44 protein-coding genes and 1 pseudogene (1 of these 45 cut by a window edge) are annotated in these 46,517 nt (G+C 58.4%); 27 read left to right on the top strand and 18 right to left on the bottom strand.

Going from position 1 to position 46,517, the window contains the following annotated elements:
* Together JL015_RS16570 and JL015_RS16565 are read right to left on the bottom strand one after the other, a co-directional pair.
* A partial coding sequence (locus tag JL015_RS16570) for a two-partner secretion domain-containing protein (protein WP_201019224.1) occupies positions 1-3,684 on the bottom strand: 3,684 nt, incomplete at its 3' end.
* 542 nt (positions 3,685-4,226) lie between these two features.
* Entirely contained in the window at positions 4,227-4,547 is a 321-nt protein-coding gene (locus tag JL015_RS16565; protein WP_201019223.1) for a hypothetical protein, read from the bottom strand.
* A 194-nt stretch (positions 4,548-4,741) separates the two neighbouring features.
* Here JL015_RS16565 and JL015_RS16560 point away from each other — a divergent pair, with 194 nt between their 5' ends.
* Positions 4,742-5,011 (top strand): hypothetical protein, encoded by a 270-nt coding sequence (locus JL015_RS16560; RefSeq protein WP_201019222.1) that lies wholly within the window; start codon positions 4,742-4,744, stop codon positions 5,009-5,011.
* 64 nt (positions 5,012-5,075) lie between these two features.
* Here JL015_RS16560 and ycaC read toward each other — a convergent pair whose 3' ends face one another.
* From ycaC to JL015_RS16540, 4 genes are all read right to left on the bottom strand, one after another.
* Positions 5,076-5,699 (bottom strand): isochorismate family cysteine hydrolase YcaC, encoded by a 624-nt coding sequence (gene ycaC, locus JL015_RS16555; protein WP_025259968.1) that lies wholly within the window; start codon positions 5,697-5,699, stop codon positions 5,076-5,078.
* A 56-nt stretch (positions 5,700-5,755) separates the two neighbouring features.
* Positions 5,756-7,594 (bottom strand): amidohydrolase, encoded by a 1,839-nt coding sequence (locus JL015_RS16550; protein WP_201019233.1) that lies wholly within the window; start codon positions 7,592-7,594, stop codon positions 5,756-5,758.
* A gap of 145 nt (positions 7,595-7,739) precedes the next feature.
* Positions 7,740-8,366 (bottom strand): antibiotic biosynthesis monooxygenase, encoded by a 627-nt coding sequence (locus JL015_RS16545; RefSeq protein WP_201019221.1) that lies wholly within the window; start codon positions 8,364-8,366, stop codon positions 7,740-7,742.
* 200 nt (positions 8,367-8,566) lie between these two features.
* A complete protein-coding gene (locus tag JL015_RS16540) occupies positions 8,567-9,478 on the bottom strand; it encodes a LysR substrate-binding domain-containing protein (protein ID WP_201005214.1) in 912 nt (303 codons plus the stop codon).
* A gap of 224 nt (positions 9,479-9,702) precedes the next feature.
* Here JL015_RS16540 and JL015_RS16535 point away from each other — a divergent pair, with 224 nt between their 5' ends.
* The gene (locus JL015_RS16535; RefSeq protein WP_201019220.1) at positions 9,703-10,983 is read left to right on the top strand and encodes an MFS transporter; all 1,281 of its coding nucleotides are present in this window, start codon (positions 9,703-9,705) and stop codon (positions 10,981-10,983) included.
* Between the two features lie 6 nt (positions 10,984-10,989).
* Here JL015_RS16535 and mrdA read toward each other — a convergent pair whose 3' ends face one another.
* A complete protein-coding gene (gene mrdA, locus JL015_RS16530) occupies positions 10,990-12,879 on the bottom strand; it encodes a penicillin-binding protein 2 (protein ID WP_201019219.1) in 1,890 nt (629 codons plus the stop codon).
* A gap of 135 nt (positions 12,880-13,014) precedes the next feature.
* Positions 13,015-13,434, bottom strand: a complete 420-nt coding sequence (locus JL015_RS16525; RefSeq protein ID WP_201019218.1) for a winged helix-turn-helix transcriptional regulator — start codon at positions 13,432-13,434, stop codon at positions 13,015-13,017.
* 92 nt (positions 13,435-13,526) lie between these two features.
* Between JL015_RS16525 and JL015_RS16520 the strand changes: the two genes are divergently transcribed.
* The 3 genes from JL015_RS16520 to JL015_RS16510 all read left to right on the top strand — a co-directional run bounded on the left by JL015_RS16520 (position 13,527) and on the right by JL015_RS16510 (position 15,148).
* Positions 13,527-14,384, top strand: coding sequence for an SDR family oxidoreductase (locus tag JL015_RS16520; RefSeq protein ID WP_201019217.1), 858 nt, complete (start codon positions 13,527-13,529; stop codon positions 14,382-14,384).
* Positions 14,385-14,483: 99 nt separating this feature from the next.
* The gene (locus tag JL015_RS16515; RefSeq protein ID WP_201019216.1) at positions 14,484-14,780 is read left to right on the top strand and encodes an RcnB family protein; all 297 of its coding nucleotides are present in this window, start codon (positions 14,484-14,486) and stop codon (positions 14,778-14,780) included.
* A gap of 71 nt (positions 14,781-14,851) precedes the next feature.
* Positions 14,852-15,148, top strand: a complete 297-nt coding sequence (locus JL015_RS16510; RefSeq protein WP_201019215.1) for an RcnB family protein — start codon at positions 14,852-14,854, stop codon at positions 15,146-15,148.
* An 18-nt stretch (positions 15,149-15,166) separates the two neighbouring features.
* Here JL015_RS16510 and JL015_RS16505 read toward each other — a convergent pair whose 3' ends face one another.
* The gene (locus JL015_RS16505; RefSeq protein ID WP_201019214.1) at positions 15,167-15,649 is read right to left on the bottom strand and encodes an Lrp/AsnC family transcriptional regulator; all 483 of its coding nucleotides are present in this window, start codon (positions 15,647-15,649) and stop codon (positions 15,167-15,169) included.
* A 165-nt stretch (positions 15,650-15,814) separates the two neighbouring features.
* On the opposite strand from JL015_RS16505, the gene JL015_RS16500 reads away from it, so the two are divergent.
* Positions 15,815-16,435: a LysE family translocator gene (locus JL015_RS16500; protein WP_201019213.1), complete on the top strand. Its 621-nt coding sequence runs from the start codon at positions 15,815-15,817 to the stop codon at positions 16,433-16,435.
* Positions 16,436-16,471: 36 nt separating this feature from the next.
* On the opposite strand, the gene JL015_RS16495 is transcribed toward JL015_RS16500, so the two are convergent.
* Entirely contained in the window at positions 16,472-17,299 is an 828-nt protein-coding gene (locus JL015_RS16495; RefSeq protein WP_201019212.1) for a helix-turn-helix transcriptional regulator, read from the bottom strand.
* Between the two features lie 136 nt (positions 17,300-17,435).
* Between JL015_RS16495 and JL015_RS16490 the strand changes: the two genes are divergently transcribed.
* From JL015_RS16490 to JL015_RS16450, 9 genes are all read left to right on the top strand, one after another.
* Positions 17,436-18,155 (top strand): serine O-acetyltransferase, encoded by a 720-nt coding sequence (locus JL015_RS16490; RefSeq protein ID WP_201019211.1) that lies wholly within the window; start codon positions 17,436-17,438, stop codon positions 18,153-18,155.
* 93 nt (positions 18,156-18,248) lie between these two features.
* Positions 18,249-19,094: a class I SAM-dependent methyltransferase gene (locus tag JL015_RS16485; RefSeq protein WP_201019210.1), complete on the top strand. Its 846-nt coding sequence runs from the start codon at positions 18,249-18,251 to the stop codon at positions 19,092-19,094.
* Between the two features lie 10 nt (positions 19,095-19,104).
* Positions 19,105-19,839, top strand: coding sequence for an AzlC family ABC transporter permease (locus tag JL015_RS16480; RefSeq protein ID WP_201019209.1), 735 nt, complete (start codon positions 19,105-19,107; stop codon positions 19,837-19,839).
* Complete coding sequence (locus JL015_RS16475) at positions 19,839-20,153, top strand: AzlD domain-containing protein (protein WP_201019208.1); 315 nt, start codon at positions 19,839-19,841, stop codon at positions 20,151-20,153. The genes JL015_RS16480 and JL015_RS16475 overlap by 1 nt, the downstream gene beginning before the upstream one ends.
* A 38-nt stretch (positions 20,154-20,191) precedes the next feature.
* Positions 20,192-20,977: an alanyl-tRNA editing protein gene (locus JL015_RS16470; RefSeq protein WP_201019207.1), complete on the top strand. Its 786-nt coding sequence runs from the start codon at positions 20,192-20,194 to the stop codon at positions 20,975-20,977.
* Positions 20,978-21,176: 199 nt separating this feature from the next.
* Entirely contained in the window at positions 21,177-22,079 is a 903-nt protein-coding gene (locus tag JL015_RS16465; protein ID WP_201019206.1) for a pyridoxal-phosphate dependent enzyme, read from the top strand.
* A 198-nt stretch (positions 22,080-22,277) separates the two neighbouring features.
* Positions 22,278-22,748, top strand: a complete 471-nt coding sequence (locus JL015_RS16460; RefSeq protein WP_201019205.1) for a DUF3828 domain-containing protein — start codon at positions 22,278-22,280, stop codon at positions 22,746-22,748.
* 71 nt (positions 22,749-22,819) lie between these two features.
* Positions 22,820-23,014 carry a hypothetical protein gene (locus JL015_RS16455; RefSeq protein WP_201005243.1) on the top strand — a complete coding sequence of 65 codons (195 nt, stop codon included), beginning with the start codon at positions 22,820-22,822 and terminating at the stop codon, positions 23,012-23,014.
* A gap of 116 nt (positions 23,015-23,130) precedes the next feature.
* Positions 23,131-23,355, top strand: a complete 225-nt coding sequence (locus JL015_RS16450; RefSeq protein WP_201019204.1) for a hypothetical protein — start codon at positions 23,131-23,133, stop codon at positions 23,353-23,355.
* On the opposite strand, the gene JL015_RS16445 is transcribed toward JL015_RS16450, so the two are convergent.
* The 3 genes from JL015_RS16445 to norR form a co-directional block, all read right to left on the bottom strand.
* The gene (locus tag JL015_RS16445) at positions 23,321-24,799 is read right to left on the bottom strand and encodes an MFS transporter (RefSeq protein WP_201019203.1); all 1,479 of its coding nucleotides are present in this window, start codon (positions 24,797-24,799) and stop codon (positions 23,321-23,323) included. The two genes, JL015_RS16450 and JL015_RS16445, sit on opposite strands and share 35 nt — an antisense overlap.
* 97 nt (positions 24,800-24,896) lie before the next feature.
* The gene (locus JL015_RS16440; RefSeq protein ID WP_038399834.1) at positions 24,897-25,121 is read right to left on the bottom strand and encodes a DUF6555 family protein; all 225 of its coding nucleotides are present in this window, start codon (positions 25,119-25,121) and stop codon (positions 24,897-24,899) included.
* A gap of 125 nt (positions 25,122-25,246) precedes the next feature.
* The gene (norR, locus tag JL015_RS16435) at positions 25,247-26,797 is read right to left on the bottom strand and encodes a nitric oxide reductase transcriptional regulator NorR (protein ID WP_201019202.1); all 1,551 of its coding nucleotides are present in this window, start codon (positions 26,795-26,797) and stop codon (positions 25,247-25,249) included.
* Between the two features lie 452 nt (positions 26,798-27,249).
* Here norR and JL015_RS16430 point away from each other — a divergent pair, with 452 nt between their 5' ends.
* Positions 27,250-28,692: a glycosyltransferase family 39 protein gene (locus tag JL015_RS16430; protein ID WP_201019201.1), complete on the top strand. Its 1,443-nt coding sequence runs from the start codon at positions 27,250-27,252 to the stop codon at positions 28,690-28,692.
* A gap of 183 nt (positions 28,693-28,875) precedes the next feature.
* Positions 28,876-29,913 (top strand): LLM class flavin-dependent oxidoreductase, encoded by a 1,038-nt coding sequence (locus tag JL015_RS16425; protein WP_201019200.1) that lies wholly within the window; start codon positions 28,876-28,878, stop codon positions 29,911-29,913.
* A gap of 65 nt (positions 29,914-29,978) precedes the next feature.
* On the opposite strand, the gene JL015_RS16420 is transcribed toward JL015_RS16425, so the two are convergent.
* The 5 genes from JL015_RS16420 to glnT all read right to left on the bottom strand — a co-directional run bounded on the left by JL015_RS16420 (position 29,979) and on the right by glnT (position 35,854).
* Positions 29,979-31,304: an ammonium transporter gene (locus JL015_RS16420; RefSeq protein ID WP_201019199.1), complete on the bottom strand. Its 1,326-nt coding sequence runs from the start codon at positions 31,302-31,304 to the stop codon at positions 29,979-29,981.
* Between the two features lie 147 nt (positions 31,305-31,451).
* Positions 31,452-32,774, bottom strand: coding sequence for an FMN-binding glutamate synthase family protein (locus JL015_RS16415; RefSeq protein ID WP_201019198.1), 1,323 nt, complete (start codon positions 32,772-32,774; stop codon positions 31,452-31,454).
* A gap of 15 nt (positions 32,775-32,789) precedes the next feature.
* Positions 32,790-33,473 carry a protein glxC gene (locus tag JL015_RS16410; RefSeq protein ID WP_201019197.1) on the bottom strand — a complete coding sequence of 228 codons (684 nt, stop codon included), beginning with the start codon at positions 33,471-33,473 and terminating at the stop codon, positions 32,790-32,792.
* Positions 33,474-33,484: 11 nt separating this feature from the next.
* Entirely contained in the window at positions 33,485-34,390 is a 906-nt protein-coding gene (locus JL015_RS16405) for a class II glutamine amidotransferase (RefSeq protein ID WP_198723726.1), read from the bottom strand.
* A gap of 129 nt (positions 34,391-34,519) precedes the next feature.
* Positions 34,520-35,854: a type III glutamate--ammonia ligase gene (gene glnT, locus JL015_RS16400; RefSeq protein WP_201019196.1), complete on the bottom strand. Its 1,335-nt coding sequence runs from the start codon at positions 35,852-35,854 to the stop codon at positions 34,520-34,522.
* Between the two features lie 287 nt (positions 35,855-36,141).
* On the opposite strand from glnT, the gene JL015_RS16395 reads away from it, so the two are divergent.
* From JL015_RS16395 to JL015_RS28115, 10 genes and pseudogenes are all read left to right on the top strand, one after another.
* A complete protein-coding gene (locus JL015_RS16395) occupies positions 36,142-36,747 on the top strand; it encodes a helix-turn-helix domain-containing protein (RefSeq protein ID WP_201019195.1) in 606 nt (201 codons plus the stop codon).
* Positions 36,748-37,014: 267 nt separating this feature from the next.
* Positions 37,015-37,881, top strand: a complete 867-nt coding sequence (gene purU / locus JL015_RS16390) for a formyltetrahydrofolate deformylase (protein ID WP_201019194.1) — start codon at positions 37,015-37,017, stop codon at positions 37,879-37,881.
* Positions 37,878-38,783 carry a bifunctional methylenetetrahydrofolate dehydrogenase/methenyltetrahydrofolate cyclohydrolase FolD gene (gene folD, locus JL015_RS16385; protein ID WP_201019193.1) on the top strand — a complete coding sequence of 302 codons (906 nt, stop codon included), beginning with the start codon at positions 37,878-37,880 and terminating at the stop codon, positions 38,781-38,783. The genes purU and folD overlap by 4 nt, the downstream gene beginning before the upstream one ends.
* The gene (locus JL015_RS16380) at positions 38,765-40,006 is read left to right on the top strand and encodes an FAD-dependent oxidoreductase (RefSeq protein WP_201019192.1); all 1,242 of its coding nucleotides are present in this window, start codon (positions 38,765-38,767) and stop codon (positions 40,004-40,006) included. The genes folD and JL015_RS16380 overlap by 19 nt, the downstream gene beginning before the upstream one ends.
* A 13-nt stretch (positions 40,007-40,019) precedes the next feature.
* Positions 40,020-40,325: a sarcosine oxidase subunit delta gene (locus tag JL015_RS16375; protein ID WP_201019191.1), complete on the top strand. Its 306-nt coding sequence runs from the start codon at positions 40,020-40,022 to the stop codon at positions 40,323-40,325.
* Positions 40,322-43,228, top strand: a complete 2,907-nt coding sequence (locus JL015_RS16370) for a 2Fe-2S iron-sulfur cluster-binding protein (RefSeq protein ID WP_201019190.1) — start codon at positions 40,322-40,324, stop codon at positions 43,226-43,228. Before JL015_RS16375 ends, JL015_RS16370 begins: the two co-directional genes overlap by 4 nt.
* Positions 43,229-43,230: 2 nt before the next feature.
* Complete coding sequence (locus JL015_RS16365; protein ID WP_201019189.1) at positions 43,231-43,803, top strand: sarcosine oxidase subunit gamma; 573 nt, start codon at positions 43,231-43,233, stop codon at positions 43,801-43,803.
* 73 nt (positions 43,804-43,876) lie between these two features.
* Positions 43,877-44,671, top strand: coding sequence for an IclR family transcriptional regulator (locus tag JL015_RS16360; protein ID WP_201019188.1), 795 nt, complete (start codon positions 43,877-43,879; stop codon positions 44,669-44,671).
* 156 nt (positions 44,672-44,827) lie between these two features.
* Positions 44,828-45,910: pseudogene (locus tag JL015_RS28120) on the top strand (HAMP domain-containing protein); the annotation flags it as partial.
* Between the two features lie 90 nt (positions 45,911-46,000).
* Positions 46,001-46,517, top strand: the 5' portion of a protein-coding gene (locus JL015_RS28115; RefSeq protein ID WP_374063433.1) for a methyl-accepting chemotaxis protein. 251 nt of this gene lie beyond the right edge of the window; only the first 517 of its 768 coding nucleotides appear in the window; its start codon is at positions 46,001-46,003; the stop codon falls past the right edge of the window.

Here is a 46,517-nt window from a genome sequence, read left to right as displayed (position 1 = left end):
GAGTTGTTCACCGATCAGTTCCACGCCCACCTGGCTGGAAATTTCACCGGCCCGGTTGTCGATTTCGTCGACCTCGAGTTTCAGCGCTTTTGTGGCGCCTACCAGACCACCGGCCCCGTTATCCAGGGTCTTGCCGGTCAAGGTCAGGGTGCCCTGGGCCACCAGTTCGCCGCCTTGCTGGGTCAGGCTGTCGACGGTGGCGGTCAGGTTGTTCTGACTGGCGATGCGGCCCTGGCCGTTGAGCACCGTGTCGGCCTGCAACGTCATCACGCCCACGGCGTTGAGCAGGCCGTTCTGGTTATTCAGTTGGGTGCCGGTGAATTCAAGCCCGGCCTGGCTGGTGATACCGCCCTTCTGCGCGGCGCTCAAACCGGTCTGGCTATTGTCGAGGTCACCGATCAACAGCGTCATCAGCTTGTCGGAGCGGATCACCCCGCCGCGGTTGATCGCGCTGTCGCTGTTCACGGTCAGCAGGTCCTGCCCCACTACCCGGCCGCCCTGATTGTTCAAGACCTGGCTGGTCAGGTTGAGGATGCCCTTGGCCTGCACCTGGCCGCCGGTACGGTTATCCAGGGTGCCGGTCAGGGTGATATCCAGTTGGCCATCGGTGAGCACGGCACCGGCCAGGCGGTTATCCAGGCTCGCGGCCTGCAGGTTCAGACCCAGGCCGGCCCCCAGGGTCCCGGCCTGGTTGTCGAGGGCTTGAGCCAGAATGACGGTCAGCACCTCGTCGGCCATGACCTGGCCTTCGGCGTTGTGCAGGCTCTTGGCCTCTAACGTGATGGCCCCTGCACTGCTCAGCAGGCCCTGGCGGTTGCTGACTTCGCCGGTCACGTCCAGCGTGAGGCCCGCCTCGCTGCTCACCTCACCGCTGTCGTTGGTCAGGGTATCGGCAGAGAGGTCCACGCTGGTGCCGGACACCAGCCCGCGCAGGTTGGTCAGCGCCTTGTCGATGCGTACGACCAAGGATTCGTCGCTGAGCACCGTGCCATCGGTGTTGTCCAGCGAGGTGGCCGCCAGGGTAAAGCCCTTGGCACTGGAGATCTCGCCGCTCTGGTTGTTGACTGTGCCGAGGTTGGTCAGCAGCAACTGGCCGGGGGCCGTAATCAAACCGTCCTGGTTATTCAGGTGGCCGTTGCCGAGGTCCAGGCTGACGTCGCCATTGCTGTACAGGCGCCCGTCGGCGTGTTGATCCAGGCCCGTGACCACAGCGGTCAAAGCCATGGCACTGGCGATGCGTCCTGCTTCGCTGTTATTGACCTGCGCGGCAGTCAGGCGCAGGGCCTCGGTGCTGGTCAGGCGACCGTCCTGGCTGTTGTTGAAGGCGCCGGTGGTGACGGTCACGCCTTTGCCGGCAATACGCCCGCTGCGGCTGTTGTCCAGGCGGCCGCTGGTGAGGGTCAGGGCTGCATCGCTGAGGATTTCGCCGCCCTGGTTGACCACGGCGTCCGTGACGGTGAGGTTGGCAGTGCCGGTGCTGGTGAGGCTGCCGCCGGTGTTGGCCAGTGAAGTGGCGGTCAGCAGCAAAGCACCGCTAGCTCTCATACGCCCCTTGGAACTGTTGTCGAACTGCCCAAGCGTGGCGGTCAAGGCAGCCTTGCTGGTGAGTTCGCCGTTGCGGTTGTTCAGGGTCGCGGCAGACAGCTCAAGGCCCGTCGCAGACACCAACCCCCGCAGGTTGGTCAGCACCTGATCGATGCGCACGATCAGGGATTCGTCGCTGAGCACCGAGCCGTCGGTGTTATCCAGCGAAGTGGCGGCCAGGGTAAAGCCCTTGGCACTGGAGATCTCGCCGCTTTGGTTGTTGACCGTGCCGAGGTTGGTCAGCAGCAACTGGCCGGGGGCCGTAATCAGGCCGTCCTGGTTATTGAGGTGGCCGTTGTTCAGGTCCAGGCTGACATCGCCATTGCTGTACAGCTGACCATCGGCGTGTTGATCCAGGCCCGTGACCACAGCGGTCAAAGCCATGGCACTGGCGATGCGTCCTGCTTCGCTGTTATTGACCTGCGCCGCAGTCAGGCGCAGGGCCTCGGTGCTGGTCAGGCGACCGTCCTGGCTGTTGTTGAACGCGCCGGTGGTGACGGTTACGCCTTTACCGGCGATCCGCCCGCTGCGGCTATTGTCCAGGCGGCCGCTGGTGAGGGTCAGGGCTGCATCGCTGAGGATTTCGCCGCCCTGGTTGACCACGGCGTCAGTGACAGTCAGGGTCGAGGTGCCCGTGCTGGTGATACTGCCCGCGGTGTTATCCAGTGAGTCGGCATTGATCGTCAGCGTTCCCGCGCTGGACATCAGGCCCTTCTGGCCGTTCGATACGTTGCTGGCCGTGACACTCACGTTGCCACCCTGGCTCAGAATCCGGCCTGACTGGCGGTTATCCAGGGTCGTGGCGGTAATGCGGGTACTGGCCTGCCCGCTCAGGGTCGCGCCCTGGTTGTTGAGGGTCTGGGTGACGGTCGCCTGCACGGCACGGCTGGCGACAATGTTGCCGGTGTTGGTCAGGTTGCCTGCCGACAGCACCACATCGCCGGCGGCATTGCGGCTGTTATCCGCATTGACGCCCGCCTCGATGATCGCGCTGTTGCTCAGGAGCCCGGTGCTGGACAGTGTGACGCTGTCCCGTGCGGCGATATTCTGCTGGATGGCCAGATCGCCCGGCGTCGTGATCGACAACGCGCTGCCCGCATACAGCGGCCCGTTGACCTCGACCGCGTTGGCATTCACCGTCACCGCCCCGCTGGCCGCCGTCTGCACCATGCTCAACTGGCCATTGGCATCGATCTGGATATCACCGGCACTGGCCGCCATATTCCCCGCCAGCCTCACCCCGACACCGGCTTCGGTGCCCACCAGTTTCACGGCACCGGCGTACATGCCGCCCAAGGCCGAGCTGTCGATGGCCAGTTGCGGTTTGGTGCTGCCGTCGTCCGCCAGCGCTGTGGCGTTGAGGGTCTGGGCATCAACGTCGTTGCGACCGGCAATGATGTTGAGCTTCTTGGCGTGCAGCTCGGCGTTGACCTTTGCGCTGCGGGTGATGATGTCGAACTGGTCGAGGTTGTCGGCATTGAGCCCCAGCCCCTCGATGGCCACGCTGCCGCCCTGGACGTTGAACCGCACCAGATTGCCGTTGTTGTCCAGCACCGGTTTGCCGGTGGTCAGGGTGGCTTGCGGCGTATTGAGAAAACCGCAGCCATCACAGGTGATGCCGTACGGGTTGGCAACAATCACCCGCGCCGCCTGCCCCGCCACCTCGGTGTAGCCCTTGAGTTCGGTGCGGTTATTGCTGACCACCTCGTTGAGAATCGTGGTCGCGGCCGCGCCTTGCAGGTTGCTGTTGGAGATGATGATCCCGCCCAGCTGGGTGTTCTGGGTCTGGGTGGGCGCCGTGGCGTTGTTGAGGATCACCCCCTGGCTGCCGACGTTGTACTGCTGGAACTGGTTGTGCGACAGGCCACTGGCATTCGGGGCCGCAATATTGACGATCGGCACCCCGTTGCCCGCCGCCCCGACGCTGGTGGAGCCGCTGCTCACCACGATCCCGTCCGCCTGCGCCCACAGCGGCTGCCAGAACATGGCATTGGCCAGGATCAGCGCAATACCGCGCTTGGGCATCCCCCAGAAACGTTCGCGCAGTTGCACACGGGCCGACGGTTGACGGGCCAGAAAGGCGAGATGCTTGGCGTCCATGCGGAGGTATTCCTGCGGGGGTCAGAACGGTTTGGAAAGACTTGGAAAAACAGTGCGAGGCGAAGCTGATCGGCAGATCAGACCCTGCTCACCGGAGGCGGGAGTGGGAACGGCCGGGGAAACCAGAGGAGTGGCAGCGAGAAGGACAAGCAGAGCCGTCCTGGGGCGGGTGAATACACGATTCGTCCTTGCAATATCATATTGATATCAAATTCGGCGCGATTCTAGATTGCCATCATCCTGACGTCAATTTTTTGTAACGACCGTGTATCGGGTTTGGTACGGGTGCCGGAGGCCCCAGCTGCAAGCTGCAAGCTGCAAGCTGCAAGCTGCAAGCTGCAAGCTGCAAGCTGCAAGCTGCAAGCTGCAAGCTGCAAGCTGCAAGCTGCAAGCTGCAAGCTGCAAGCTGCAAGAAGTATGGGGCTGTGATTAGGTAGAGAAAGGAAGAGTTAATTTATTTTTGAATTATTAATAGTATGAAAGCATGCCCTCAATAAGAGGGCATGCTTTCATTCATTTGCACTTTTTTATAGCGTGCTTAATCAGGCGACCCGAACAAAGCGCTGCTGTTTTTTCGCGGCTTGCCATTCATCTTTAAGGTTCTGTAACAGGCTCGCCATGAACTCCGTATCGGCGGCTGCCTTCTTGCCGACGTAGCCCTGGCCTCTGCGGAACATTTTCAGGCTGCTCAGCATTTCCGGGTGGTTTGCCTGGAATTCGCTCTCTGCCGTGCAGGGCGACATGGGGTCGATATGCACTTCGCCTGAGTTCGCAATCCAGAGAATATGGCTGTCCAGAGTATCTTTGCGTACTGCAAACAGACGAGCCAGCTCATCAATAGTTGGATGATTGTTGATATTCATGTTGATGCTCCTTCGCTCGTTAACCTGTTTAATACCAGTGATATATAAACTTGCCTGTCAGGTGACTCATGAACGAGACAATGCATCCTGTTCACGCCATACATCCCGACCCAGAGGAAATGCAGGTAGCCTTGACATAAAGCCACTACAACAGGGAGGCGTCACGGAAGGAGAGCGTAGCGAAAGCCAAAGACATGGCTGGCGACCGTTACAAGGTCTGCCACAAGTATCATGAGGACGTTTCGCCAGCCGCTCGTCCTGTCGGACGTGCCATGCCGGTTCAGCTTCATCAATCTGCCTTGTGGGCAGCCTGCATCCGGGGAACATCTCGACGGCTTGCCGAGCCTGTTCAGTACATCTTTTCCAGCGCTCCCGATCAGGGAGACAGCTGCATAATGCAAAAGGAAAAGGCAGGCGTCAACAAATATGTAGTGATTATTTTTTATCACTACATAATCTTTTGAAACCAGCGGAAGAAGCGTCAGCAGTGACTATCCGGTCACTGCTGACGTAGAGGGGCTGCCGGTTTTAGCGGGCAGTGAATGCGGTGTAGCTGTTGATCAGGTTGCGATAGTTGGGGATGCGCTGGGAAAGCAGGTTGGCCAGGCCTTCCATGTCGTTGCGCCAGTCGATCTGCAGTTCGCAAGCCACCGAGAACCAGTTGACCAGTTGCGCACCGGCAGCGGTCATGCGCGCCCATGCCGCTTGCTGGACCGTTTCATTGAAGGTACCGGAAGCATCGGTTACCACGAACACCTCGAAGCCTTCGGCCAGAGCGCACAGGGTCGGGAATGCCACGCAAACGTCAGTCACCACACCTGCGATGATCAGTTGCTTGCGACCGGTGGCCTTGACGGCCTTGACGAAATCTTCGTTGTCCCAGGCATTGATCTGCCCTGGACGCGGAATGTACGGGGCATCCGGGAACATTTCCTTGAGCTCCGGTACCAACGGGCCGTTGGGGCCTTGCTCGAAGCTGGTGGTCAGGATGGTCGGCAGGTTGAAGAACTTGGCCACATCGCCCAGAGCCAGCACATTGTTCTTGAATTCGTTGGGCGAAAAGTCCTGGACCAGTGAAATCAGGCCCGTCTGGTGATCGACCAACAGAACCGCTGCATCATCTTTGTTCAAGCGTTTGTACGGGGTGCTCATGGTTGACTCCTTGGTTTTTTATCGATATCCGGCGTTTGCATGCAAGGGTGAAACAATCAGAACGCAAAACACGAACAGCCAAACGCGCCCCAGAACCCCTGGAAGTCGCTGACCGGCACGCTGGAAAGCCTGGCGCGTTCATGGCTGTGGGAGTGCACGGCGCAAGGGCCGCTGCATTGGTGAACCTGGGCGAGTACCGGTGAAGAGGGTCGCCAGTGACCGGCGACCTTGGCCACAGGCGACCAGTCCGGCAGGACGGGCAGGCCCGGCGGTGCCAGCTTCTCGAAATCACCGGAACCGAACACGACCTTGCCGTCGACCACGGTCAGCACCGACTCGATCCACTTGATGGACTCTTCCTCGACGCTGAAATAATCCGCCGACAAGGCAACAAGATCCGCCAACTGGCCGACCTTGATCTGGCCCTTCTTGCCCTGCTCGGACGAGAACCAGGCGCTGCCGTGGGTGAACAGCTCAAGGGCGGTTTCACGAGGCAGGCCTTCGGGATACAGTTCAAGCCCGCCGACGGTGCGACCGCTGACCATCCAGTACAACGAAGTCCAGGGGTTGTAGCTGGACACCCGCGTGGCGTCAGTACCGGCACCCACCGGCACGCCTTCGGAGAGCATGCGTTTGATCGGCGGGGTCATTTCGGCGGCCTTGGCACCGTAACGGTCGACGAAGTATTCGCCCTGGAACGCCATGCGGTCCTGAATTGCAATACCGCCGCCCAGCGCCCGGACCCGCTCGATGTTCTTGGGAGTAATGGTTTCGCAGTGATCGAAGAACCACGGCAGGCCATTGAACGGAATATCGCGGTTGACCTTCTCGAAGACATCCAGCATCCGGGAAATGGATTCGTCATAGGTCGCATGCAGACGGAACGGCCAGCGATGCTCGACCAGGTGCCGAACCACGGGTTCAAGATCCTGCTCCATGCCAGGCGGCAGGTCAGGACGCGGTTCAAGAAAGTCCTCGAAGTCGGCAGCCGAGAAGGTCAGCATCTCCCCTGCCCCGTTATGCCGCAGGAAGTCGTCGCCCTGATGCAGAGTGACCGTATTGGTCCAGTTCTTGAAATCGGCCAGCTCTTCCTTCGGTTTCTGGGTAAACAGGTTGTAGGAAATACGCACCGTCAGTTGTTTTTCACGAGCCAGTTGTTCGATCACCGCATAGTCGTCGGGATAGTTCTGGAAACCGCCGCCAGCATCGATGGCGCTGGTGACGCCCAGCCGGTTGAGCTCACGCATGAACTGTCGGGTCGAGTTGACCTGATACTCCAGCGGCAGTTTCGGCCCTTTGGCCAGGGTCGAATACAGAATCATGGCATTGGGTTTGGCCACCAGCATGCCGGTGGGATTGCCCTGTGAATCGCGAACGATCTCGCCACCGGGCGGGTTCGGGGTATCGCGGGTGTAGCCCGCCACACGCAACGCAGCGCGGTTGAGCAAGGCGCGGTCGTAGAGGTGCAGGACGAAAACCGGGGTATCGGGTGCTGCCTGATTGAGTTCTTCAAGGGTTGGCATGCGCTTTTCGGCAAACTGGAATTCATTCCAGCCACCCACTACACGCACCCATTGTGGCGTCGGCGTGCGGTCAGCCTGCTCCTTGAGCATGCGCAAGGCATCGGCCAGAGACGGCACACCCTCCCAGCGCAGTTCCAGGTTGTAATTGAGACCACCGCGAATCAGGTGCAGGTGCGAGTCGTTGAGGCCGGGAATCACGGTGCGCTTTTGCAAGTCGATGACCTGAGTGGCGCTGCCGCGCAATACCATGACTTCAGCCTCGGTGCCCACAGCGACGAAACGTCCGCCACTGATCGCCACGGCACTGGCCTTGGGCTTTTCACGATCGACTGTATGAAATTGACCGTTGAAGAGAATCAGTTCGACATTCATTGCAGCACCTTTGGCAAAAGTTTGAGAAGCACCGGCATAACCGGAGAATGGCAAGGCAGGCAGGATCGCCGCAGCGGCGCTCAGCAATGAGCCTTTGGCAATGAAACGCCTGCGCTGCAAATCGGTTTTGTCATCACTCATGGGGTCACTTTCCTTGTGAAGCCTTGGTGGAAGCTTTCAGCCAGGGAGCAAACAAGCGTGTGGCCGCAGGCATCAACAGATAAACCACTAGCAGAACGATGGTTACCGTCACCAGCGCGTTGCTGACGAGATAACCCGATAGCCATGGATTGAGTGCAAAGACCGGCTTCCATAGCAGAGGAATCAATAGACTCAGCGGCAAGATGACCAGAAAGGTCACGCATGCCTGTTTCCAGCGTGGTGGAGGCCCGACGTCATCACCCACCGGGGTGAACCAGAACTCGTTATGCGGGTTGACCTGCGTCTGGTCACCATCGGCAAGCATAGGCGCGGCCTCTTGCACCAGTTGCCGCCGCTCATCGGAGTCCAGCCAGCTCTGCATGGCTTCGGTGGAATGAAAACGCAGGACACAGGTAAACAACTGCAAGCCACCGGACTTGCTGCGAATCACATCCACGCCCAAGTGGCCAGGATAGCCACCGGCAATCGTGACGATGCGCCGCAGCCAGGCTTCATAAGCCGCCTCTTGTCCGGCCTTGATCCGGTGTTTGATGACCAGCGTGACAACTTCATTGAAGACCGAACTGCTCAAGACACGGGCTTGTGCGTCGAGACGAATGGGATCAGACATGGCCTGCAACTCCGTAAACACCGAATGAAAATCTTCAGGTCAGACGACATGCTTGACCGAATAGAGATAGTGCCGTTGATTACAGGCCAAAAATTGAACGTATGTGCTGTCTTGTATCTGGATTGATACCTTCGCTCTTCGCGAATGAATTCGCTCCTACGCGGGCGGCGTAGGAGCGAATTCATTCGCGAAGGCAGGCCTTAAATGATCGGCATTGCCATGTACTGGGCAATGCGCGAACGCAGCCAGCGCTCGGCGGGATCATTGTCGTGAACGCCGCTCCAGACCATGGACAACTCGGCAGGCACGATGGGAAATGGCGGATCTTCGGCGCGCAATGTGCTGCCTTCCACCAGCGCACAGGCCGCGTAATCCGGCACTGTGGCAATCAACTCGGTGCCCGCCAGCAAGGCCCGCAAGCCATTGAACTGCGGCACCGCCAACACCACCTTGCGGGCACGGCCGACTCTGGCCAGATCCAGATCGATATTGCCGCTCAGGTCACCGGAAAACGACACCATTGCATGCTGACGCTCGCAGTACTCATCCAGGCTCAGAGCACCGGGACGGGCGTCGCCACGGATCACCTTGCAGCCGATCTCGCGCAGCTTCTTGCGTTTGGCATTGGCGGGAAGGTCAACGGTGTAGCTGACGCCCACCGAGATTTCCCCGGAAGCCAGCAAGGCTGGAAGGAGCAGGTAATTGGCCCGGCGAATGACCACGATAATACCGGGCGCTTCCTCGCGCAGTTGCGTCAGCAGCGGCGGTAACAGGCCGAATTCGGCGTCGTCGGAAAGCCCGATACGGAAGATATCGCAACTGGTGGACGGGTCGAACTCCTTGGCACGGCTGACCGCGCCGGAAATGGTATCCAGCGCAGGCCGTATTTCCTTGAGGATATCCAGGGCCCTGGCAGTAGGTTCCATTCCCCGGCCATTGCGCAGCAGCAATTGATCGTCGAACAGATCACGCAGGCGGCCCAGCGCGGCACTCACCGCTGGCTGGCCGATAAACAGCTTTTCGGCGACGCGGGTGAGGTTTCGTTCAAACATCAATGCCTCGAAAATCACCAACAGGTTCAGGTCGACGCGGCGCAAGTCGTTGCGGTTCATGCAAGGGCTCCAGAGGCTGGATACAGTCTGGTTCAAGTAGGCATGACAGGCCTGCTCAAACCTTGTACGCCTGTGCCTTTAAATATTGAACCCCGAGTGCCCGTGCTATTTCGACAGCTCTGCAACAGGTGTTCCAACGTTTTTTATTGACCTGCCGCAGGCCTGTGGTCGCCAAAGCGGACTATGGTATGGAATCTCCATTTGTTGCAAGCGAGCCAGATACCATGCCACCAGCCTCCTCCGGAACCCTGTCCATGCGCGCCGAGCGGCTGCATCCGGGCTTCGTCATTGCCTGGCTGTTCTGCGCCCTGTTCTACTTCATCCAGTATTCATTACGCTCCGCGCCTGGCGTGATGATGCCGGAGCTGACCCATGCGTTCGATCGGGACGTCGTGGCCATCGGCGCCCTGATCGGGCTTTATTACTACACCTACTCGATATTCTCGATTATCGCAGGGGCCGCACTGGATCGTCTGGGCGCCAAGTATGTGATTCCTCTCGGCATCCTGATGGTTGCTCTCGGGGCCGCGCTGTTCGGCCTGGGTGAATTGCAGGCCGCGCAGATCGGACGCCTGCTGCAAGGTGCCGGCTCGGCCTGTTCCTTTATCGGAGCGGTCTATCTGGCCACTCACGGTTTTCCATCGCGCTATCTGGCAACGGCTGTGGGCTTTACCCAATGCTTCGGCATGCTGGGCGGCTTTGCCGGGCAATTCGGAGTCGGGCCGTTGATCCATGGCACGATTCTCTGGGAGCAGTTCTGGTTCATCTCCGCAGCCTGCCTGTTTGTCGTTGCGATCATGGTGCTGATCGCAACGCCCAAAGGTCATGACCCAAGGCCGGTCAACAGCAGTGGCTCGGCAGGTTCGATACTCACGCCATACAGACAAGTGCTGAGCAATCCACAGTCCTACCTGTGCGGCTTCAGCGCGGGCCTGTTGTTTCTGCCAACCACCATCGGCGATATGATCTGGGGCGTCCCTTTCCTGCGAGAAGGCTTGTCCATCGACTATGCCGAGGCCGTGAATCGCAGCAGCATGGTGCCACTGGGCTGGGTGATTGGCTGCCCGTTGCTGGGCTATATCTCTGACCGTATCGGACGACGCAAACCTGTAATGATCGGCGGCGCCTTGCTGATCCTGGCGTCCTGCACTGCCATTCTGTATCTGCCCGCCGGCATCGCCCCGCCTTATCTGTTCGGCCTGCTGATGGGCATTGGCTCCGGAGCCGCGATGATTCCCTACACCGTCATCAAGGAGGTCAACCCGGACAACGTGAAAGGCAGCGCAACCGGTGCCATCAACTTTCTGGTGTTTACCTTCAGTGCCTTGCTGACACCGGTGTTCGGCCATCTGCTGAACCGGCTCGCTGCCGGTGGAAGCCTGAACCTTTCGGTCTTCCAGCAGGCAGGCGACTACCTGCTGGCGGGTATCGTGATTGCTATTGTGCTGGCCTTTTTCCTGAAGGAAACCGGCCCGCGAGGCAAGGGCAATAATCCACTGCAATAAACGCCATCACGCATGCGGAGCGCCATCAGCCTTGCTGGGCGCTGCGTATTGCGGCTTGAGCTTGCCTGCGTCGTCCAGCAGCCAGGCATCGAGAACTTCCCGGACCACTGGCCCGGCCACCCGGCCTCCCGCCTCACCGTTCTCGATCATCACCGCGACAACGATTTTCGGATGTTCAGCCGGGGCAAAGCCGACGAACAAGGCGTTATCCCGGTTGCGCTCCAGAGTCTTGAGACGGTCGTAACGCTCGCCCTGCTTGATCGCAACCACCTGTGCGGTGCCGCTCTTGCCAGCGATGTGATACTGCACTCCCTTGGCAGCATCCCGAGCGATGCCACGCGGATCATGCATAACCATTTGCATGCCTTGATTGACCTGAATCCATTCATTTGGATCTTTAAGCACAATATTGGGCATCGGATGCTCATCTACAGGTGCCGTGTCGCCGACTTCAACCGCCAGATGCGGACGATGCCACACGCCTTTGCTGGCAATCAGTGAAGTCGCCTGGGCCAGTTGCAGCGGCGTGACCTGCATGTAACCCTGGCCGATGCCGAGAATCACCGTCTCACCGGGGAACCACGCCTGACGGCGCGTGGCGCGCTTCCATTCGCGCGAAGGCATCAGGCCAGCGGACTCCTCGAACATGTCCAGCGAGACTTTCTGACCCAGGCCAAACATGGCCATGTAGTCATGCAGGCGGTCGATACCCAGCTTATGTGCCAAGGTATAGAAATAGGTGTCGTTGGAACGCATGATCGCAGTGTCCATGTCTACCCAGCCATCGCCGCTGTGGTTCCAGTTGCGGTACTTGTGATCAAAATCCGGCAACTGGAAATAACCGGGGTCGAACACCTTTGTAGAAGCACTGACCACACCCGTATCAAGCCCCGCAATGGCCACCTCCGGCTTGACCGTCGAGCCGGGCGCATACAGCCCGCGCAGCACCCGATTGAACAGCGGCCGGTCGATGGAATCCCGCAATGCGGCGTACTGCTTGAAGCTGATGCCGGTCACGAACAGATTGGGATCGAAACTGGGTTTGCTGACCATCGCCAGCACTTCACCGGTAGCCGGGTCCAGCGCCACAACCGAGCCACGACGATCACCCAGAGCATTCTCGGCCGCTTCCTGCAAATGCACATCCAGGCTCAGGGTGATGTTCTTGCCGGGAGTCGGGTCGGTATGTTTAAGCACACGCAACACACGACCCTGAGCGTTGGTCTCGACTTCCTCATAACCCACATGCCCATGCAACTCTGACTCGTAGAAACGCTCGATGCCGGTCTTGCCTATCGACTGAGTGCCACGGTAATCGGTGTCCAGCTGTTTGGACTCTTTCTCGTTGATACGCCCGACATAACCGATGGAATGAGCAAAATGCGCGCCCAGCGGATAATGACGAATGAACTGTGGCGCAACATCCACGCCCGGCAGACGGAACTGATTGACTGCCAGCAAGGCGATCTGCTCTTCGGTCAACTCGTAGAGCAAGGTCGCAGGTTCAAACGGATGGCGTACCTGCTTGAGTTCCTTCTCGAAAAGGATGCGGTCCTCGTCGGGCAACGACAGGATGCTCATCAACTCGTCGATTACCTTATGCCAGTCGTTGGCACGCTCACGGGTCAGGGTCAGGTTGAAACTGGGACGGTTATCGGCGAGCACCACGCCATTGCGGTCATAGATCAAACCGCGCTCAGGCGGGATCGGCAGCACATGTACGCGGTTGTTTTCGGAAATGGTCGAGTGATAGTCGAACTCGATGACTTGCAGGAAATACATGCGAGCGACAAGACAAACGCTCAGTACCGTGACCAGCAGCGCGCAGGCGACGACACGCAGATTGACCAGGCGACTCTCTTTTTCATGATCCTTCAGAGGAATGGGATTGGGCATTTCTACAGCTTCTCGGTAATGACGAACGACGCGGACGATATATGTAAGTAAATATTTCGGCGCGCACGATACCAAGAAGTGAAGGGTTGCAGGGGATTGTCTGCCGAGAGGAAGCGAGACAACCCGCGAAAGACGCTACTCCAGCAGCGGCTCTGCCACGGCTTCACGAGCGTGCATGATGCGTGGCATGTTGCCTTCTATCCAGCGGGCCAGCGTCTCGACCTGCAAGGCTATCTCTTCGCCCATGGGAGTGAGGCTGTACTCGACATGAGGTGGCACCACCGGCAGCGATTTGCGATCGACAAACCCGTCGTATTCCAGATTTTGCAGAGTCTGTGCCAGCATTTTTTCGCTTACACCGCCGATCTTGCGGCGAATCTCGCTGAAGCGATGCGTGCCGTCACGCAATACCACCAGCACCAGAACCCCCCAACGGCTGCATACATGGCTGAGCACACTGCGCGAAGGGCATTCGGCAGCCATCAGTTCACCCTGACGCCCGCAAGCGTTCAATGACCCGGAGTTTGAACCAGAATTGCCAAGGAGGTGGCTCATATACTTACCTTTTTGTTAGTACTTACGAAAGGTTAGCTTAATGTCTATGCTGATCTTTCACTTCTAATTCAATGAGCTTAAAGGACCCACTCATGATCGTCGTCACAGGTGCTACCGGCCAGCTTGGCCGTCTCGTCATTGAACAACTGCTCAAGCGCGTCCCTTCCTCACAGATCATCGCAGCCGTACGCAGCCCTGAAAAAGCTGCCGACCTCGCCGCACTGGGCATTCAGATCCGCCAAGCGGACTACTCGCAACCCTCTACGCTCGACGGCGCCCTGACAGGTGCGCAAAAGGTGTTGCTGATTTCCTCCAGTGAAATAGGTCAGCGCCTGCCACAGCATAAAGCCGTGATCGACGCTGCCAAACGCGCTGGTATCAAACTGCTAGCCTACACCAGCGTTCTCCACGCCGATACATCGGTATTGGGTCTGGCTCAGGAGCACGTCGAAACCGAAGCTGCCTTGCGCGACAGCGGTGTGCCAACCGTCATTCTGCGCAATGGCTGGTACCACGAAAACTACACCGCGGGCATTCCAGCCGCTCTGGGCCTTGGCTCGGTCTACGGCTGTGCCGGCGATGGCCGCATCAGTTCGGCAGCCCGAAACGATTACGCAGAAGCCGCCGCTGTGGTACTGACCTCAAACGAGAATCAGGCAGGTCGAGTCCACGAACTGGCTGGCGATGAGTCCTACACCTTGGCCGACTTTGCCGCCCAGGTGTCGCAGCAGAGCGGAAAAACCCTGCCTTACGTGAACCTTCCACAAGCCGATTATCAAGGCGCACTGGAGCAAGCCGGCTTGCCACAAGCGATCGCGCATCTGCTGGCCGACTCGGACACCGGCGCATCCAAAGGCGCACTCCACGATGACAGCCACCAGCTAAGCGCACTCATCGGCCGAGCCACCACGCCGGTATCGGTGAGCATTGCTGCTGCCCTGGCTGGATAATCAAGGGCGTCATATCCAATCGAATGTTTTACGGTGACCAGGGTCCCAGTCTATGTAACCGGCATAAAGCCATGAATCAATAGACTGGGAGTCTCTGACATGAACAGCAAATCGTTGATCGCCTGCCTGACCCTGCTGGGCTGCTTCTCTGTTGTCACCCTGCCTGCTCAGGCGGAACAGAAGGTCGAAGAGTCTGCAGACAACATGCACGAACTGGAACTGGGCTCACGGGCACCGCAGCAATTCCAGCGTACCGAGGCCGCTATTACGGACTGGAAAAGTAAAGGTCTCCCCGCTCCCGCCAAAGAAAGCCAGTGGGTACGCATCAATGACAAGTATGTTCGCGTGCAAGTGACCAATGGGCAGATCGTCGATATCGTTCCAGCGTCAAAATAACCCACCGAATGATTTGCAATGCAGGAACTCCCGGTGCATAAAACCACCATTCAATGGACCGGGAACCTGACATGAAAAGCAAATCCTTGATCGCCTGCCTGGCGCTGCTGGGCTGTGCATCAATCGCAACCCTGCCCGCTCAGGCGGCACAAACCGTCGAAGCGGCTGGCAGTACCTACCGGGAAATCGACGTCGGCTCATTCTTGCCAGAGAGATTCCTGAGCACCAAGGCAGCCATGACCGACTGGAAAACCAAAGGCCTCACTGCGCCGGGTGTCAGCAGCCAGTGGGTACGCATCCAGGACAAATACGCCCGCGTACAGGTCAGCAACGGAAAAGTCGTCGAGGTTGTTCAAGCGCCAAACTGAGAGCGTTGAAACAGGCCTTCAGATTTGAGGGCCTTTGACCGGGAAAGACACGAAAGGCTTGATTTCCTTGAGCACGAACATGCTCTGCATTTCCTTGATGCCGGGCAAGCGCCGAATGGTAGTCATGGCAAAATCAGCGAACGAATCCAGATCCCGAGCTACAACCTGCAACAGAAAATCCGCATCGCCACCAATGCTATAGCACGCCACCACATCTTCCAGCTGCATGACCTCCTGCTCGAACTTCTTCGCTTCGGCCTCGCTATGGCTGTCGATGCTGACACGTATGAACACCATGACTCCCAGCCCGATCTTGCGTCGGTCCAACACCGCCTTGTAACTCAATATATAGCGATGCTCCTCCAGTTGCCTTACCCGACGCCAACAAGGCGAAGCGGACATGCCGATATGGTCTGCAAGAGTCTGGTTGGTGATCCTGCCATCCTGCTGCAGAGCGGTAAGAATTCTGGCGTCTGCCAGACTCAGCACCTGTTCGGTCATAAATTCCACACCACAAGATAAAAAAGGTAGTTTTTACCCTTTTAAGTGCCACAAGCAATAAAAACAGACAATTTCACCCTGAGTAAGAGGTGTAGCATTTTTCAACCTCAGAACGACACGACTTCCGAGGTCTGGATACCAGGCACTATTCCTCAGGAGAGCAACATGCTGGACATGACCCAGATAGTTACCTATTCAGCCGCATTGGGCATTGCCGCTGCCGTTCCCGGCCCCGGTATGACAGCGCTGGTAGCGCGTAGCGTCAGTGGCGGCACGGTTTCGGGCTTTTGCGTGCTGTCTGGCTTGATCCTGGGGGATTTGACCTACCTGTCTTTTGCGGTCTTTGGGCTGGCAATCATTGCCGAACACTTCAACGCGCTGTTTCAAGTCGTACGCTGGGGCGCAGCGTTGTATCTCTGCTATCTGGCGTGGCAGTTCTGGTTCGCCGATCACCAGCCCATAGAACCGGGAAAGACAGCCCAGAAGAAGGAGTTGTTTTCAGCAGCCGCTTGCGGACTGACCATTACCCTGAGCAACCCGAAAACCATCGCGTTCTACCTGGCACTTCTGCCGCTGGCGATCAATCTGGAAGCCGTCTCTCTACAGACCTGGGCGCTGGTGCTGGTACCGCTAACTGTCCTGGTGTTACTGGCTGTAGGGGCACTGTTCATTCTCGCCGCTGTACGTATTCGTCACCTGCTGTCGGGCCAGAAGGCTCAACAAAAACTGTTCCGGGGGGCAGCAACAATCATGGTAATAGCAGCAGCGTCGATGCTGATTCGCTGAAGCACCTGGCACTTTCATACTCATGCCATACAGCTATCAACGACAAGCCTCGGCATATCGCTTGGGTGTCACACCAAAATTGTCCCTGAAACGATTGGTGAAGTGACTCTGATCGAAAAAGCCGACATTGATTGCGGTCTGTGCCGGCGTCACGCCCTGTGCCAGAAGGTCTTTCGCTGCACGCAGGCGTGTCTGGGTGATGTAGGCATGCACTGTCATGCCGGTCTTTTTCCGGAAGGAGCGCATGAAGTGGTATTCACTGAGCCCGACCGCTTGAGCTACCTGGGAAATCGTCAGGCGCTCGCCGAAACAGGACTGGATCAGATCCTGTGCGCGACGCACATCGGCGGGAGATTGCTCGCGCACGACCGTGCCGTTCACCGACTGGCCATAGCGCCTGATCAGTAGTGCCAGCATGTCGAGGAATGCAGCCTGACGCTCCAGCGGGTCGGGCGATGTCTCGATGATATTGTGCGCCTTCGTCAACTGCCTCGCCAGACCCAGGTTTTCCCTGAGAGCATCGCGGCCGAAATCGAGTTCGATCACAGGAGAGCCAAACACATCTTCTGCGACCTGCCCCATGATGTCAGCACGTGGGTAGAACGCACGGTAGGCCCACAACCCTGCTTCCTCTGCCGCTTCCCCTGTATGCACCTCACCCGGATGGATGATCATCACTGTTCCGGGCACAGCAACGCCCTTGTGCCGGGCGATGCAGTGGCGCTGTGCGCCGCGCTCGAATGCAGCAATCACGAACTCGTCATGGGAGTGCGCCGAGTAGCGGTGAGAACAGCAGACTGCCCGAAGCAATTCCATGCCGCCCCCCACGTCGCTGTCGCGCCACAGCACGATTTCCTCGGACACAGGGAGAGGTTTTCCAGAATCGTGCGATGGAGTCAGTGGTGTACACATGCGCAGGATTATCCAATACGAGAGTTATTCGCCTGAGTAGCTTACCTAAAACTCATCGGGTAAGCGGAGGACAAGGCGATTGAATATCATGGAACCAGATAAGCGCCTTACATTATTCCACAACGAAAACTCCAGCTACAGGCAGCAACTCTCCAGACTGGCGTCCATTGCCCTGCAGTTGTCCGAACTTGAACTGTCCGATACGGACAGCCACGCGATTACTTCGTCCGTTATCGAAAGGGCAAACCAGGACCTGATCGCGCAATGTACACGAGACCCGGCTTCACGGTTCAAACCGCTGGAGTGCCATCTGTCCATGCACTCGGCATTTTTCGCGGTCCTGTGTTATCGCGTCGCTCACTCTCTCATCTCAGCAGTGAATGCCCCCATGGCCCATGTGGTCGCGGCCATGAAACTCGGCTTTGTGGCGCGCAGCATGACCGGCATAGACATCCACCCCGAGGCCCGGCTGGGCGAGAGATTCGTGATTGACCATGGCTATGGCACGGTCATCGGTCAGACCGTGGAAATCGGCGACGATGCCTATCTGCTCAACGGCATCATCCTCGGCGGAAGAAGCATTGGCGATGCACCGGACGGCAAGCGCCATCCGACCATAGGCCATCGGGTCCAGATCGCGGCCAACGCCAAGATACTTGGCCCGGTCCACATCGGTGACGATGTGATCATTGGCTCGGACGTAACCATTACCGAAGACGTACCAGCCCAACAACATGTCTATATCCGGCGTGAGCGCCTGAATATAAAGAGCCGGACCGAAGCCGTGCTCGGTGTCGGCAGAGCCTGACGCATGCTCCACGGACAGAAAGACAGGAGCACAGCGCACCCTGTTGCCCTTCGCAAGACAGCCCTGAAGAAATCCGGACACCGGGAATACTGAATGAACTCCAAAATGAAAGGTAATGAAACAAGAACGGCCTTCGAGCAGTTCGAATATGATGGCTGGGAGAAAGTGGCCGACGCCTATCATCAGGCATGGGGCCATACAACAAGCCCGTTCGCCGCACCTCTTCTGGATATGGCCTGCCTGTTTCCGGGAGCCAGGGCGCTGGATGTAGCAACCGGGCCGGGTTATGCAGCCTCCATTGCGGCAAGCATCGGCGCATCCGTTGTGGGTGTGGACTTTTCAGAAACCATGCTTGAACACGCTCGCCAGTTGCACCCCGCCATTCATTTCGAGTTTGGCGATGTGCATGCCCTGCCCTTTGAACAAGGCTACTTCGACAGTGTCTTTTCAAACTTCGGCGTCCAGCATTTTTCCAACCCGGCACGGGCTTTCTCGGAAGTCGCGCGCGTCCTGCGCAAGAACGGCACCTGGGCTTTCACGCTTTGGGCACCCGATCATTTCAACAAGGCGGGAGAAGTGCTGAACCGGGCTCTGGACCTGCATGCCAGCGGCGTATCTCCAGTTCCCGCCGGGCCGGCCTATCACGAACTCGACGATTTCGACTCACTGGTAAAGCTGCTTGAAAATGCCGGTTTCGAAGCGGCATCCGTTTCTCGCGAACTGACGCAATACACCTGGCTGATGAAAAGTCCTGCCGAGCTGTTCCAGTCGGAACTCATTGGTTCGGTACGATCCGGTGCACGTCTGCGGGAGCAACCGGAAGCGGTATTGCGTGAAATCAACCAGACCATGACTGACACCATCCGCGAAAACTGGTCGACATCTGAGGGCTTCGCACTGCCCATGGCTGCCTATGTCATATCAGCCCTGAAAAGCTAGAGGCCCGCCCATGTCCATGTCAGAGACTCTCGCATTCAAACGCTCGGCTTTTCTTGAAGGCGCCATTGCTTGTGGCCCGACGATTCTGGGCTACTGGAGCATAGGTTTCGCGGCCGGTGCCATAGGCGCCATTTCAGGGTTTTCACTGGTTGATGTAGCCCTGCTCTCGATGCTGCTTTACGCAGGGTCCGCGCAGTTTCTTTTCTATTCACTGTGGATCAGTGGTGCCGGGCAGATTGCAATCGTACTGGCGGTTCTGTTGGTGAATATCCGCTATCTACTGATGAGTTCGTACCTGGCCCGTTACTTTGCAACGCTGACCGGTTCGCAGAAGTTCATCAGTGGCATGTTGTTGACGGATGAGACATTCGGCATAGCGGCTCAACAGGCTTCCAGACACGGCAGGATTGCTTACTGGTGGATGCTCGGGCTGAACAGTGTCGCCTACGTGAACTGGATCATTGCAAATCTTGTGGGTGCCATTTTTGCCAAATCGATTCCAGCCGACATCTCGCACAGGCTGGTTTTCAGCCTGACCGCAATGTTTATCGGCCTGGTCGTGCTCAATTACTTCGGCAGCAAACAGAAGCGCCTCGAAATCGTCGCCATCGTGGCCTCGACAGCCGTGGTACTTGCATCACTGGGAACCTTCGATGTCAACGTTTCACTGCTCGTGGCAACGGCCGTCGCGGCGACATTGTGTACGGTCCTGATGCGTCTTTACCCGATGCAAGGAGGTCAGTGATGGGCTCATCGATTCTTCTGACGGTCATTGCCTGCGCGATCATCACCGTCGCCGTCCGGGCGCTCCCGATCGTTTTTCTCGCCGGCGTGAACCTCCCGCGATTCGTACTGGACTGGCTCGGTTTTGTGCCCTCCGCAATCATGGTTGCAATCATCACCCTGGAGCTTGCCAACCACTCCACCCAGGAGGGCGGGCTCATGGCCCCGCTTGCCTCAGCGCTGGCGGCAACGGTTATTGCCGTTGTAACCAGAAGCCTCTTTGCCACAGTGCTCGGGGGTGTGGGTTTCTACCTCATGTGGTTCGCCATCAACTAGCCATGGATCGACAGGCTCAACCTCAGGAAGTGAATAGCATGACCACGGTCGACGAAGTGCTGCGCAACACCGAAAAGCTGTATTACAAAGACCAGTACCTGATGTCCGCGAACGCAAAAGTGATTCGCGTTCATCCAGAAGCAATCGAGCTGGACAGTACGGTGGCGTATCCGGAAGGCGGCGGTCAGGAGGCTGACCAGGGCACGATAGACCTGCCCATCGGTACCGTGCGGTTCGCATGGACCAAAAAGCTCTATGGCACGCCCATCCAGCTGGAAGGTTTCAAGGGTGGCAAGTTGGGCGGCATCATCCTGCACATGATCCACCCTGACGATTTCTTCATGCTGGAACATATCCGGGCGGGAATGGAAGCCAGGGTCACGATAGATATCCAGCGTCGTGAACGACTGACCCTGTCGCACAGCGCCAGCCACTTTCTGTATGCCGCCGCGACAGGTCTGCGTGAGGAGCTGAAACAGTGGACCATCGGCTGCCACATCAAAGAAGAATCCGCCCGTTTCGACTTTCTGGTCGAAGAGGCATTCAGTACCGATGAGGTCATCGAAATAGAACGTCGGGCAAATGAGCTGATTGTTCTGGATGAAGTCATCGAGCATCACGCGGTCCAGGGGCTGGAGGACGCCCGCATGTGGCGCTATCAAGGCATAGAAATCCCCTGTGGCGGCACGCACCTGCACACGCCGGATCGCATAGGACGCCTGAATGTGCGCCGAAAGCGCCTCGGCAAAGGCAAGGAAAGACTGGTGTGTGAGTTCCCCCAGGCACAGATCGACCTCTCCCGTTATCACCAACGCACCTCATGACAACCTCATGAGCCTGGAAAACGAATGCGCAACTTACCCGGCTGACCACAGCAGTAATGTTTCGCAACGCTCAGGACCTTTTGTCCTGCCTGTTCGAGTGAAATCAAGAGCAACTGCTGTGGCTTTCAATAGTTAGAGATAACTGCCGGTTTACTGAGCGGACAACCGATTCAGAAGTACCCCATGGAGGAAGCCAGACGTGAGCAAACTCATTAAAAGCGGTGAACGTTTCTTCACCAAAATGGAAATGAACAACCCTGGTGGCAGCCATAAATACCGGGCTGCCAGCGTCATCATCGATGCCGCCTTGCGCAGCGGTGAAATCATTCCTGGCGTGACCACTGTCATTGAGAAGACTGGCGGCAACTTCGGTTTCGGTCTGGTCGCGGCCTGCCACAAGCACAGTATTCCGATAGAGCTGGCAATCGGCCTGGGCTTCAGCCAGACCAAAAGGAACCTGCTGGAATGCTTCGGCGCCAAACTGATCGGCAAGGAGATGCTCAGAGACGGCCTGTCCCCCAAGGAAGTAGTCAACTTTCATCTGCAGAATCAGCAAGCCATGGGCAAGTCTTACTACTACACAGACCAGTTCAATAATCTGGTGGGCGTCGAAGCACACCGCTACCAGACTGCGCCCGAACTGGCCCGCCAGCTGGAAGAAGCCAAGTCAGGCAAGAAGCTGCTGTTCATTGGCTGCGCAGGTACCGGCGCCAGCTTTACCGGCATCACTCTCGGCCTGAAAGACCATGGGTTTGACGTCTCGACAATCATGGTCGACCCACAGGGTTGCGACTCCAGGGAAGGCGTATTCTCGGACCACCGGCTCGAAGGCATGGCCGTAGGGGTTTGCCCGCCGTTTCTGGACTGGTCGCTGGTCAACAGACGCTTCAATGTGGACCATGCCGAGATGCTGGCCGCCCAGCGCTGGTTCTTCATGCAGAATGGCGCATTCGTCGGTAATACCGCTGCCGCCTGCATTGCCGTGGCACGGCAAATGATGAACCAGAAGGATTATGCCGACTCGACGATTGTCACGATCGCTTACGACGCCGGCCTCTGGTATCAGGACCTGGAGAACTCGCTGGTGAGTAAAGTCGCTTAGGCGCTTGCGAAGGCAAACCTCCAGACCCGGCCCGATCAGCCACAGGAATTATCGGGCCGGGTCGATTTCACGGCTCGACAGCCACCGCGCCACCGCTTTTCAGCAGCCAGACCCATTGCTTTTTCCCGCGCTTGGCCTCCAAATGCGTGTCATCAACGTTACATCTTCACCGACCACCCATTTGCCGAGTTTCGTTCCATGTCCAGACCCCTTGCGATCATTCTTGCCTGCCTGTTCTCAACTGCCGCACAAGCCGCCTGCCCTGCCGGTACACCGGTTGACACGGCACGCTGGATCTACACCAACCACCATGATTTCTATGTCAGTGGCAAAGGTGGGCCCGAGTATCTGTCCAAGAACTTGCTGGGTTTGCTGAAGAAGGACTGGAGTTGCCAGCAGCCTGGCGACCAGTGCGCCATCAGTGCGGATCCATGGACCGGTACTCAGGATAATGAGGTGATCAAGGCTGTTGAATGGAAGCAGGTATCCAGCTCCGACAAACAGGCAGTGGTCGAGATGGTTTCTCCGCTGGGCGCAAGCACCCAGAGCACTATCCTGCTGCTGATCAAGAATCCGGGCAGCCAATGCTGGGTGCTGGACAATATCCAGAGTCCGGACGATGTGTCTCTGGTTCAAACCCTGCAAGACTTCCCCTACGAGGGTGACTGAGCAACGCCTGAGACTTGAAATAACGACCCGCTATCGGTATCACAGACATCTGCCCCCAAAGAGCGACAACCATGAATACCTTTGAGCAATCGATTATTGAAGCAGCGCAGGACGCCACGCCCAATAACACCGATGCCGAACGCGCCGAAGCAAAGGCACAAGCGATTGAAGCAGTGGCCCGAATCATGTCCACCACCAGCGGCCTTGAACGTACCCGTGCGCTGGCTGAATTGCTGGATTCTTATTCGGAATCCGACGAGCAGTGATTTTTCGACGAAATACTCTAAAGCATAATGCCATCACTGCCGACACAGCAGGTGTATGTTGATCCGCAGACAAACACAATCACACCCATGATGCGCAATTGCCGGAGTAAAGGCTGGTGCAAATAGAACCACTGAAAGACATTCAGGAGTATTTGCAGCAGACAGCGGATGATCTGGAACGTGTGTCAATGAACCTGGCAGGCCACGTCATGTACCTGCAACATACCTTTCGCCCGACCGAAATGCAGGAAGTCAGCGACAAGATCGAAGGCTTGCAGGCTTCGGTCCAGGACCTGCGCGGCGTTGTCAGGCTGATCGATCAGACGCCTCCTGCTCTCTGACCTGTGACAGGGGCCGGGCAACCTCCTCCAGCGACTTGCGCTCGGCTGCCGCGCCCCAGATGGCCTGCACCAGAGCGGCGATCATCATCAGCCCAGCCCCGATCAGATAGCCGATGAGCACATTGTCGCGATCCTGGGTTTCTATCAGTTGGCCGAACAGCGTCGGGCCGATGATGCCTCCCAGGCCAGTGCCAAAGGCATAGAACACGGCAATGGCCAAGGCACGAATCTCCAGCGGGAAAGTTTCCGACACGGTCAGGTAAGCAGAACTGGCAGCAGCCGAGGCAAAAAAGAAGATCACCATCCAGGCAATGGCCTGCTGCCTGACATCCAGCAGCCCTTGAGCAAACAGATAACCACTGATGGTCAGCAGCACACCGGCAATCGCGTAAGTGGAGCTGATCATGATGCGCCGCCCGATGACATCGAACAGTCTCCCCAGCAGCAGCGGCCCGCAGAAATTACCCAGCGCCAAAGGCAGCACATACCAGCCGACCTGTGCTGATGGGACACCATAGAACTCGGTGAGCACCAGGGCGTAGGTAAAGAAAATCGCGTTGTAGAAAAAGGCCTGGGCCGTCAACAGGGTCAGCCCGACCAGTGAGCGCTGACGGAAAGTCACCAGCAGGGTTCGGGCTATTTCCCCCAGCGGCGTGTGATCTCGTGCCTGCAAACGCAACGGTCGACCTTGTGGCTCGGGCAGTACATGCCCCTGACGACGCATATCGGCTTCGATCTGCTCCACGATACGCCTGGCTTCTTCAGGTCGATCATGGATCAGCAGCCAGCGCGGGCTTTCCGGCAGCCAGAGACGCATCAGCAGGATAAACAGGCCGAGAATGGCGCCAATGCCGAAACACAGCCGCCAACCCAATTCGCTTCCCAGCCACTGCGGGTCCAGCAGCAGGATCGAACCACCGGCGCCAAGGGCTGCGCCCAGCCAGAACGTCCCATTGATACTCAGGTCCACCCAGCCACGGTAGCGGGCGGGCGTGAACTCCTGAATGGTCGAATTGATTGCGGTGTATTCACCGCCAATGCCCATGCCGGTCAAAAAGCGAAACAGCAGGAAGCTCCACAGGTTGAATGAAAACGCTGTGGCGGCTGTGGCTCCCACATACAGCAGCAAGGTGATGAAAAACAGCTTGCGACGCCCGAGGCGGTCGGTCAGCCAACCGAAGAACAGCGCACCCAGCACCGCACCGGCGATGTACACCGCACCGGCCAGGCCGATATCACTGTTGGAGAGCTTGAGAACCGGACTGTCTTTCAGAGCGCCCGCCACAGAGCCGGCCAGGGTCACCTCCAGGCCGTCAAGCAGCCAGGTGATCCCCAGGGCTATTACCAGCAAGGTATGAAACCGGCCCCACGGCAACCGATCCAGCCGCGCAGGCAGATCCGTCTCGAAGACACGCCCCTGCCGGGATTGCGGAATGGTGGTCATGGCCGACTTCACTCAAGGAAATTCATGCATCAGGATAAGCGCATCAGGCAGGATCAAAACCCGCCCGATGCAGCAATAACGACAACTAAGCGGGCTATCAGGTTTTTACCCACTCAACATTGGTGATGCCAAAATGTTCAGCATGTGGCTTCGTTACACGGGGTACTTTCTCCAGTCGGTATTTGGGAATACGAGCCAGACCGGCGTCTACACTTGCGTGGTGCCATGCCTCGGCGTTATCCATATTATCGGCACGAATATAAAAACTTTTGAACGTCCCGTTTAATAAGTAATCAATGCGGTAGTGCTTGGGCAGTGCCATTATTAGGCTATACCTCTTGTGTTGTGTCCATGGACTATAGAGGACACAACACCGCGCAAAAAAATTCAGTCTTTTTTAATAACAGGCGACCAATGAGCAAATAGCGCCTGCAATCATGGCTGCCTTCAGCGAACTCCCAAACGTTTTGCCAGACGACTCAAGTTGGCCCGATCCACCGATAATTCCCGCGCCACATCGACCCATTTCCCTTGATGCCGCTCCAGGGCTTCGACGATCAATGCACGTTGATAGGCGTCCACCGACTCCTTGAGCCCCTGTCCCGGCCTGATCGCCAGGTTCGCACCCGATATGGCAACTGCCGGTGTGGCTTGCGGCTGGTCATCGAGCCCCAGTGCATGAGCTTCGATTGTCAGAATGCGTGGCCTTTCCGGGTGTGCGGACAAGGCCTTGAGCACTGCACGACTGATCAGATGCTCCAGCTCACGAACATTGCCGGGCCAAGCATGAGCCAGCAGAAGTTTCTGGGCCTCGGCATTGAGCCGCAGGCTGCGCAAGCCCATACGCATGCGGTTCTCTTCCAGAAAGTAACCCGCCAGCAACAGCACATCACGCCCTCGCTCGCGCAGGGGCGGCACATTCAACGGATAAACGCTCAGCCGGTGATAGAGATCAGCGCGAAAACGGCCTGAACGGACTTCTTCGGCCAGATCCCGGTTGGTGGCTGCGATGATGCGCACATCCACATGATGTTCCTGATCCGAGCCGACCCGCTGCAACTGGCCGCTCTGCAACACGCGCAACAGCTTTGACTGCACCGGAAGCGGCAACTCGCCGACCTCATCCAGAAACAGCGTGCCGCCATCCGCCAGCTCGAACTTGCCGCTACGACCATTGACCGCACCAGAGAACGCACCTTTGACGTGCCCGAACAGCTCGCTCTCCACCAGCGTTTCAGGCAAGGCCGCGCAATTGAGGCTGATCAACGGCTTGTGCGCCCTGGGGGAATGCAGATGGATCGACTCGGAAACCAGTTCCTTGCCAACCCCGGTTTCGCCGGTGACCAGAACAGTCAGGGGGCTGTTACCCACCAACTGGATTTCCTGCTGCATGCGCTTGTGTACGGCACTCTGGCCGATCAGCTCACGCGGAGCACGACCACCCGCCACACGTTTGTAGACCTCGGCCAGCTGCCGCTGCTCTTCATAGTTACGGCCTAACTGGCTGATCCGGTCACTGGCCATGACCGTCGCCGCCGCCAGGCTGGCAAAGGCCTGGAGGTTCTCCAGATCGACACTGCCAAAACTGGATGGGTCCAGGGAATCAAGGGTGATAAGCCCCCAAGGCTTGTCCTGAAAATACAGCGCGCATCCCAGGCAGTCATGCACCTCAAGCTGGCCGTGACCTTCCACCAGACCGTCATAGGGGTCGGGCAGATCGCAATCCATGGAGAAACGTACAGGCCCTTCGCTTTCCAGCAGAATCCTGAGCCGGGGATGTTCCTGCACCCGGAATCGACGCCCAAGCGTGTCAGGGCTCAGGCCATCGACAGCCAGCGGGATCAGCACATCGTCTTCAAGCCTGAGCAAGGCCACCGCATCACAAGGCAACCATTGCCGCAGGGCATGCAGTAAACGCCGATAGCGCTCCTCTTGCGGCAGCTCGCGGGTAAGGTCGGCCACCAGAGGGACCAGCGCCGACAGCAAGAGATTGGGCATTGCGACTCCTGAACGCTCGAGAAAAACGAGTCATTATGACTTCGTTCAGCGTCAATGCGACATTTATATTCTTCAAAAGGACAGGTTATATAGCTGCAATTAGAGGCCACTGATTCCGATAACTGTTAAACCAATGAAACACATAAACAGTGTTTCACGGCACCGTAACCGCTCCTGACTTTTCTGACGCCAGCACGATGACGATATAACCCCTGCCCTTTAACTTTATTGAAGTGGCAATTGTCCACTTTCGTTCCATAGTGCCCCCGACACTGGCCGGAGCGCTATCAACGCCCGCACATCAGGGTCGGTTTCAGATCGCTTCTCCATTAGTTGCGGGCCTTAATGACAATTCATTAAATCCGGAGTTGCTTCATTATTCCTGCGGCATTGCGCCCCTGGAAAAAATGCCCCAATGAAACGAATGCAGACGTCTCCCCAGAGAGCTCTACATGAATCAAGACAAAGACCCACGCGCTTCATCGTTACTCCCTCTCATTCCCCTTTTGCTGTTGTGTGGCGCTATCGTCGCAAGTTTTATCGCTTCCAGCGGCCCGGTCCAGTGGCGGGATAACGGCATGTTTCTGGTCGATGCCAGCCAGGGTCAGTACTTCAGCCAGTCTCTCGGGCCGGTGGATCATCCGTTCTATCAATTCGTCACGACATTGTTCTTCCAGTTGTTCGGCCCGCAAGCGCTAAGCCTGCTCAACTCGATGCTCTTGCTGCCACTGGCATGGCTCATCTACCAATTGGCCGGGAGTGCAGGCGCCACGCCACGACAGGCCGTGCTCGCCGCCGTGGTGACAGTACTGTCCCATGCGGTGTTCTGGGTCTCGACCAAGGCCGATGTCTATCTGTTGCACACGCTGTTCGTCTTGTTGGCCTATTGGATGCAACTCCGTGCAGAGCCGCATCTGGGCGAACTGAAAAAGCTGCTTGTCATCGGCCTGCTGACCGGGCTTGGTGCCGCCACTCACCAACTGACGTTTGTGGTGCTGCTGCCGCTGTATATCCAGTTGCTGTACCAGCACAAGCTACGGATTCTGATAACCCTGCCCGGCTTCATCGCGGGTATCGCAGTCGCATTGCCAGCCATCGCTCACGACCTGCAGAGCGCGATGAGCCTGCCGGAGATTGGCCGCCGCTACCTCACGGGTTCGTCCGCCATCCTGACCGACGTCAACCGGGAAGGCAGCCTGCTGCGCTTCGACATCATGTGGTACGAGAAAAAGTCGGTGGGCCTGCTGTTGCTCTCTTTGCTGGGGCCGCAACTGGTGGGGTTGCTCATCTTTCCTCGCGCCCCTCGGCTGCGCCTGCTGTGGAGCGCAGCATTTCTGAACATGGTGTTTGCGGCTTCGTATAACGTGACTGATCGCTTTGTCTTCTTCCTGCCGGGCGTGGCGCTATTGAGCATCCTCGGGGTGATCCAGCTTCAGGCGATAGTGGCACGCACCCGCATGGGCAATGCCTTGCTGAGCCTTTCGGCGCTGACCTCACCCATCGCGATCCTGTCTGTCTATTCGCTCTACAACAGCGGCCTGATCCGCTTGCCGACGCACATCGAAGCGCTGCCGTTTCGCGACGACATTCATTATTTCATGACACCTTATCTGCCAGACCGGTCAGCCGAACGCTTCGTGCAGGCTTATGAAGCGTCGGTGCCCGAAGGCGCGCTGATCATTGCCGACCCTGAGCCCATGGGTGCCATGCGCTCGGCACAGACTCTCGGGCTGCTACGCGGCCGAAAACTGGCGATGTGCAGTGAGCCCGCGCAAATCCAGACCTACCTCGACAGTGCCGGGGCGTACCTGGCACGCCTGAGCTACTGCACCCTGATCGCCGGGCAATACAGACTGGAAAGCTGGACGCCGGGGTATGCACTGCATATGAAATGAGATCGCGCCGCCAGAAACAGACCTCACCAAAAAACGCTTGCACATAAAGTATTACGGTATACCATCAGACAGAACAAGCTTTCCCACACTGCTTGATCTACATCACCCCAAAGCATTGCGGTATACCAAAAAAATATCGGCTCCGCCCTCTTGGGGCGCCACGATTGAACCGAGGTGAGTGTCATGAAATTTTCGTTGTTCGTGCACATGGAACGCTGGGATGAGCAAGTCAGTCATCATCAGCTTTTCGAGGACCTGACCGAACTGACGCTGCTGGCCGAAAAAGGCGGATTCAGCACCGTCTGGATCGGCGAACACCATGCAATGGAATACACCATATCTCCAAGCCCGATGCCGCTGCTGGCCTATCTCGCCGCCAGAACCAGCACCATCCATCTGGGTGCAGGCACCATCATTGCTCCGTTCTGGCATCCGTTGCGGGTAGCAGGCGAATGCGCGTTGCTGGATGTCATCAGCAATGGCCGCATGGAAGTAGGTCTGGCCCGTGGTGCCTATCAGGTCGAATTCGATCGCATGGCCGGTGGCATGCCTGCATCGGAGGGTGGCAAGGCCTTGCGCGAGATGGTTCCGGTGGTCAAGGCCCTGTGGCAAGGCGACTACGCTCACGACGGCGATATCTGGAAATTCCCCACCTCCACCAGCGTGCCAAAACCGATCAAGACGCCACCGATGTGGATAGCGGCCCGTGACCCGGACTCCCACAACTTTGCGGTACAGAATGGCTGCAACGTGATGGTCACGCCGCTGATGAAAGGTGATGAAGAAGTCCTGGACCTGAAGAACAAGTTCCAGGCCGCGCTGGACAACAACCCAAGCGTCCCTCGCCCACAACTGATGGTCCTGCGCCACACCCACGTCCACACTGCTGACGAGCCCGAAGGCTGGAAAGTCGGTGCGACCGCGATCTCGAAGTTCTACCGCACTTTCGATGCCTGGTTCGGCAACAAGCAGACACCGGTCAATGGTTTCCTGGCGCCAAGCCCGGAAGAGAAATTCAAGGAACGCCCGGAGTTCGAGCTGGAAAACATCCGCAAGAACACCATGATCGGCACCCCGGAAGAAATCATCCCGCGCATCCGTTACTACCAGGAACTGGGTGTCGACGAGTTCAGCTTCTGGTGTGACAACAGCCTGTCGCACGCCGAGAAGAAGAAATCGCTGGAACTGTTCATCAAGCATGTAGTGCCAGCGTTTCGCTGAAGGCATCGCGGCCAAGGCCCCTCCCACGGTCAATGTGGGGGGCCTTGGCCGCGACAAGGTTTCACTCAATGGTTATAGGCACGCTCATTGTGCTCGGCCAGATCCAGCCCCATCTCTTCCACCGATTCATGAGCACGCAAGCCGATCAGGGCGTTGACGAGCTTGAGAATGCCCCAACTGACCACGAAGCAATAAACCGTGGTGAACAGCACGCCCTTGATCTGCGCGATGACCTGAGCGCCCATGCTCACATCCGGCACCAGGCCGCCCATCGAAGGGACACAGAACACGCCGGTCAGCACCGCACCGATCATGCCGCCAACACCGTGCAGGCCAAATACATCAAGGCTGTCGTCATAGCCCAGACGCTTCTTCAGGACCGTCACGCTCAGGTAGCAGAACACACCGCACAACAAGCCGATTGCAAGGGCTCCGCCAACACCGACATAGGCACAAGCCGGAGTAATCCCCACCAGACCGGCCAAGGCACCGCTGGCCAGGCCCAGTGCGCTGGGCTTGCCGACCTTGAACCACTCGGTAAACATCCAGCCCAGAATACCGGCGCAAGCGCCTACCTGAGTGTTGAGCATGACGATGCCCGACGTGCCGCTCAAACCGCCACCCGAACCGATATTGAAGCCGAACCAGCCGACCCAGAGCATCGCCGCACCGACCATGGTCAGGCTCAGGTTGTGCGCGGGCATCGGTGTGTTCTGATAGCCCTTGCGCTTGCCCAGCACCAGGCAGGCTGCCAGTGCTGCAACTCCGGCATTGATATGCACGGCGGTGCCGCCCGCGAAATCCAGCACGCCCCAGTTATGCATCAAGGCCCCCGCTCCGCCCCAGACCATATGCGCCACCGGCGCGTAGACCAGTGTGAACCAGATCGCCATGAACAGCAGCGCTGCCGAGAATTTCATGCGCTCGGCAAAGGCACCTGCAATCAGCGCCGGAGTAATGATTGCGAAGGTCATCTGGAAGGTCACGAATACCCCTTCAGGAATCTCGCCCACCAGACTGTCCGGCGTCATACCCGCCAGGAAAACGCGGCTCAAGCCGCCGACAAAGCTGTTGAAGGTCACTTCACCTTCAACCATGTTGCTGGTATCGACCACCATGCTGTAGCCATAGATGATCCACAACACACCGACCACGCCAGCGATACCGAAACACTGGGTAAACAACGAAAGCATGTTCTTGGCCCGTACCAACCCGCCATAGAACAGCGCAAGGCCAGGAAGACACATGAACAACACCAGTACGGCGGCAGTGATCATCCAGGCGGTACTGCCGGTATTGAGAACAGGGGTTTCGGCCGCCTGGGCCAGAGGAGAGAAAGCGCCGACTGCAAGTAAAGCCAGAAGGGATTTGCCGATAGGACGGTTAACCATTATCAAAGCTCCTGCAAAGGAATGGAAAGTGTCTGGCAGAAAGCAGAGTGGCTTGAAACGGCGGGCCTTTGCGGCCTCTTTATAGCCTCGTAGGAGCGAATTCATTCGCGAAAATGTTCGCGAATGAATTCGCTCCTACGGGGGAGATCAGTACTGCGAGCCCGGAATCCAGCTGGTGCCCGCCAATGGCACGCGAGCCATGGCCGCCGACTCCACCGTCAGCGCCACCAGATCCTCGGGATCAAGGTTATGCAGGTGCGATTTGCCGCAGGCGCGGGCCATGGTCTGGGCTTCCAGCACCAATACACGCAAGTAGTTTGCCAGGCGACGCCCGCCCTCGACCGGATCCAGACGCTTGGACAGCTCCGGGTCCTGAGTGGTGATGCCTGCCGGGTCGCGGCCGTTCTGCCAGTCGTCGTAGAAACCGGCTGCAGAGCCGATCTTCTTCAACTCCTCGTCCAGACGCGGATGGTTATCGCCCAGCGCAATCAGCGCCGCCGTGCCGATGGCCACCGCATCTGCGCCCAGCGCCATGGCCTTGGCCACATCGGCACCATTGCGAATGCCGCCGGAAACGATCAGTTGCACCTTGCGATGCATGCCCATTTCCTGCAAAGCCTGAACGGCCTGAGGAATGGCAGGCAGAATCGGAATCCCCACATGTTCAATGAACACTTCCTGAGTCGCTGCCGTACCACCTTGCATCCCGTCGAGCACGATCACATCGGCACCGGCCTTGACCGCCAGCTTGACGTCGTAATACGGACGGCTCGCGCCGATCTTCACGTAGATCGGTTTTTCCCAGTCTGTGATCTCGCGGATCTCGGCAATCTTGATCGCCAGGTCGTCCGGGCCGGTCCAGTCCGGGTGACGGCAGGCAGAACGCTGATCGACGCCTACCGGCAAGGTACGCATGCCCGCCACACGCTCGGTGACTTTCATGCCCAGCAGCATGCCGCCACCACCCGGTTTAGCGCCCTGCCCCAGCACGATTTCGATGGCATCGGCCTTGCGCAGGTCATCGGGGTTCATGCCATAGCGCGATGGCAGGTATTGATAGACCAGGTGCTGGGACTGGCCGCGCTCTTCCGGGGTCATGCCGCCGTCACCGGTGGTGGTGCTGGTGCCAGCGATGGTCGCGCCGCGCCCCAGTGCTTCCTTGGCATTGGCCGACAAGGCACCAAAGCTCATGCCTGCGATGGTCACCGGAATCTTCAGATGAATCGGCTTCTTGGCGAAGCGGTTGCCGAGGATCACGTCAGTGCCGCACTTCTCGCGGTAGCCTTCCAGCGGATAGCGGGAAACACTGGCGCCGAGCAGCAGCAGATCATCGAAATGCGGAAGCTTGCGCTTGGTGCCGCCGCCGCGAATGTCGTAGATGCCGGTTTCCGCGGCACGCTGGATTTCCTGGATGGTCAGGCGGTCGAAGGTCGCGGACTCGCGCAGGACTGGAGTTGGTTTGTCACTCATGATGATGCTCCTGGATCAGTACGCGGAGGCGTTATCGACTTTGAAGTTGTAGAGCTGACGGGCTGACCCGTAGCGTTTGAAATCCGAGGCCTTTTCATTGAAGCCCGCACGATTGAGCAGCTCCTGCAACTCTTCCAGATGCTCCGGGCGCATCTCTTTCTCGATGCAGTCGGAACCCAGGGACTCCACGCTGCCTTTGACGAAAATCTTCGTTTCGTACAACGAGTCGCCCAGCGCATCGCCTGCGTCGCCACACACCACCAGCCGACCGGCCTGGCCCATGAAGCAGCTCATATGACCGATGCTGCCGCCGACCACGATGTCGATGCCCTTCATGGAAATGCCGCAGCGGGCACCCGCATCGCCTTCGATGACCAGCATGCCGCCATGCGCAGTAGCGCCCGCAGCCTGGGAAGCACTGCCTTTGACCCGCACCGAACCGGACATCATGTTCTCGGCGCACCCCACACCGACATTGCCGTGTACCGTGATAGAAGCCTTCTGGTTCATGCCTGCGCAGTAGTAACCGGCGTGCCCCTGAATATCGATGGAAACCGCTTCATTCACACCAACGGCCAGGTTGTGCGCGCCATTGGGATGGGTGACCACCCACTCGCGGTCTTCCAGTTGCTTGACCTGATCGTGCAGGGCCTGATTGAGATCACGCACGGTGGCGTTGGAAAGATCGATGGTTTTCATGTGCGTGCTCCTTAAGCCGATTCGCGTTCCCAGATGTACATGGTGGCGGGAACAGGTTCCCAGACCTTGGCCTTCTCGATCCCCGGCAGGCTCGACAGCGCCTGATATTCCGAAGCCATCGCGACGTAATCATCGGTCTCGGCGAGAATCGCCGGCTTGCAGGCAATCGGGTCGCGAATCACGGCAAAGCCGTTGCGGGTGCCGATAGCAAAGGTGAAGAAGCCATCCAGTGCTTCCAGCGAGCTGTCCAGCGCGGTCTTCAGGGAGTCGCCCTGCTGAAGGCGCCAGGCCAGATAACCGGCGGCGACTTCCGTGTCGTTCTCGGTGTCGAAGTTGATCCCTTCGCGGCGCAGTTCCTGACGCAGACGAAAGTGGTTGGAGAGCGAGCCGTTGTGTACCAGGCACAGGTCGGCGCCGGTGGAAAAAGGGTGGCTGCCTTCCATGGTCACGGCGCTTTCAGTGGCCATGCGCGTGTGGCCAATGATGTGACTGCCTTTCATGTTGCCCAGGCCAAAACGCTCGGAAATCTCTTTCGGCAAGCCCATGCCCTTGAGGATTTCGATGCTCTTGCCCGCGCTCATGATGCGCACGGTCGGTGCCAGCTCACCCAGAGCCGCACGCACAACGGCTTCTTCAGCCTGGATCTTCAGCACCACGGCGCTCGCATTCTGGAACCAGTCCAGTGACGCGCCGAGCTTGCCTTCCAGCGCCGCGATCAGCGCCTTGAAATCGTACCCTTCGGTGGTGGCCTGCAAGGTCAGCTTGACCCAGCCATCGGTCACTTCATCCCCATAAATGGCAAACCCGGCGCTGTCAGGGCCACGGTCCGTCATGGCTTCGAGCATGGGCTCGAAGAGTTTGCCAAGCTGGGATTCCAGCGCAGGGTTTTTCAGGTATAAACCAACAATTCCGCACATTGGGGCAGTCTCACTTCGCGAGGAAAGCTGCAAGCCATAAGCTGCAAGCTGTCCGGGTTAATTGAAAATCCTGTGTCCGCCGCCGACTGCTTTTACTTGCAGCTTGCAGCTAAAAACTTGCAGCTGAATTCAAAAAAATTCCGTATACCGCTTCACTTCCCAATCGCTGACGTGGCGGCTGTATTCCACCCATTCCATGCGCTTGAGCTTGATGAATTCACCGACGATTTCGTTGCCCAGCACTTCGGCGAACAATGGGTCGGCCTCCAGTGCATCGCAGGCTTCCTTGAGGGATTGCGGCAGGGTCTTGATGCCTCGTGCCGCGATTTCTTCCAGGCTCAGCTTGTAGAGGTTTTCATTGCAGACCTGGTCGACTTCCAGCTTGCGGTCGATGCCGTCCAGGCCTGCTGCGATGATTGCGGCACTGACCAGATACGGGTTGCAACCGGCGTCCGGCAGGCGGAATTCGAGGCGGCCATAAGGCACTCGCACCATGGCCGAGCGGTTGTTGGCGCCAAAGGCGATAAAAGCCGGAGCCCAGGTCGCGCCGGACAGCGAGTTCCCCACCACCAGCCGCTTGTAGGAGTTGACCGTCGGCGCCGCGAAGGCACACAAGGCCGGGCCGTGGGCCAGCAGTCCAGCGGCGAAGTGGTAAGCCATCTTCGACAGGCCCATGCCGCTCGGGTCGCTGGCGTCATGGAACATGTTCTTGTTGGTGGCGCTGCTGATCGACAGGTGGAAATGCATGCCGTTACCGGCGCGCTTGGGATCAGGCTTTGGCATGAATGAGCAGATCATGCCCATGTCATTGGCGATCTCGCCGGCCGCCATGCGGAAGAAAGTGAAGCGGTCCGCCGACTCCATCGCATCGCTGTAGGTGTAATTGATCTCGAACTGGCCGTTGGCGTCTTCGTGGTCGATCTGGTAGATGTCGAAACCCACTGGTTGCAACGCTTCGGTCAAGCGCTCAAGAAACTCCCGGGAACGTGACAGGCCTTTGTAGTCGTAGCACGGCTTGTCGAGGCTATCGCTGGTGTCCACCAGTTGCAGGCTGCCCGTGGCATCGCGCTTGAACAGGCTGAACTCGGGCTCCAGGCCAGTATTGAGGGTCCAGCCGCGCTGGCTGAGGCGCTCGACCTGTTGTTGCAGCACGTAACGACTGTCATAAGGCCACGGCTTGCCTTCGACATGACCGATGCACACCACCCGGCCATAGCCCGGCTGCCAGGGCACCGGCGTCAGCGAGGAGAGATCGCCCTTGGCCATGAAATCCGGGCCATGGGGTTCCATGCCCATGCCACAGATGGCGAAACCGGCAAAACCGGCGCCATCTTCGGCCACCATTTCCAGGCCCGACACCGGCACCGATTTGGTCTTGGAGGAGCCATGGATATCAACGAACTGAGCCAGCACGTACTTGATACCGTGCTCCTCGATCAGACGCTGTGTTTCTGTTGGCAACATGAGACTTGTCTCCTGGCGAAAGCAAAACGTTGAGGTGAGGACGTTGTTTCGCTTCCTGCCGGAATCGTTATTCCAAGCAGGAAACTTAATTTCCCAACAGGAATGCAAAGCCCTTGCCAGCTTGGTATACCAAAAGTCGAATTCAGCCAAAGGCGGAATTTCCGCTGTATATATGGGAAACTCGTTTTCCTTGAGGGAATAAACCGACGCACGCCACTGCGCGGACAGGGATCTCGCACATTCATGGTGCGAAATAAAAATTATTGAGCGGAAACCGTGCAAAGCCGATGAATATGCCGAACGAACCCCAACCCAAGCTGAAGCTTGAGCAATACCTGGGTATCCAGATCAAACGCCAGCGTCAGGCCCAGGAATTGAAACTGGCCGACGTGGCCCGTATCGCCGGGATCAGCCAAGGCATGCTGAGCAAGATCGAGAATGCTCAGGTTTCCACCAGCCTGGATAACCTCAGCCGCCTGTGCGACGTGCTGGGCATGCCCATGTCCAAGTTGTTCAGCCAGTACGACCAGCAAGGCAGCAGCGCGCTGTTGGTCAAGGCCGATGAAGGGCTGGAAGTGGTGAGGCGCGGCACCGAGAAAGGCCACACCTATCACCTGCTCAACCACACACGCGGGCCGAAGAAGAGCTTCGAGGCCTACATGGTGACCATGGACGATGCCAGCGAAGAGTTCCCGACCTTCTCCCACCCCGGCACTGAATTCCTGCATCTGCTGGAAGGCGAGTTGATCTATCGCCATGGCAACCAGCTCTACCGGATGGAAGCCGGGGACAGCCTGACCTTCGATGGCGAGATTCCTCACGGGCCGGAGCAGCTGGTGCAGGTGCCGATTCGCCTGCTGTCGATCATGAACTATGGTGCGCAGGGCGAGTGAGCTAGCGGTCATGCCTTTTCGCGAATGAATTCGCTCCTGCGCAGGCCAGGTAGGAGCGAATTCATTCGCGAAAGCTCCAAGCAAAAAATTCCCACCAGTAAAAAAAGTTTCCAGAAACCTCTGGACGCTACAGATTCTTTCGCCTATAAAACGCCATCTGTGAATATTTAATTCCCATCAGGAATTTTTATTCATCCGCAAAAATAATTTTCACCCCCGAATCTTTCGCTCTGCGCTGAGCTGCCGCCACTTTCCAGAGGACAAGCCATGCAACACGAAAAGAACCATTTCATCCTCAAGATCAGTTGTCCGGCGACTTCCGGGATTGTCGCGGCGGTGACCTCTTATCTGGCTGACAACAAGTGCTACATCGGTGAAATGGCCCAGTTCGATGACGAGTTCAGCGGCAAATTCTTCATGCGTGCGGTGTTTCGCTTCAACGATGGCCATCAGGGCGATATCCAGCAACTCAAGGCTGGCTTCGATGCCGTCGCCAGTGACTTTTCCATGCAATGGGAGCTACATGACACCCGGCAGCCCATGCGCGTGCTGCTGATGGTCAGCAAGTTCGACCACTGCCTGACCGACCTTCTGTACCGCTATCACAAGGGCGAGATGGACATGACCATCACCGCCATCGTTTCCAATCATCTGGACCTGCGCCCGATGGCCGAGCGTGAAGGCATTCGTTTCATTTACCTGCCGGTTACCAAGGAAACCAAGGCCCAGCAGGAAGCGGCGCTGATGAAAGTGGTCGATGAAACCGGCACCGAACTGGTGGTGCTCGCCCGCTATATGCAGATTCTCTCCGATGACCTGTGCCAGCAACTTTCAGGCCGGGCGATCAATATCCATCACTCCTTCCTGCCCGGTTTCAAGGGGGCCAAGCCCTATCACCAGGCCTACGAGCGTGGCGTAAAGCTGATCGGCGCGACCGCGCACTACGTCACCAGCGACCTGGACGAAGGGCCGATCATCGAGCAGGAAGTGCAGCGTGTGGATCACGTCTACCTGCCTGACGATCTGGTGGCCGCTGGCCGTAACAACGAGACCATTGCGCTGTCCAGGGCGGTGAAATACCACCTGGAGCATCGTGTGTTCCTCAACACGGACAGAACGGTGATCTTCCGGTGAACACTTCAAAACTGATTGATGGCAAGGCTGCGGCCGGTCGTGTGCTGCAACAGGTAAAAGCCGATGTCCAGCGCCTCAGGGCCGAGGGTATCGAACCTGCACTGGCGGTGATTCTGGTGGGTGAAGACCCGGCCAGTCAGGTCTATGTGCGCAACAAGATCCTGCGCGCCGAGGAAGCCGGCATTCATTCGCTGGAGTATCGATTGTCTGCGGACAGCTCCCAGGCCCGCTTGCTGGCGCTGATCAGCGAATTGAATGCAGACCCGAAGGTCAACGGCATCCTGCTGCAACTGCCGCTGCCATCCCATATCGAAGAAACCCGCGCCTTGCAGGCCATCGACCCGTGCAAGGACGTGGACGGTTTTCACAGTGAAAACGTCGGCGGCCTGAGTCAGGGTCGCGATGTGCTGACGCCCTGCACGCCCAGTGGCTGCATGCAGTTGCTGGAGGACACCTGTGGTGATCTGACGGGCAAACATGCGGTGGTGATCGGACGCTCCAATATCGTCGGCAAACCCATGGCCGCCCTGCTGCTCAAGGCTCACTGCTCGGTGACGGTCTTGCATTCGCGCAGTGCCGACGCCAAGGCCCTTTGCCAACTGGCCGATATCGTGGTCGCGGCTGTCGGCCGCCCGCGAATGATCGATGCCGGTTGGCTCAAGCCCGGCGCAGTGGTGATCGATGTCGGCATCAACCGTATTCAGGACAACGACCGCAGCCGTCTGGTCGGTGATGTGGATTTCGACAGCGCGCTGTCCAGAGTGTCGGCCATTACCCCGGTTCCCGGTGGCGTCGGCCCCATGACCATTGCCTTTCTCATGAAAAACACCGTGACCGCTGCCCGTCAGCAGGCCCAAGCGCAACGTAGTCAATCGGAGGCCGTATGCCTTTCAATCTATTGAAGTACGGGCTCAGCTCGGAGTACCCGGTCGAGGTGGACCTGCCCGCTCCCAAGGAACTCAAACCGTCTTATGACGTGGTGATCATCGGCGGTGGCGGCCATGCCCTGTCCACGGCCTATTACCTGTCGAAGTACCACGGCATCACCAATATCGCCGTTCTGGAAAAAGGCTATCTGGGTGGTGGCAATACGGCGCGTAACACAGCCGTCATCCGCTCCAATTACCTCACCAGCGAAGGCGTGCGTTTTTACGCCGAATCGGTGCGGATGTTTGAAGGGCTGTCCAACGAGTTCGACTTCAACATCATGTATTCCCATCGCGGGCAACTGACCCTCGCTCATACCGACGCAACGGTACGCTCGTTCCGCCAACGCGCCGAGGTCAACAAGCACTTCGGTGGCCGTACCGAGATGATCGACCGTCAGCAGATCCGCGAACTGGTGCCTTCCCTGAACCTCGATCCGGGCCATCTGCCGGTGATCGCCGGTCTGTGGCACATCGACGGTGCCACCGCCCGGCATGACGCTGTGGCCTGGGGCTATGCCAAACAGGCTGCCAAGCGTGGTGTGGAGATTCATCAGCTCACCGAGGTTCAGGAACTGGTCATCGAAAACGGCACCATCACGGCGGTGAAGACCAACCGTGGCACCGTCAAATGTGGCTGCGCGGTGCAGGCAGTTGCGGGCATGAGTTCGCAATTGATGAAGAAAGCCGGGATTCGCTCGCCGATCCAGACCTTCCCGTTGCAAGCCATGGTGACCCAGCCGTTCAAGCCGTTTCTCGATCCGCTGGTGAGTTCGTCGGCCCTGCATTGCTATGTGCAGCAGACCAGCCGCGGCGAAGTGGTGTTTGGCGGCGGCTCCGATCCCTACCCGCTATTCAACACCCGCTCCACGCTGGACCTGAAGGAAAGCCTGCTGGCACACGCCATCGAGATGTTCCCGTTCCTGGCCAACGCCAAGTTGATGCGCCAATGGGCCGGGATCACCGACATGACCCCGGATTACAGCCCGATCATGGGGCTTTCACCGGTGAAGAATTACTACCTGGATGCAGGCTGGGGCACCTGGGGTTTCAAGGCCACCCCCATCTGCGGCAAGACCATGGCCGAGCTGGTAGCCAGTGGCGGCAAGGTGCCGGACCTGATCAAACCCTTTGGCCTGGAGCGCTTCTCGACCTTCCGGCAAGTCAACGAAATGGGCGCGACAGCGGCCAGCCACTGACGGAGAGCGACACATGAAAGTCATGACATGCCCGCTCAACGGGCCACGCAATATCAGCGAGTTCACCTACGGCGGTGAGTTCAAGCACATGCCTGATCCTCAGACCTGCACCGATGCCGAATGGGCCGATTACGTGTTCAACAGCGAGGACACTCTGGGCGTAGTGCGCGAATGGTGGATGCATAACCCGTCCAGCTACTGGTTCCTGGCCGAACGCCATACCGCCAGCGACGAAATCATCCGCACCTTCGATCCCCGGGAAGTCTTTACCGCCCGCGTCGACTTCACCCCTGCCCCGTCCAAGGAGATCGCAGGATGAGCCCCCTGACCCGCCTGCCGGCCCCCATGGGCCTGTTGATTGATCGCAATCAGCCGCTGACCTTCAGCTTTGACGGCAAGTCCTATCAGGGCCTGCAAGGCGACAGCATCGCCAGCGCCCTGCTCGCCAACGGCCGCTTTCTGCTGTCGCGCTCGTTCAAGTACCACCGCCCGCGTGGCCCGCTGACCATGGCCGGGCAAGACGCCAACACCCTGATCCAGTTGCCCAGCGAACCCAACGTGCTGGCCGATACCCATGCACTTGCAGCGGGCCTGCAAGTGACCGGGCAAAACTTCAACGGCTCGCTGGATAACGACAAGGACGCCTACCTGGGCAAGTTCTCGAAGTTCATGCCGGTGGGCTTCTATTACCGTTCGTTCTACAAACCCAAGGGCATGTGGAAGGTCTGGGAGCCGATCATCCGCAAGAAAGCCGGGCTGGGTGTGCTGGACCTTGAGTTCAAGCCCGAGTATTACGACAAGGCTTATCTGTTCACCGATCTGGCCATCATCGGCGCAGGCCCGGCCGGCTTGCAGGCGGCACTGACAGCAGCCAATGCTGGTGCCAAGGTCTTGCTGATCGAACAGCAGCCGATTCTCGGTGGCTCGCTGACCTATGCCCGCTTTGATATCGAAGGCCAGCGTGCCGAAAAACTGCGCCGCAACCTGATCGATGCCGTGGAAGATCACGCCAATATTCGCGTGCTCAAGCAAGCCACCTGCAATGGCTGGTTCACCGACAACTACCTGCCGGTGATTCAGGGCAAGCGCATGTACAAAGTGCGGGCGAGCCACTGCCTGGTGTGCAGCGGCTCGTTCGACCAGCCGGTAATTTTCCGCAATAACGACTTGCCCGGTGTGATGCTGACCAGCGCCGCACAGCGCCTGATGAAGCTGTATGCCGTCAAGCCCGGCAAACGCGCCGTGGTCCTGACCGGCAATGACGACGGCTATCTGGCCGCTCTGGATCTGCATGATCAGGGCGTAGAAGTCGTTGCCGTGGCCGACATGCGCGCCAACCCTGCCGACAGCACCCTGCTGAGCGCACTGGCAAAACGTGGCATCCCCTGCCACCCGAGCACCACCGTCTATGAAGCGTTACATGAAAAAGGCATGCGCCATGTGAGTGGCGCGGACCTGCGCAAAATCACCGGTCAGGGTCAGGTCGCCAATAACGGCCTGATACTCGACTGCGACCTGCTGTGCATGTCAGGCGGCTATATGCCGGTCTATCAGTTGCTGTGCCAGGCGGGCGGCAAGTTGAGCTATGACGATCAGCTCTCGGAGTTCACCCTGAGCGGCTTGCCGAAAAACCTCAGTGTGGCCGGTTCGGCTCATGGCTACCATGCGCTGGACAACGTACTGGCCGATGCCATCCATGCCAGCGCCGGAATCGTTGCCGCGCTGGGCCTGGAACTCAACACCAGCCCGCTGCCGCTGCGCAGCGAGGCCCGCGTCAACTTTCCCTGGCCGATCTTCCCTCATCCCAAAGGCAAGGATTTCGTCGACTTCGACGAAGACCTGCAAGTGCGCGACATCGTCAATGCCACGCGCATCGGCTATCGCGACGTGCAACTGGTCAAGCGCTATTCCACGGTCGGCATGGGGCCGTCACAAGGTCGGCATTCGGCGCTGCCGACAGCTCGTCTGGTAGCGTCTTCGACCCAGCGCAGCATCAGCGAAACCGGCGTTACCACCGCTCGCCCGCCGTTCGAGGCCGAGAAGCTCGCGCATGTGGCCGGCCGCGCCTTCGACCCGTATCGCCAGACACCCATGCACCGCCGTCATGTGGAGGCCGGAGCAAAGATGATGCCTGCCGGTATCTGGCAGCGCCCGGCGTTTTACGGCAAGCCCTCGCAGCGTGACGCCTGCATGCAGGCCGAAGCCCATCATGTGCGCACCAAGGTGGGCATCATCGATGTCTCGACACTGGGCGGCCTGGATGTACGTGGCCCGGATGCCGCCGAGCTGCTCAATCGCATGTACACCTTCGCCTTTCTCAAGCAGCCGGTGGGCCGTTCGCGTTATGCACTGATGACCAACGAACATGGCGTGGTGATCGACGATGGCGTGTGTGCCCGCTTCGCCGACAACCATTTCTATGTCACCGCCACCACCAGCGGCGTGGATCGTATCTACCAGCAGATGCTCAAGTGGAACGCCCAATGGCGCCTGAATGTGGACATCGCCAACGTCACCGCGGCGATTTCGGCGGTCAACGTGGCCGGGCCGGACTCGCGCAAGGTATTGGAAAAAGTCTGCTCCGACCTGGATCTTTCGGCCGAAGGCTTCCCGTACCTGGCCGTGCGCCAAGGCACGGTGGCCGGGATCAAGGCCCGTCTGTTGCGGGTGGGTTTCGTGGGTGAACTGGGTTATGAAATCCACGTTCCGGCGCGCCATGCCCTGCAACTCTGGGATGCACTGGTCGAGGCCGGAAAAGAGTACGACATGCGCCCGTTTGGCGTCGAAACCCAGCGCCTGCTGCGCCTGGAAAAAGGCCACGTGATCATCAGCCAGGACACCGACGGCATGACCCATCCGGCCGAGATCGATATGGGCTGGGCGGTGAGCCGCACCAAGCCGTTCTTTGTCGGTCGCCGCTCGGTGGACATCCTTGAAGCCCAACCGCAGACACGCAAGCTGGTGGGTTTCACCCTGCCCAAGGCCAGCCCGCAGCCATTGGAAGGCCATCTGGTGCTCAAAGGGCCGGATATCAGCGGCAACGTAACCTCCTGCGAATACTCGCAGACCCTGGGCAAGATCATTGGCCTGGCCTACGCCGCCTTCGATCAGAGCACACCCGGCCAGCAGATCCCGATTCGGGTAGAGGACGGTGTCGTGGTCCAGGCCACAGTGGTGAAACTGCCTTTCTTCGACCCTGAAAACCAGCGCCAGGAGCTTTGATCATGTCCAGCCTCAATGCCGAAAACCCTATCGGCCTAAGCCCTGTTCAATCGTGCGCGCTGGTGGATCTGACCGATACCCCACGTGTGGGCTTTCGCGGAGTACAAAGTGCCGATTACTTGCAGGCACGTGGCTTCACGCTGCCGGATACGCCGAACCGGGCTGTAACCCAGGCCGACGGCAGCCATGTAGCGCGCCTGTCGCAGACCGAGTACCTGATCCTGGGCAGCCTCAACGATCATGGCGAACGCATCGCCGATGAAGAGGCCCGCTGGGAGCTGGACCATAGCGCCAACTACCTGCTGCCACGTCAGGACAGCCATGCCTGGCTGCAACTGAGCGGTGTCTGTATCGCCGAAGTGATGGCCAAGCTCTGTGGGGTGGACCTGCGCCCCCAGGCATTCGGCCCCGGCGCAGTGGCCCAGACTTCGGCAGCGCGTATCAATGTGATCGTGATCAATGTGGGTGCAGGTACAACGCCCTGTTTCCAGATCCTCTGCGACCGCACTTCGCTGGAGTACTTCAAAGGCGCGGTGCTGGATGCCATGACCGAGTTCAACACAAAGCAGGAGTAATGCGGATCAGTTGAGGTCAATAAATCACTTTGTGTGCCTTGACTGATCATCATGACCCAGTAGGAGCCCATTCATGAGCACTATCGAATCCCCTGACAAAGACACCGACTACAGCGTCCCGGCCCTTGCCCGGGGCCTGAGCGTGCTCGGAATGTTCAATGCCCGGACCCGCTCGCTGAGCATCAACGACATCGCCGAGCGCCTGGGTGTCAGTACCTCGGCTGTCTATCGAATCCTGTTCACCCTCACCCACATGGGCTATCTGAACAAGATCAACACCCAGTACGAACTGGGTGCCAGGGTCATCAGCGATGGTTTCAGCTACCTGGCCAGCCGCGATATCGTCGAAGTCGCCATGCCGCACCTGAACCAATTGCGCGACCGCACTTCGCTGTCATGCCATCTGAGCATTCGGGAGCAGACTGACAGCCTGTACCTGTATCGCGCATTCGCGGCGCAACGCCTGTCGGTGAATATCCCGGTGGGCACCCGCATCGCCTGCCACTGCACCGCGATGGGGCGTATGTTGCTGACAGCCTTGAACGGAGCGGAACTGGGTGCGCTCTATCAGCACATCCGGCTGGATGATTACCCGTCACCGGCCCCGCGCACATTGCCCGAACTGCAAGCCCTGATTCAGAGCGATCGGGAGCGCGGCTGGGTGTTGCATCGCTCCGATTATTCAACAGCGATTGCCACTTCGATCAAGGATCACACGGGGCAAGTCACCGCTGCCATCAACCTCTCCGGCCCGGATGCAGTCATGGACCCGGAAGGTGCAAGGGAGCGTTTTCAGGCCTTGTTGCTGGAGTGCAGCGCCACGATCAGCCGTGATCTTGGTCATAAAAATGTTACTTATCATTCATAAAGGCTCGATGGCATTCAGTTTGCTAAAGATTCCATGTGGACTGCCGAAATTGTCGGTATGCCATAAGACGAAGCTTTGAGGCTCGATCCGGGTCTGAAGTCTGCTTATTGCCTGCCGTCGTCAGATAACGATATACAAAAAAATTCTGGAGCATGGATGAATATCAAACAGAAACTGACGTGGGCCTTTGCAGTCATTGCGTGCCTGCCCATAGTCGTCGTGGCCACTATCGTTATCGTGAACCTGCGCAACAATGCGACCGATAATTTCGTGAACAGCAGCAGCCGTGAGATCCGTCAGGTCGATAACGCCATGCAGCTGTTCTTCGATGGCATCAGCCAGAACGTCAACTATATTGCCTCGCATCCACTGATCGCAGGCGCCGGTGGCGACCTGAGAAACTACACAGGTGCAACCCCGACACCCCAGTCTGAAAACGACAAGCTGACCACCGAATTCCTTGTCAGCATCGCCAAGGCCCACCCGGCCTACTCCTACGTCTCCTACGGCCTGATCAACGGCAGCTACGTGATGACGCCGGAAGATCCGAAGATGAGCAATTACGACCCGCGTGTTCGTCCCTGGTACAAGACGGCCATGAATAACGTGGGCAAGACCGTGCGCAGCGATGCCTACTACTGGGCTGGCGATGACGCCGTGCTGGTCAGCACCATACGAGCGATCCCCAACACCCTGGGCAACCCTGGCGGTGTAGTAAACATCGACGTATCGCTCAAACAACTGACCGGCATCGTCAAAGACATCAAGCTGGGCGACAGCGGCTACCTGATCCTGCTGGAAAAGAACGGCAATGTGCTGGTCGATCCCAAGCAGCCGGAGCATAACTTCAAGAAGCTCGGCGATCTGGGTGATGGCTTCGCGCAACTGGCCAAGACCGACAAAGGCATGGTTGAAGTGCAGCTCAACGGCGAGCGCTACATGGCCAACGTTTATCCATCGCCAGAGCTTGGCTGGAGCTTTATCGGCCTGATCAAGCAGGATGAAGTCATGGCTTCCGCCACCCGCCTGACCTGGCTGATCGGCATCATCGCTGCCGTACTGGCCATCGTCTTCGCCATCGTCGGTGCCAGCTTCGCCAGCGTCATCGTGCGTCCGATCCATAGTGTTTCCAGCGGCCTTGAAGGGATTGCTCAAGGTGAAGGCGACCTGACACAGAACCTGACCGTGCGTGGCAAGGATGAAACTGCGCAACTGGCGGGCTGGTTCAACCAGTTCCTGACGGCGATCCGCAGCCTGATCCAGCATATCGGGCAGGCCGCGCACAAGATCCTCGACACCTCGCAAAGCTCTACCCGTGTCTCCAATGACATGGCAGAAGCAGCAGGCCGTCAGCGTGAAGCGGTGGATATGGTGTCCACGGCTTTCCATGAGATGGTCGCCACTGCCAACGAAGTCGCCCGCTCCTGCAGCCAGGCCGCTGAATCGGCCGACAACGGTCAGCAGCAGGCTCGCGAAGGCCAGCGCCAGATCGACGATGCGGTCAACAGCGTCGACAAACTGAGTTCGGAAATCGCCCGTTCGGCCAAGGACATGTCGGACCTGGAAAAAGACAGCAACGATATCCAGTCGATCCTCGACACCATTCGTTCCATCGCCGAACAGACCAACCTGCTGGCGCTCAACGCCGCCATCGAAGCGGCTCGCGCCGGTGAACAGGGCCGTGGCTTTGCGGTAGTGGCCGATGAGGTTCGCGCTCTGGCCAAACGCACCGCCGACTCGACCGCAGAGATCGACACCCTGCTGGGCAACCTGGCCAGACGCACCGCTTCCGTGGCGCAACAGATGCACGCCAGCCTGGATGTCTCGCAACAGTCTGTCACCAAGA

Source organism: Pseudomonas cichorii (genome assembly GCF_015471405.1).
Classification (GTDB): domain Bacteria; phylum Pseudomonadota; class Gammaproteobacteria; order Pseudomonadales; family Pseudomonadaceae; genus Aquipseudomonas; species Aquipseudomonas serbiensis.
The sequence above is the reverse complement of the archived record's forward strand: the minus strand, read 5'-3'. Positions and strand labels throughout refer to the sequence as shown.

What these genes read in the sequence shown, in the direction of transcription:
- JL015_RS16565 (WP_201019223.1), bottom strand. Translation starts at nt 4,547, where the DNA reads ATGAATATCAACAATCATCCAACTATTGATGAGCTGGCTCGTCTGTTT.
- JL015_RS16560 (WP_201019222.1), top strand. Translation starts at nt 4,742, where the DNA reads ATGGCTGGCGACCGTTACAAGGTCTGCCACAAGTATCATGAGGACGTT.
- ycaC (WP_025259968.1), bottom strand. Translation starts at nt 5,699, where the DNA reads ATGAGCACCCCGTACAAACGCTTGAACAAAGATGATGCAGCGGTTCTG.
- JL015_RS16550 (WP_201019233.1), bottom strand. Translation starts at nt 7,594, where the DNA reads ATGAATGTCGAACTGATTCTCTTCAACGGTCAATTTCATACAGTCGAT.
- JL015_RS16545 (WP_201019221.1), bottom strand. Translation starts at nt 8,366, where the DNA reads ATGTCTGATCCCATTCGTCTCGACGCACAAGCCCGTGTCTTGAGCAGT.
- JL015_RS16540 (WP_201005214.1), bottom strand. Translation starts at nt 9,478, where the DNA reads ATGAACCGCAACGACTTGCGCCGCGTCGACCTGAACCTGTTGGTGATT.
- JL015_RS16535 (WP_201019220.1), top strand. Translation starts at nt 9,703, where the DNA reads ATGCCACCAGCCTCCTCCGGAACCCTGTCCATGCGCGCCGAGCGGCTG.
- mrdA (WP_201019219.1), bottom strand. Translation starts at nt 12,879, where the DNA reads ATGCCCAATCCCATTCCTCTGAAGGATCATGAAAAAGAGAGTCGCCTG.
- JL015_RS16525 (WP_201019218.1), bottom strand. Translation starts at nt 13,434, where the DNA reads ATGAGCCACCTCCTTGGCAATTCTGGTTCAAACTCCGGGTCATTGAAC.
- JL015_RS16520 (WP_201019217.1), top strand. Translation starts at nt 13,527, where the DNA reads ATGATCGTCGTCACAGGTGCTACCGGCCAGCTTGGCCGTCTCGTCATT.
- JL015_RS16515 (WP_201019216.1), top strand. Translation starts at nt 14,484, where the DNA reads ATGAACAGCAAATCGTTGATCGCCTGCCTGACCCTGCTGGGCTGCTTC.
- JL015_RS16510 (WP_201019215.1), top strand. Translation starts at nt 14,852, where the DNA reads ATGAAAAGCAAATCCTTGATCGCCTGCCTGGCGCTGCTGGGCTGTGCA.
- JL015_RS16505 (WP_201019214.1), bottom strand. Translation starts at nt 15,649, where the DNA reads ATGACCGAACAGGTGCTGAGTCTGGCAGACGCCAGAATTCTTACCGCT.
- JL015_RS16500 (WP_201019213.1), top strand. Translation starts at nt 15,815, where the DNA reads ATGCTGGACATGACCCAGATAGTTACCTATTCAGCCGCATTGGGCATT.
- JL015_RS16490 (WP_201019211.1), top strand. Translation starts at nt 17,436, where the DNA reads ATGGAACCAGATAAGCGCCTTACATTATTCCACAACGAAAACTCCAGC.
- JL015_RS16485 (WP_201019210.1), top strand. Translation starts at nt 18,249, where the DNA reads ATGAACTCCAAAATGAAAGGTAATGAAACAAGAACGGCCTTCGAGCAG.
- JL015_RS16480 (WP_201019209.1), top strand. Translation starts at nt 19,105, where the DNA reads ATGTCCATGTCAGAGACTCTCGCATTCAAACGCTCGGCTTTTCTTGAA.
- JL015_RS16475 (WP_201019208.1), top strand. Translation starts at nt 19,839, where the DNA reads ATGGGCTCATCGATTCTTCTGACGGTCATTGCCTGCGCGATCATCACC.
- JL015_RS16470 (WP_201019207.1), top strand. Translation starts at nt 20,192, where the DNA reads ATGACCACGGTCGACGAAGTGCTGCGCAACACCGAAAAGCTGTATTAC.
- JL015_RS16460 (WP_201019205.1), top strand. Translation starts at nt 22,278, where the DNA reads ATGTCCAGACCCCTTGCGATCATTCTTGCCTGCCTGTTCTCAACTGCC.
- JL015_RS16455 (WP_201005243.1), top strand. Translation starts at nt 22,820, where the DNA reads ATGAATACCTTTGAGCAATCGATTATTGAAGCAGCGCAGGACGCCACG.
- JL015_RS16445 (WP_201019203.1), bottom strand. Translation starts at nt 24,799, where the DNA reads ATGACCACCATTCCGCAATCCCGGCAGGGGCGTGTCTTCGAGACGGAT.
- JL015_RS16440 (WP_038399834.1), bottom strand. Translation starts at nt 25,121, where the DNA reads ATGGCACTGCCCAAGCACTACCGCATTGATTACTTATTAAACGGGACG.
- norR (WP_201019202.1), bottom strand. Translation starts at nt 26,797, where the DNA reads ATGCCCAATCTCTTGCTGTCGGCGCTGGTCCCTCTGGTGGCCGACCTT.
- JL015_RS16430 (WP_201019201.1), top strand. Translation starts at nt 27,250, where the DNA reads ATGAATCAAGACAAAGACCCACGCGCTTCATCGTTACTCCCTCTCATT.
- JL015_RS16425 (WP_201019200.1), top strand. Translation starts at nt 28,876, where the DNA reads ATGAAATTTTCGTTGTTCGTGCACATGGAACGCTGGGATGAGCAAGTC.
- JL015_RS16420 (WP_201019199.1), bottom strand. Translation starts at nt 31,304, where the DNA reads ATGGTTAACCGTCCTATCGGCAAATCCCTTCTGGCTTTACTTGCAGTC.
- JL015_RS16415 (WP_201019198.1), bottom strand. Translation starts at nt 32,774, where the DNA reads ATGAGTGACAAACCAACTCCAGTCCTGCGCGAGTCCGCGACCTTCGAC.
- JL015_RS16410 (WP_201019197.1), bottom strand. Translation starts at nt 33,473, where the DNA reads ATGAAAACCATCGATCTTTCCAACGCCACCGTGCGTGATCTCAATCAG.
- JL015_RS16405 (WP_198723726.1), bottom strand. Translation starts at nt 34,390, where the DNA reads ATGTGCGGAATTGTTGGTTTATACCTGAAAAACCCTGCGCTGGAATCC.
- glnT (WP_201019196.1), bottom strand. Translation starts at nt 35,854, where the DNA reads ATGTTGCCAACAGAAACACAGCGTCTGATCGAGGAGCACGGTATCAAG.
- JL015_RS16395 (WP_201019195.1), top strand. Translation starts at nt 36,142, where the DNA reads ATGAATATGCCGAACGAACCCCAACCCAAGCTGAAGCTTGAGCAATAC.
- purU (WP_201019194.1), top strand. Translation starts at nt 37,015, where the DNA reads ATGCAACACGAAAAGAACCATTTCATCCTCAAGATCAGTTGTCCGGCG.
- JL015_RS16380 (WP_201019192.1), top strand. Translation starts at nt 38,765, where the DNA reads ATGCCTTTCAATCTATTGAAGTACGGGCTCAGCTCGGAGTACCCGGTC.
- JL015_RS16375 (WP_201019191.1), top strand. Translation starts at nt 40,020, where the DNA reads ATGAAAGTCATGACATGCCCGCTCAACGGGCCACGCAATATCAGCGAG.
- JL015_RS16370 (WP_201019190.1), top strand. Translation starts at nt 40,322, where the DNA reads ATGAGCCCCCTGACCCGCCTGCCGGCCCCCATGGGCCTGTTGATTGAT.
- JL015_RS16365 (WP_201019189.1), top strand. Translation starts at nt 43,231, where the DNA reads ATGTCCAGCCTCAATGCCGAAAACCCTATCGGCCTAAGCCCTGTTCAA.
- JL015_RS16360 (WP_201019188.1), top strand. Translation starts at nt 43,877, where the DNA reads ATGAGCACTATCGAATCCCCTGACAAAGACACCGACTACAGCGTCCCG.